Source organism: Paenibacillus sp. FSL R5-0486, from assembly GCF_037975155.1.
Classification (GTDB): Bacteria; Bacillota; Bacilli; order Paenibacillales; family Paenibacillaceae; genus Paenibacillus; species Paenibacillus amylolyticus.
Window position 1 is genome coordinate 2,998,912 of record NZ_CP150237.1, and the last position, 57,671, is coordinate 3,056,582.

The window sequence follows — 57,671 nt, forward strand, 5'->3', positions numbered from 1 at the left end:
TGTCCTCTCGGTTATCGTGTAAATGATTAGTTCAACATAAATAGTATCAGTAATATTACTGAACGAAAAAGTGACTTCAATTTGAAGTCACTTTTTTTTCCTCGTAACATGGATTACACGGGTCTTACAGGTACACATATCTCGCAATAATGCTGATTAAGCAGTTCCCAACGATATCGTTCTATAACCGGCTTGTTATCCATCTGATACCCACTTGTTTGTAAATGAGGGATGATCAGATTCCATGCCTGCTGAATAGCTTCTGCCGTATGTCTCACCTTACAGATGAGATAATCTCCGCCTAATAACTCGCCAATCTCAATAAAATCATCTTCCAGACGTTCAAATTCGGCAATAACAATACAGGCATCATATCTACATTTTTCGGGCGGTGTGGTAGTTGGGTCATCCTGGGGAATACCGAATAAAATTGCTGATTCATGAAGCAGTTGGTTTTTGTCTGCCCATTGTTTTAGCGTATTCATCGCTTGAACATTGGCAGGCCCATACGGACCAACTTGTCGCACATAGGCGATACGATACGATGGGAGGTTTTCGATAACCATTTCCATGAAAATCTTCCTCTCTGTACGATTTCTCTTACATATTGGATGCTAACATGGTATAAAAGAATTTGCTTAGGTAATTGTTGAATCCCGGCGACGAAACTCATAGAATAGTGATAATATGTTGGAAGACTGTTCCAATAGAGCAAAACGAGAGGGGGAGGCGTTAGACATGGATATTACTTATGCCTTCACGGATGAACATTTCAGGCAAGTTGTGTTGGATCGTTTTTGTGAGCAGCGGGATGTCATTCAGGAGAGTGACGTTTGTGAGGTTGAGATATTAGAACTCTCAAATCACAATATTAGCAATCTTGATGGAATCGAGTATTTCAGGGGTCTTCAAGAGCTGGATTGTGCCTATAATCAATTGACCGGTTTGGATCTAGCTCAGAATCACAAGCTGAGGATATTACGTTCCAGAGAGAATCAGCTTCTTACACTGAACCTCCGCTCCAATTCGGAATTGCAGGTGCTGGATTGCAGTTTTAATCGACTTCGCAAATTGGATCTTTCTCATAATTCCAGGCTTGTAATGGTGGAGTGTCATTGGAATATGTTATCGGAGCTGGCTTCGGAGCCCCTTGAGCAGTTGGAGGAACTTAGTTGCAGTTATAACGCTCTTTTCTCACTTGAACTTGAACACAATAAGCAACTGCGGCGACTTGATTGCGCCAACAATTACATGTTAGAACTTGATGTAACAAGTTGTCCAAACTTGATTGAACTTCGTTGTAACCACAACCATATCAAACAGTTGGATTTTCGTTCAAATATGGTTTTAGAGAGTGTCCGTTGTTTTAACAACCATATTAGCAAGCTGGATATTCACCATAACGTACAACTGAGAGAGTTGTACTGTTCCGAGAACAAATTAACCGAGTTGGATTATAGCGCTAATCCCAAGCTGGAGAGACTGCAATATGCAGACAATCTGATTTTTGAATCCAATCATGAAGTTCAGGGGATGGGTGTGTTTCAGTATGACGTCTCGATGTCCAACTATCAGATGCGCTTACTTATTCAGGATAAAGAACTGCTAGTCACTGCACAGGTTTCAACCAAGACAGAGATGGAGGCCTTATCCCCATATATGGAAGAGACGTGGAAACGGTGGGACATGCTTGGTGGGCAGGCACTTAAAACCATTGCCGAGGCTCATCCGGACGAAGATATCAATGCATTGATTTTGGCTGATGCAGAATTTCAGGGAGATCAATATTTCCGATTGGGTTATGATGCGGGGGATACACCTGCTGGTCGACTGTATATATATGCGGAGTTTGACGATGAATTTCACATGTTGGATACGTTGATCTATGAAACGTATTAAAGCCACGAGATCGTGGCTTTTTTGTTGTGTTGAACTAAAGATTATTTACACTGACACTACGATGACAGAACAACCTTCCAATCGCTGTTATCCCCAGATTTTAATTCCATTCCTTTTCTAAAGGGGAAAATCCGGGGATAAAGGCGCACGCTTCGCTTTTTCAGGTTTTTTCTGTCCTCTCCGTTATCGTGTAAATGTTAGTTCAACTTATATAATTTGTTATATTATATGTTATTCAGCGTGCATTTTGTTAAAGCTAACATATTCGTTAATCGGTTTACGGTAACCGCGTGGGCGCTGTTTGGCTTCCGACTTTTTGCCGATGGTGATCAGCATAACCGGTACGTAATGGTTAGGGATTTCCAGACTCCGTTGCAGTTCTTCCGAGTCAAAGCCAATCATTGGACAAGTGTCCCAACCGCGATCCTGAGCGATCAGCATCAATTGCATGGCAGACAGGCTGGCATTGCGAATCGCATCCTCACGTTGGAAGAATCTGCCGCGAGATTCGTAAAATTCGGTGACACTTTGGGATTCCTGCTCGTATTGGAACGGAGTAAGAGCGCCCAGGTTCAGCAGGCCTTCGTTAATCGTGCGGATATGATGATGCGCGTTGACGTCGCCCAATACCACGATGACTGCAGAAGCTGTTTTTACCTTATATTGCTGGGAAGCCTCATAGACTTTCTCTTTCTGTTCCTCGTCTTTAATCACAAGATAGTGCGTGTGTTGCAGGTTAAAGGCAGATGGTGCAAATTTGTTCAGGGCAAACATTTCTTGCAGTTCCAAATCCGAAATTTCAATTCCTTCTTCAAAAATAACGGCCGATCTACGGTTTTTGACTAGATTCTCCAACGAACTCATGGTAGTTTCCCTCGCTTATGTATGATTTATGAACTGACTATAACACACTTAGTTACTTTATGTAAGTATTATTTTAGAATAAGACAAGGAATGTCTGCCATACGCTAAAATAAAACACTAGAGGTGATTCATGAAAGCATTGATCGCAAGGTATATGGGAGGACATGACCCTCATGAATTTCGGGTATATGTGATCCAATCTTCGACGTTAAAACGTTTTGTAATCGTGGAGATTATTCTAGGCCCTATCGTGTACAATGTCGCACTTTATTTGTGCCATAATGTAATACTTGCTGGAGTAGGCTCTTGGGCTGGAACAGAAGGTCTGAAGAGACTGCCACTGGTCTTTAGAAAAATCGTTGGGACATGATGAAGTGTGTAAATGAAAAATTGAAGCAGAAGAGGGCCAGTTGCGGCCCCATCTTCTCCTTCAGTCATGTTATCTATAGTCACGCTTCTTTTATCTAATCACATAACTGTCTACGCTTTGGGTTCAAACTTGCCTTATTTGGCACGTTCCAAATACTGCTCCAGCGTAAGTTTCTGGTTGGTAATCTCACCAGCAATATATACTCCGACATAACGTACATGCCATGGCTCATAGGAGTAACCAGTCAATTTCTCCTGATCTTTGCCATAACGGATGATGAAGCCGTACTTGTGGGCATTGGCTTTCAGCCATTTGCCTTCTTTGGTGTTGCCAAAGCTTTGCTGAAGATCATAACCAGCCGAAGCGCTGGAGATATCCATAGCTAGACCGGTCTGATGTTCGCTTTGTCCTGGCCTAGCACTTGTTTTATTGGCAACAGCTTCGCCTTTGATGCTGGCATTACGGTCAAAGATCGATTTCTGGGTCGCATAAGAGCGATAGCCAGACACCGCTTTGATATCGATGCCGTCTTTTTTGGCAGCCGCAAATAATTTCTCTATCGCGGTTGCGGCCACTTTACGCATTTGTTTCTTCGGACTGGAACCTGAGAAGCTAAAAGGAATATTAGGTACAACCAAATCTTGAGGTGCATAAGTTGAAGGCAGATTTCTCTTTTTATTGACAAGTACAACTGTACTGGACACATTGGTCACAGTTGCCACATTTTTAATCGTTTTGATCGTACGACCAGGTGCATTATCATGCAGAAATTGAGTGAAGCTAGAGCTTGCAGCAGACGCGACAGGATTCAGGCTTGAAGTGATGGGAAACGTAGTAAATGCAGAACCTGCTACAACAGAGCCTATGAGAATTGTAGATATGATGGATTTACGAGTAAAAGGTTTCATGATGTGTGTTCCTCCTCGGAATATATGAATCTATATACCGAGTATACTAGAGGATTATATCCATAGGTTCTCCAATTGTTTCCGAGTTGTAAACAAAGTTTGCTAGATTCTTCTTCTTCTTCTTCTTCTTCAACTCTGATAGAGGCATATAAAGAAAAGCACGTTAAAAAAGCCGTTGCATTAGATGCAACGGCTTTTGTTGTGAAGAAAGATAATGCTAGATTACTTCAAGTATGCTGGAGACTGCGTTACAGCATGCAGGCGTCGGATCCACCGGAGCTTCCTGCAGTTACTGCACGGGTGTCACGAACGCGAACGTTGGCGCTGAGCACACCAGAATCACTGCTTAGTTTAAAAGAAGGATAATTTTCTTCCGTATCCAGCTTCATGTGTTGTTCTAGGTTCAGCTGCTGCTTCGGATCAACATAGAACGGAACCAGATTGGTTTCAATCTGCGCGTCGAGAGCCGCAAGTTCATCAACAATGATAATAGCGATAACTCCGTTACATCCGCAACCTTCCAAGTCATAGATCACTTTGAAATATCCAGGTTGGTCATTCAGGCTTTCCGTCAATCGTTTTGCTGCCAAATCTGTAATTTGAATATACATATAGGTACACTCCTTTATATGTGGTCATGGTTGGTAAATGGTAAAAGAATTCATTCAGCTTCTATTCCCATTATACCACTTTGGCAAAAATCAAAGCATTTATTTTCTTGACTGATCAGTCTGGAAAAGGTATTCTTTAGTTAATGAATAGGGAGGTGAGGTCTTAAATTGGGAAGAGCCAAGGAGTTCGACACGGAGAGCGTTCTAAGAAAAGCAACGTCTGTATTTGGAGCGTACGGTTATGAAGGTACATCTTTGAGCTTACTGCTAAGTGAACTTGGCATTGCGCGGCAAAGCCTGTATGACACCTACGGAACTAAACATGATTTATTTGTCTCTGCTCTTAAATTCTATATTCAGCAGAAGACAGAGGCGGGGATCAGACTATTAAACGGATGCACAAGTGTGAGGCAAGGCGTGACCGAGTTGTTCAACGAAGCGGTTAACGTGTTGACAGACAACGAACGTCGTAATGAATGTTTCATCATTAATAGCGCGGTTGAACAGGCACCACAAAATCACGAAATCGCGGTCTTTATTCAAACCACTAACCAACAAATGGAAGATGTTTTCCATACTGCGCTGTTACGAGGCCAGAGGAGTGGCGAATTGAGGCACGCTGAGGAAGAATTGCCCGGGCTTGCCCGTTTTCTAAATTATTCCCGACTCTCATTGACCTTTACAGCGAAGAGCGGTGCAAGCGCAGAAGCGCTACGAGATTTTGTACAGATGACCCTAAGGGCTTTGGATTAGCGTTTTACATGATTCGAGTAAGAATTCTTTACGTTTTCTTGAAAATGGACGCTTAAGGCGTTTATTTTTTGACTATTATAGACCGATTGGTCTGGAAAAAGAACACGAAACAAACTGAAGGAGGAAATAAGGATGACACAATCTCAGCAGTTGGAAGCGGGCAATAGTATACCGTATCGGATCATGCATGGATTTACTCAATTGCTACTGGAGGGAAAACTAGAACAATGGTTGGAGCTATATACATCTGACGCTATTTTCGAATTCCCATATGCACCAGCAGGATATCCTCAGAAACTGGAAGGCAAAGCCGCAATTACGAATCATCTTCATAATTTACTGGGGATGATTGAAATTCAGCAGTTTTCTGAACCGGTGATCTTGGCTGATTCCACGAAACAACAGTTTGTGGCTGAATTTACTTGTAAAGGGCGTTCATTAGTTACAGGCAAGCTATACAACCAAACGTACATCTCTGTAGTGAGCCACTCTAATGGAAAAATTACACATTATAAAGACTATTGGAATCCGATGGTCGTACTCGAATCGGACTTAGGAGGAAACAAGCATGATCAATGATAAACCGTTGACACTTATTACCGGAGCTAATGGAAAAACAGGAAGCCGTGTTGCGGCCATACTTCAAAAGCATCATTATCCGGTGCGTTTGGCAGGAAGAACTAAACCATCTCTTTCTGGTTCTGCCGATAATTATGTCTATTTTGATTGGTATGATTCCGAGACATATGCGCCGGCGCTGAAAAATGTGAACCAGGTGTATCTTGTTGTGCCAGTCATGGACATGACCCCAGAAGACGTCATGATTCCGTTCATCAAGGAAGCATTGTGGAACGGCGTTAAGCGATTTGTCTTGCTTGGCAGTGCTTCAATTGATGGAGATGGTCCTATTTTTGGCAAAGTACATCAGTATATAAAAGCCCATGCTCCTGAGTGGGCTGTATTGCAGCCTTCCTATTTTATGGAGAACTTTACGGAGGGACCGCATCGGGAGACGACTAAACAACTCGGGAAAATATACAGTGCTACGGGTGAAGGGAAAATTGGATTTGTTAGTGCAGATGATATCGCGGCAGTTGCGTTCCATGCTCTGACGGATATTGTTCCTCATAATACGGAGCATATTATTACAGGGCCGGAGACGTTGTCCTATGGACAGGTTGCAGACGTCTTGAGCCGTGTACTGGGTCAGTCCATCCAGCATGAATCTTTGTCCGATGATGAATTGAGGAACAGCATGATTCGCGCAGGAATGTCAGAAGAATACGCTGCTGCCCTCGCAGGACTGGATGTGCCTATCCGGGAGGAGGGGAGAGAAGATCAAACGACGGATACGGTGAAAAAATTAACGGGGAATAACCCGATTTCATTCGAGCAATTTATTCAGAATCATATGGAAGTATGGAAATAATGGAAGAAACATTTTCATATTATGAGAAGACGGTGCCTAGTGCCCGTCTTTTTGCATGTCTACCAGCATGTTGACATCGTTGATTCGAATATGGATCTCTCCCTAACAAGGGACACTAAGGAAAGCAGTGATTATACGAACACACTTTTGGGGAAATAGATGAAGATGAATGTTAGGGCGTGTCTGAAACACGCCCTAGATAAAGGGGCGAAGAGAGCGAATGATTCAGTTCGAAAATGTATCAAAACAATATCCTGATGGAACAACGGCTTTGCGTCAGGTTAACCTCAACATTAACAAGGGAGAACTGTTTGTCATGATTGGTCCGAGTGGATGTGGCAAAACCACCATGCTCAAAATGATCAATCGCCTGATTGAGCGAACAGATGGAACAGTGCGTATTAATGAACGCCCAATCGATGAATACAACATTCACGAGTTGCGCTGGAATATCGGATATGTACTGCAACAGATTGCACTATTCCCGCATATGACAATTGCCGAAAATATCGCAGTTGTTCCTGAACTGCGAAAGTGGAAGTCAGATCAAATCAAGGAGCGTGTACATACGTTACTGGACATGGTTGGTTTGCACGGAGATACATACAGTGAGCGTAAACCGTCCGAGTTATCCGGAGGACAACAGCAGAGAATTGGTGTGTTGCGTGCACTCGCTGCCGATCCCGAGATAGTTTTGATGGATGAACCGTTCAGTGCACTCGATCCAATGAGTCGGGAGAAATTACAGGACGATATTCTGGATATCCAGCGTCAGATGAAAAAAACAATTGTGTTTGTCACCCATGATATTCAGGAAGCGATGAAGCTGGGGGATCGCATCTGCATTATGAAGGATGGACAGGTTTTGCAGGTAGGTACCCCGGAAGAACTGATCCGACAGCCAGCTAATGATTTCGTAAGTGAATTTGTTGGAAGTCCTAACACCGATACGAGTTCACAATCTGATTTTGATCTCGAATCCATCATGTCACCACTCTCACCGGGTCAGGTGCCAAAATCAGCCAAAACTGCCGTTCCTGCATCCATTACGTTAACGGAATTAGTTGATATCATGGCTTCCCATGACCATCTGTTGGTTGAACGTAACCGCCAGATTATTGGCGAGATCAGTCGAGTTGATCTGATGAAATACTGGTCTGGTCAGTTACAGGAACGAGGTGAAGGACATGAGTAGATTCACGGAGGTGTTCAGTGAGCGCAAAGGTCAGTTGTTGTCTGCTCTGCTGGAACATATTCAGATCTCATTTATCGCATTGTTCTTTGCTGTCCTCATCGCTATTCCGCTTGGTATTTACTTGACACGCAAGCCAAAAGTCGCTGAACCGATTATTGGGGTTACGGCTGTGTTGCAGACGATACCTTCCTTGGCGCTTCTCGGATTGCTCATCCCGTTATTCGGCATAGGCACACTTCCTGCAATCATTGCACTGGTGGTGTATGCGCTGCTTCCGGTACTCCGCAACACGTACACAGGCATATCCGAAGTTGATCCTTCCATGGTCGAAGCGGCGAATGCGATGGGCATGAATAGTTGGCAACGTCTAATCAAAGTGGAACTGCCACTGGCGATGCCTGTCATTATGGCCGGAATTCGGACTGCGATGGTGCTTATTGTAGGAACGGCGACACTTGCTGCCTTGATCGGCGCAGGAGGTTTGGGTGCATTAATTTTGCTGGGCATTGATCGGAACGATACGGCATTGATCATCCTTGGAGCCATTCCGGCCGCATTGCTGGCTATTTTGTTTGATGTACTATTACGTCAGTTCCAGCGGTTATCCTTTAAGAAAACATTGGTTACCCTTGGTTCGCTGGCAATAATCGCGATACTTGTGATTACCATTCCCTTCGTGGCACGTGGTGGACAGAAGGATCTCGTCATTTCCGGGAAATTGGGGGCGGAACCCGAAATTCTCATTAATATGTACAAATTGTTAATCGAAAAAGATACAGACCTGACCGTTGAACTAAAACCCGGATTAGGCAAAACACCATTCCTTTTTAATGCACTCAAGTCGGGTGATATTGACATCTATCCCGAATTCACGGGGACAGCGATCTCCGAATTTATGAAGGAAACGGCTGTGAGTACGGATCGAACAGAGGTCTACGAACAAGCAAGAGATGGAATGCTGAGCCAGTTCAACATGGTGCTGCTGAACCCTATGGATTACAACAATACGTATACGTTGGCCGTTCCAAAGAGCATCGCAGATCAATACAATCTCAAGACCATTTCGGATCTCAAACCGGTGGAACAGCAGATAAAGGCAGGATTCACGCTGGAATTCTCGGATCGGGAAGACGGATACCTTGGCATACAGAAAAAGTATGGGATTGAATTCCCGAACGTTGCAACAATGGAACCCAAGCTTCGCTATGGTGCTCTTCAGCGCGGAGATATCAATCTCGTTGATGCTTACTCCACAGACAGTGAGTTGAGACAGTATGAACTCGTTGTGCTGGAGGATGATCAGGAGTTATTCCCACCGTATCAAGGCTCGCCGATGCTTCGTCAAGAAACGGCAGATCAATATCCACAACTGGTTGAGGTGCTGAATCAGCTTGCTGGCAAAATTACGGATGATGAGATGCGTCAGATGAACTATGACGTGAACGTAGAGGGAGCGAATCCTGAACAGGTTGCAGCAGAGTACCTTAAACAGGCTGGATTGCTGTAACTTCAGACATCCCTGCACTAGATGTACCAAAAGGATGAGGAGGAACCATGATGACACAAAAAACGTATGACTTGATTGCAATTGGAACAGGAAGCGCGGCAAGCTCTGTTATCACCCGTTGCGCTGAAGCTGGATGGAAAATTGCTGTAATTGATGAACGTGAGTTCGGCGGAACGTGTGCACTGCGTGGCTGTGATCCCAAGAAAGTGCTGGCTGGAGCGGCTGAGCTGATTGACTGGAATGAACGGATGCAAGGGAAAGGAATTCAGGGACAGGCGACCATCAACTGGTCTGAACTTATGGCCTTTAAACGCACCTTTACCGAGAGCATACCTAGAGCAAGTGAAGATCAATTCAAACAGGCCGGAATGGATACGTTCCATGGTAAAGCTTCATTTGTCGATGAAAATCATATTCGAGTTGGTGAAGAAGTTCTCCATGGGAAACACATTCTGATTGCTACCGGTGCAAGACCTGCGCCACTTGAGATTGAGGGCTCGGAGCATCTTATATATAGTGATGACTTTCTGGATCTGGAACAGTTGCCGGATCGTTTAGTTCTGGTAGGCGGCGGATACATTGCATTTGAGTTTGCGCATATTGCGGCCAGAGCCGGGACGGAAGTCCATATCCTGCATCGGAGTGAACAGCCTCTGAAGTCGTTTGATGTGGAGCTTGTAGAATCTTTGTTGCAAAAATCAAAAGAGATCGGCATTCATGTTCACTTGAACGCGGAGGTGAAGTCCATACGGCAAGAGGGGAACGCCTATGTCGTTCATGGCACACGTAATGGTGCAGATCACCAGTGGCAGTGCGGACTTGTCGTTCATGGAGCCGGGCGTGTTCCTAATGTGGATGGGCTGGAATTGGAGAAAGCCAACGTCAGCTACAGCAAAAAGGGGATTACGGTGAACGAGTACTTGCAAAGTGAAAGTAATCCGAGAGTGTATGCTGCTGGCGATGTAACGGATACTAAAGGGTTGCCTTTAACCCCGTTAGCAGGTCAGGAATCCCGGGCTGTATCGTTCAATTTGTTGGAGGGAAATCAACACAAACCTAATTATAAGGTGATGCCTTCCATTGTGTTTACTGTCCCTGCCCTTGGAGCTGTAGGTATGAGCACGGAACAAGCCAAAAAAGAGGGCTACGAGGTGCAGGTAAATGATATGTCGAAATGGTATACTTACAAGCGAACTCATGAAAAATTTGCCATGGCCAAAGTGGTGATCGATAAATCAACCGGGCGTATTCTGGGCGCGCATGTGCTCGGGAGCAAAACAGAAGAATTGATTAACCTTTTTGCAATGGCGATTCAGTTCAATCTGACTATCGATCAGTTAAACACCATGAATTTTGCATATCCTACTGCTGCATCGGATCTGGGTTCTTTAATTTAGAAGTGATGAAGTGAGGATGGACCCCCCTTTGGGACGGAAGAAAGGATGAAAATAACGATGTCATCGGATTTTATTGGGCTTCATGAAGGCAAGTGGACTAAGGAACCCGTTGCTGCACGGATGGATGGGGATCGTTTCGTTGTGGAAGCTCGGGAAGGCAGTGACTTTTGGGAGAACACATTCTACGGGTTCTGTCATCGGGATGGACACGCCATGCTTGCTCCATGGGACGGAACGGAAGCGATTGAGGTATCGTTTGATCTAAGCTCATTCACCGAATTATATGATCAAGCGGGATTAATGTTATGGTACGGAGAAGACCAATGGATCAAGGCCGGAGTTGAGGTCAATGATGGTGTGGCACATGTTGGAGCCGTCGTGACGGATACATATTCGGATTGGTCACTCTCTCCTGTGCCAGAGTGGGGTGGACGAATCGTAACAATCAGAGCCTCCTACAGTAATGAGGCTGTTGTCATTCGTGCACGCACAGATGAGCATCCTTGGCGTACGATTCGGGTTGCACGGTTTGCCTATCCAACGAACAAACATGCAGGTCCATTTCTGTGTTCACCAAAGCGTGCAGGGTTCGAGGTAGCCTTTACCAAGTGGAGATCCACGACACCCGATCAAGACTTGCATACAGATCCGCCGATTACAGATTAAAACAAGTTAAGATGCACGATAAACAATAAAACATGAACAGGTGTATCTGGCTTAGAAAGCAAGACAACACAAATAAGCAAGTCTTCCATTAACGGAGGACTTGCTTATTTGTGTGTTTAAACTTTGGACTGTGAAAAGTCTCCAGTTACTCATTTCATCATTCACCGGGTACAGTGAGTTCTTTTCGCACATACAACAGAGTGCTTGCGAACTTTACTTGAGTTTAACGTTTATTTACTCGTGTCCGTATCCAGGGAATGGGGTTCAGTCTCTTTTTCACCCTCATCATCATTGGACTTATTGAACTCCAGCATACGCTCCTCGTAATCGTCCAGGAACCATAACGGGTCCATGCTGTCTTCCTCACCGTTGTAATTGATTACGATTTCGTCGCCAGCTTTGATGTCTGTATACGCGTAGAAGTCAAAGGTGTGGTTATCAAAATTGATATCGTAAGTAGCGTTAGGTTCATAAGAGTGGTTGATCAGACTGCCGTAACCGAGCAGAATTGCGGTATGATTCGCCCCATATTCGAACACGTAATCTTCCAAAATCGTTTTTTCGACATGCTCATGATCTTCATTTGGGTAAGGCACAACGGGTGCCTGATGGATAAGCGTTCCTTTGGCAATATCAACGGTAGCAAATACCCCGCGGTTAAACTCACCACCATCACCCAACTTGGATTGTTTCACTTCAATCATAATCTTCACCTGATGCTCTTCGAAGAGCTCCGTTCTATATAATAGTAATTCGTTAAGGCAAAATTTTAACCCATACTTTCATATAAGGCAAATTTCAGACAAAAAGGTGGAATAATTTTTAATATGGCGTTGAGTTGTGCAGGATATAACGCTTATAATATACAAAGAATTAAGTCTATATAGAAAAGGTGTCATGAATGAGCATATTAAATGTAGAAAAATTAAGTCACGGTTTTGGTGACCGTGCTATCTTTAACGACGTTTCATTCCGCCTGTTGAAGGGCGAACATATTGGTCTGATCGGGGCCAATGGTGAAGGTAAATCCACCTTCATGAACATTATTACAGGAAAACTTCAGCCGGATGAAGGTAAGGTGGAGTGGTCCAAACGGATGCGTGTTGGTTATCTGGACCAGCATGCTGTATTGAATAAAGGCCAATCGATCCGTGACGTACTTCGCGGCGCGTTCCAGTATTTGTTTGACATGGAACAGGAAATGAATGATATGTATGGCAAAATGGGCGATGTTACACCGGAGGAACTTGAACAACTTCTTGAAGACGTGGGTACGATTCAGGATACGCTGACGAACCAGGATTTCTACATGATCGATGCCAAAGTGGATGAAACCGCACGTGGTCTGGGTCTGACGGATATCGGTCTGGATAAAGACGTCAATGACCTGAGTGGTGGACAACGTACCAAAGTACTGCTTGCCAAGCTGCTGCTGGAAAAACCCGATATTTTGCTGCTCGATGAGCCTACGAACTATTTGGATGAATTGCATATCGAATGGCTGAAACGTTATTTGCAGGAATATGAGAATGCATTTATCCTCATTTCTCACGATATTCCGTTCTTGAACAGTGTTATCAACTTGATCTATCACATGGAGAACCAGAATCTAACTCGTTATGTGGGCGATTATGATCATTTCCAGGAAGTGCATGAGATGAGAAAACAGCAGCTGGAGTCGGCCTACAAACGCCAACAACAAGAGATCGCTGACCTCAAGGATTTTGTAGCGCGTAACAAAGCAAGTGTAGCTACACGCAATATGGCGATGTCCAGACAGAAGAAACTCGACAAGATGGATGTCATTGAGATCGCCAAGGAGAAACCGAAACCGCAGTTCAACTTCCGTGATGCAAGAACATCCGGCAAGCTCATTTTCGAAACCAAAGGTCTTGTAATTGGATACAACGAACCGTTGTCCAGACCACTGGATCTGCGTATGGAGCGTGGACAGAAGATTGCCCTCGTTGGTGCGAACGGAATTGGTAAAACAACGCTGATGCGCAGTATTCTGGGTGAAATTCAAGCTCTGGAAGGAACCGTTCAACGTGGTGAACATCTGGAGATTGGTTACTTCCAGCAAGAGATGAAGGATGCCAACTACAATACATGTATTGAAGAGATCTGGCAGGAGTTCCCTTCGTATACCCAATTCGAGGTGCGTGCTGCACTTGCAAAATGTGGTTTGACTACAAAACACATTGAGAGCAAGGTAGCTGTACTAAGTGGTGGGGAGAAAGCTAAAGTGCGTCTCTGTAAGCTGATCAATAATGAAACCAACCTGCTTGTGCTCGATGAGCCGACGAACCATCTGGACGTTGATGCCAAGGAAGAGTTGAAACGTGCGCTCAAGGCTTACAAAGGCAGTATTCTTCTGATTTCCCACGAACCGGAATTCTACCGTGATGTCGTTACGGAGACGTGGAACTGTGAGTCGTGGACAACAAAAGTATTCTAAATAGAGGTTGTTCAAAAAGTCCGCTTTTGATTACGAATCATGTGCGAGCTTGCGAACAAGCTCGAAGCGTGAGAAAAGGCGCGAATTTTGCTTGCAAAACAGGCAGAACTCGCGCCTTTTTTGCGTGGTTTTAACGAAAAATGTTTGAGCCCAATTCACAGTTGACAGCTTGAATAAGGCAATAATATAATTCAGGAAAGTGATTACATTTATATATTAAAAACCTGTTTCACTGCATAGGGGCAAAGAAAACACGGTATTCCGTATGGGTATCATTGCACTTAGAAGGGAAGACGGGTCTTTTTTTTGCACTCCAATGAAACCGGTTTCATTAAAATAAGGGGTGGACAAAAGCTCGTTACTGACCACTGGTTGCTGAGGATAGGCTGAACAACAACACCGCGCATACATGAACCATGCTTTCATCTTTCATGCCAAAGGAGAGAATGAACATTGGATAAACTCAGGAAACCCATGATATTTATGTTATCAGCAACACTTGCGCTGTCTTCGGGACCGTTGATGCTACCGAGTAAGGCGTATGCCGATCTGAGCAGTATACCCGCCACGTTGTTGCAGGACGATTTTTCGGATGGGAATTTCACGGAATCACCCGCGTGGAACGTAAGCTCAGGCAACTGGGAAGTGTTCGCTGACCCGACAGATGCGTCCAACTTTACGCTTTTCCAGAGCGATACCAATGAAGGCATCATCTCTACTGGAGACTCCATGTCGGACATGACCGTGTCTATGCGCTTTTACACGGGAGCTGGTCAGGGGTATCCGGGAATATTGCCGCGGTTTCAGGATAAGAGCAACTTTTACTATTTTCAAATGCAGGTACCTAACAACAAATTGGTCTTCAGCAAAAAGGTGAATAACGGCGATACAACGTTGAAAACGGTGGACTATGCGTTTGCCAAAGATACGTGGTACACACTCAAAATAGTGCTGTCGGGTGCCACCATTCGAGGATATATCGCCGAAAATGGCTCCGATCGGTTGGTATTTGATTTAAACGATTCTTCCATTGGGTCAGGTGTTGTTGGCATTCGAAATAAGTGGCAGTCGGTACATATGGATGACGTTATTATTGCCGAGCAGCCACCAGTGAACGATGCTTTGCTCATCATTGCAGAGCAGACGGCATCTTCGGTTTCCCTACAATGGTCTGAAATCGCGGGAGCATCAGCCTATCGCTTGTACCGTTCCTCTACGTCTGAAGGCGGTTATTCTCTGGTAACCAGTACCGGAACTTTGGAACACATGGATGAAGGATTAAGCGGGGATACGGTGTATTATTACAGGCTCGCTTATGAATACGGAGGCCTAACCGAATCATTATGGACTGCTCCGCTGGAAGTTCGGACGACTGCGTCGGCACCACAGGCTCCTGGCGAATTAAAGGCCGAAGCACTCAATGCCGCAAGCGTGAAGCTATCTTGGTCCGCTGTAGACAAGTCAACTGGTTATCGGGTGGTTCGGGTTGAAGCTGGCAGTGAGCAATATGAGCAGATCTATGAAGGGAAGGTGCTTACTTATACAGATCAGGAGCTTGAGCCCGGCACTAGCTACAGCTATCGTGTGACGGCCTTTAATGCAGCTGGTGAGTCAGCGGCCGCTGTTGCTGAAGCTACGACATACTCCATTGACTCTCCAGCAGAGTTCGCTGCCACAGCTGTGACGGACACATCAATCTCTCTGGGGTGGAATGTCTTGCCTGGATCTGATGTAACGTATATCGTGTCCCGTTCAACCAGTGCTACGGGTACGTATCAGCAGGTCTATAGTGGCAATGAAAACACGTTTAACGATAGCGGTCTGACGATGGGCACAGGATATTTTTACATCATTCAGGCGACCGTGGACGGCGTAACTTCTCCAGCATCCGCACCGCTGGGTGTTGCCACAGTTCGCACAAGCATTACACCAGGGCAATTGTGGCCAGATCTGGACGGGAAGCCGATTGATGCGCATGGGGCTGGCTTTTTCTATGATGAACAGACGGAGACCTATTACTGGTATGGCGAATATCATAAGGGCGGCTGGCCAGCTGTTGGTGTGCGTGTGTATTCATCCAAGGATCTGATGAACTGGACCGACGGAGGCATGGCTCTGACGACGCTTCAATCCATGGATGATTTTGACAATGACCCGTTGATTTCCAAATTGTATGCGGGGCGTGAGGACCGCGTGGATATCTGGGCAGATATCCGCAAAGGACGGATTATTGAACGACCAAAGGTCATCTACAATGACAAAACGCAGAAATACGTGATGTGGGCCCACATGGACGGCGACAAGGACCCCTATAACGATAATGCGAATTATGGTAAGGCGCGGGCCGGTTATGCGATCAGCGACTCTCCAACAGGGCCTTTTGTGTATCAGAAGAGTTACCGGATGGACAGAGCTCCCGAAGGGGAGAAAGATTTCTTCCCAAGCGACCGGGGTATGGCACGTGATATGACGTTGTTCAAGGACGATGACGGTACCGGTTATCTGATCTACTCCAGCGAAGAAAACCTGACGCTCTATATCTCCAAACTGAATGAAGACTACAGTGACGTAACAGGGTGGCATAAGGAAGGACGAACGGATGACAAAGGCAATCCGGTACGAGATTCCACCTATCAGGCGGAATACGGCGTCGATTACGTGCGTGTGTTCCCGGGTGGGCAACGCGAAGCACCAGCGATGTTCAAGTATCAGGGGAAATATTATATTTTGACTTCCGGAGCTTCTGGCTGGGCCCCTAACGAAAACAAAGTGACGGTTGCGGATAACATTTTTGGCCCGTGGTCAACGCAGACCAATCCGTTCGTGCGTACGTTGCCGAGTGATCCCGATCCAGGCAAAGCATTTGGCACACAGACCACTTCCGTCATTCCGGTCGACCCGGAAAAAGGCAAATTCATTTACGTGGGGGATACGTGGAATGGTGGCAATTTCTCGAATGATGCTGCAAAATACGTGTTCTTGCCAATTGAGTTTGGAATAGGCTCCGACATCGCGATCAAGTGGTATAACAGCTGGACACCTGATCTGCTGAATTCGATGGGCAAGGTTGATATTGCTGATCCGTTGCCAGAAGCCGTGGCGCTAGGCAAAGTCCCATCCCTGCCAACAACATTGAATGTGCGCGAGGGTGGAGCACTGGTATCAACGCCAGCAGTATGGACGATTGATAACCGGGCCATGACGGCAGAAGATTTTGCTAAGCCAGGACCGCTCACATTACAGGTAACGACACCGGAATATAACAACAAAAAGCAGGCAGTTCACGTAAACGTCATTCCGGAGAATACACTATATTTTGTGAACAGCGGAGGTTACGAAACGGCTGATTACAGCCTCATGGGTGCTTATATGAAAGGAACGCTTGCCAACCCGGGAACGGCCGATCAGATGTACGCTCCGGCTGAGGGACGTAATTGGGGTTATGTCAGCGCAGATGCACTGGCATCCGGTTCGAATGGCGGGGATATATTCTCGACCGTACGTTATCTGAACGGTGGCAATGTCAGCAATTCTCCTAAAGGCACGGACTTAACCTATACATTTGATGTGCCAAACGGGACATACGATGTGTACGCCGGATTCAACGATCCGTGGAGCAATACATCGCGCAGAGCGAATCTCATCATCAATGGCACCAATACCGGTGCAGTTTCTTTTACACCTGCCAGCGTTAGAGCCCACAAAGACATCAGCGTGTCGGACAACAAGCTAGAGTTGACCGTGCGCAATACGGCATCGCAGGACCCGATGATTAGCTGGATTATGATCGTTAAACCTGACGCCGCTCCACCTGCAAATGATAGTGCTGGCCTTAATGCTGATGCGTTAGATTCAACGAGCGCAACGCTTTACTGGGATGCTCATCTTGGTGCAGCAAGCTACAAGCTCTACCGCTCAGATCGTGAGCAAGGAGAGTATAAGGTGGTCTATAACGGCAATGGAAGGGAGTATACGGACAGTGAACTGAACCCCGGCACAGAATATTATTACAAAGTGGAAGCTTTGGATGCGACGGGGCAATCGGTGCGAGGTGTATCTTCCGCTTATCAGGTGCACACGGTTCAGCAGAGCGCTACTGATGTAGCCACAAGCATTGCAGCGTTGGAACAGCCTTCGGCAGGTGCGAAAAAACTGAAGTTACCATCCGTGCCGCAAGGTTTCACGGTGAAGATCACTTCCAGTTCGGCACCGTCGGTCATTCAAACCGATGGAACGATTGTTCCACCATCTAAGGAAACAACGGTAACATTGGAGTTGGAAATTACTCGAACTTCTGACGACAGTAAAGCCTTGACTGCACCGTTGACGGTGAAGGTGCTCGCATTTGTACCTTCACCCGGAGGCAACCCTGGTTCGGGCGGTAGTCCAGGCGGCAATTCCGGTGGAAATCCAGGAGATGGTTCTGGTTCATCCAGCAATGGCGGACAATCAGGAAGTGGTAACCCAAGTGCAGAGAATGCGGTACCACAACCTAAACCGGAGAAGGACCGTTCTGTTCTGGAGTTGCAGGGACAGTCAGATCAGAAGGGTGTAGTGCAGTCCAACGTGGATGTTTCAACGATTAAAGATGCTTTTAAACTTGCCCCTTCAACAGATGCGGGCCAGCGCTTGGTCGAACTTCGGCTGAAGCCGGTTTCGGGAGCAACGGCATATGAATTGTCTCTGCCTGCCTCTGTGTTGATAGATCAGGGTGAGTCACATGTGTTCAACATTGTTACAGAGCTGGGAATGTTGGAGCTTCCTGCGACACTGTTGACAAAGGATATCGTTGGTGATGGGATTGCATCAATCCGATTGGTCAGAACGGAGCTGCCAAAAACAGTCGCAGATCAGCTCGGCACGCAATATGGAGTCCAGCTTGAACTTCAAGTGGATGGTCAACCATGGCCATCGGAAAGCCAGTTAATAGTTCGTCTGCCATTCCAATCCTCACAAAATGCTCAGCAGGATCGGATTGTAGCATTTGCCATTGGCGCGAACGGTGTGGCAACCCCATTGCCGCAAAGTTACTACGATCAAAAAAGCGGGCAGCTTGTATTTTCCGTAACATCACTCACAGGAAATTATGCTGTTGTGCCTGTGGAGCAGACATTCACAGATCTTGCAGAAGTGCAGTGGGCCAAGAAAGCAATGGAGGCTTTGGCTGTTAGAGGTGTAATTGGTACAGAGGCAAGCGGTGATTCCACGCAGTTACATCCAAAACAGGAAATGACCCGCGGCCAATACATGCAATGGTTGATGGCTGCGCTGGGTTTGAATGCTTCTTCCGGGAATGCGTTCTCTGATGTAAACGAAACTGCTCCGTACTACGAAGCAGTTACAGCTGCACGTTCGCTAGGTATCACCAGTGGTACCGGTGACGGGCGCTTCTTGCCAGAGTCGACGATCACTCGTCAGGAGATGATGACGTTGACAGTGAGAGCACTTGCGGCGGCTGGACTGGTTGACTCTGAGACGACTGTAACAGATAACCTTACTCGTTTCCGTGACGCTTCCGAGATTCGCACCTATGCCAGGGATAGTGTGGCATTACTTGTGAATCTGGGTATCGCCCACGGGTACAACGGTGAGGTGAAACCACTTGCCGAAGCGACCCGAGCCGAATCGGCAACGTTGTTATATGCGATGATGAGCAAACTGGTATGGAATAAATGATGATACACCAGAATCGTAGCGTGTGAAAAAGAAGGCTTACTTTGACCTGGAACCCAGGTTGGAGTAAGCCTTCTTGATTGTACGCCCGTCATGGGCGAAAAGTCAGTTACTCAACGAACGAGTAATCTCCTATCGTTCTGCAGTTGTTATCTGTAATTTCTGCGAATTGTTAATTGTAATGTTTGCCGATTTGGTATGCTTGCTCCAGCAAGCTTTCAATATGTTCTTTGGATTCTGAAATGGTTTCATAGAGGAATTCGACTCGTGATTCCTGCATTCTTGCATAACCCGCGATACCGTTATTCAGATAATTCGAAATCATGTTGTAATAGTCGTATTTATGGAATGAAGCCTCCGTCCCCCCAGCTAGTGCAATCCACAGTGCCTTTTTGGAGTTTGCCTTGTTCAGCAGCCCCATGTTCCATACTTTGTCCAGATAAGCTTTGAGCATGGAGGGAACGTTGTACCACCAGATCGGGAAAACAAATACAATCGCATCAGCCGCAAGCACACGATCCAGCTCTTTGCGAATCACAGGGGCATGCTGTTTATCGGGATTTTGCCAGTCTCGCTCATCTTCTACACGATATAGGGGATCGAATCCGTCATGATATAGATCGAGGATATCGATTTCATGGGAATTCTCCTGCATACCTTCTATAAAACGATTCATCACGGCAAATGTTAGGGAATCCTGTCTTGGGTGAGTAACGACCAGTTTAACTTTCATGTAGGAGTAACCATCCTTTTTTCTTTTTATTTTGGTTAAACATTCTGACCAATGTTATTATAAGTTTCATGACATCTTCTTGAGAAGTACGCACCTGAGAGTGCTGTAGATACTTTGGGGTTCTTCGGTTACTTTTAATAACGGATATACATATATGTGAATTATGGGGGAGTACAAGTGGAACAAGAAATGAAAAAATATGAGAGTGGTGTGCAGGCGATGCTGGAATTGGTCGGTGGAAAATGGAGGATTCTTATTCTGCATCAGCTGATATCAGGTAAAAAACGAACAAGCGAACTTCGCAGAGCCATTCCTGGCATTACCCAGAAGGTCTTAACCCAGCAGCTGCGTGAACTGGAAAAGAATGAAATCATCCATCGGATCATTCATCCTCAGATTCCGCCCAAGGTAGAGTATGAGCTGACAGAGTACGGCTTGACTCTACAGGACATCATTGACCGCATATGTCTATGGGGAGAGAATCACTTGGACAGAGTATACGGAGATAAAAGCAGAGTGCTAGGAGATCATTTTAGTGACTATATTCCACTTTCAACTTCAACTTGAGCTGGCCGCCAAATTAAAAATAAAACAAAACCTTCCTTGATTTAAAAAGGAGGGTTTTTGTTGTTTTTTGTCCTTTATCAGCGAAACTGATAAATGCTATAAAATCATTGAAATTGACCCTCAACACCCGGTGTGTTAGGTTTTAGAGAGAAGAAATTAAATTAATGTGATGATTTTAGTCGGAATTAAAATCGAAGCAATGCGCGAGGTGGCAAACAGTGGAACTTCAAGTGACAAACAGCCCTTTTAATCAAGAACAAGTTGAACTGCTTAATCGTCTTATTCCTACATTGACCGATGGACAACGTACTTGGTTGAGCGGATATATTGCAGCAATTCAGACAAGCGCGACTATAGCGGCTCCAGCTAACCTGGTACAGGCTGCACCAGCTACAGGTATTGCACCTGTCAGTGCTCCGCCAGTATCCCAGGAAGTTACCGTGCTTTTTGGTTCACAAACCGGGAATTCCAGTGGCCTATCGAAAAAGCTGGCCAAGAAACTTGAAGAGCAAGGTCTTCAGGTAACGTTGTCATCGATGGGAGATTTCAAACCGAACGGACTCAAGAAAATTGAAAATCTCCTCATCATCGTCAGTACGCATGGCGAAGGCGAACCACCGGATAATGCGATTCCGCTGCATGAATTCCTGAACAGCAAACGGGCTCCGAAGCTTGAAGGACTTCGTTACTCGGTGTTGGCTCTGGGAGATACCTCCTATGAGTTCTTTTGTCAGACAGGTAAGGACTTCGATAAACGATTGCAGGAATTGGGTGGTACAGCCCTTGTACCGCGTGTGGACTGTGATGTTGATTTTGATGAAGCAGCTGCAGAGTGGATGAATGAAGTACTGGCATCCTTAAGCAGTACATCTGCTGGTGCGAGTACGGTAACCACTGAGGCTGTCACAGCAGCGGTGAGCGGCGGGGAATCCGAATATGATCGCACGAATCCATTCAAGGCTGAAGTGTTGGAGAATCTCAATCTGAATGGCAGAGGATCGGACCGTGAAACACGCCACATTGAGTTGTCTTTGGAAGGCTCCAGCCTGGATTACGAGCCAGGTGACAGCCTTGGGGTATTCCCTGAGAATCATCCGCGCCTTGTAGATGAATTGATTGCAGCCATGGGATGGAATGCCGATGAACGCGTGACCGTGAATAAAAATGGCGATCAGGCATCTGTGCAAGAAGCGTTGCTGCGTTATTTTGAAATTACAGCTGTGACGAAACCGGTCGTGGAACAACTTGCGAAACTGAATCCTGGGAGTGGCCTGACAGCGTTACTCGCAGATGATTCCGAATTCCGCACGGTCATGAATAGCTGTGATCTGCTGGATCTGGTTCATGATTATAATCTGAAAGGGATTCCTGCCGGAGAATTTGTAGCTGCTCTTCGCAAAATTCCGGCACGTCTATACTCCATAGCGAGTAGTTCGAAGTCTTTCCCGGATGAAGTTCATCTTACTGTTCGTTCGGTACGTTATGAAGCACGTGGCAGAGAACGTTACGGTGTATGCTCGGTACATCTGGCTGAACGAATCGAAGCTGGCGACACCTTGCCTGTATATATACAGCATAACCCGAATTTTAAGCTGCCTGAGAACCCGGATACACCGATCATCATGGTTGGCCCAGGTACAGGTGTGGCGCCGTTCAGATCTTTCCTTGGTGAGCGTGAAGAGACAGGAGCAGAGGGCAAGACATGGCTGTTCTACGGAGATCAGCATTTCGCCACGGACTTCTTGTACCAGACGGAATGGCAACGTTGGCTCAAAGATGGTGTGCTCACGAAGATGGATGTAGCCTTTTCACGTGATACGGAACAGAAAGTGTATGTACAACATCGCATGCTGGAACACAGCAAAGAACTGTACCAGTGGCTTCAGGAAGGTGCAAGCGTATATATCTGTGGTGACGAGAAAAAAATGGCACATGATGTGCATGCTGCGCTCACCACGATTCTTGAACAAGAAGGCGGTTTATCGCCTGAGCAGGCATCGGAATATCTGACACGGTTACAGCAGGAGAAACGTTATCAGCGGGACGTCTATTAATCACCGGCCCAGCCGGATTGCACCATCCCGCAGAGACGAGAGGAGAAAGCAGCATGGTTTATAATAACTTACTTAACCCACAGCGCACGAATAGCGATGTGGAAGATATAAAGATCAAAAGTGATTACTTGCGCGGAAGTCTGACCGAAACGTTGGCTGATCGTATCACGGGGGCTATTCCAGAGGACGACAACCGTCTGATGAAACACCACGGTAGTTATATGCAGGATGACCGTGACCTGCGTAACGATCGTCACAAATCCAAGCTGGAGCCTGCATACCAATTCATGTTACGTGTGCGTGCTTCCGGTGGGATTGTAACCCCGGAGCAGTGGTTGATGATGGATCGGGTAGCGCATAAATATGCGAATGAGACGATTCGTCTGACTACACGTCAGTCTTTCCAACTGCATGGCGTACTGAAGTGGGATCTTAAAAACACCATTCGCGAAGTGAACGATTCGTTGTTAAGCACACTGGCTGCATGTGGTGACGTAAACCGTAACGTGATGTGTAACCCGAATCCGAATCAATCTGATGTGCATGCTGAAGTGTATGAGTGGGCATGTCAGGTGAGCAATCATTTGGACCCTCGGACCCGGGCTTATCATGAGCTGTGGCTGGACGGAGAGAAAGTGGTTGATTCCCAGGACTCGGACGAAGAAGTTGAACCAATCTATGGCAAAGTGTATTTGCCACGGAAGTTCAAAATCGGTATTGCTGTACCACCATCCAATGATGTGGACGTCTATTCACAGGATCTTGGCTTTATTGCTATTGTGGAGAATGGCAAGTTGCAAGGCTTCAACGTTTCCGTTGGTGGTGGGATGGGGATGTCTCATGGTGACGCCAAAACCTATCCTCAGGTGTCCAAAGTCATTGGTTTCTGTACGCCGGAGCAAATGATTGATGTGGCAGAGAAAACAGTTATGATTCAGCGTGATTATGGAGATCGTGCAGTTCGTAAACATGCTCGTTTCAAATATACGCTGGATGATCGTGGTGTGGAGTGGTTTGTCGAAGAGCTGACCACCCGTCTGGGATGGAAACTGGATGCGGCACGTCCGTATCATTTTGAGACTAACGGAGATCGATATGGTTGGGTAAAAGGTAATAATGGAAGATGGCACTACACGCTGTTCATTCAGAATGGTCGTGTAAAAGATGTAGACGGTTATCCGCTCATGACGGGTCTACGTGAAATTGCCAAAGTGCATACGGGTGATTTCCGTCTGACTGCGAACCAGAATCTGATCATCGGTAATATTAGCAGCCAGAAGAAGAAAAAGATCGAAGCGCTGATTCAGCAGTATAATCTGACCGATGGTGCGCATTACTCAGCGTTGCGCAGAAGTTCAATGGCTTGTGTTGCGTTTCCGACCTGCGGCCTTGCGATGGCTGAGTCCGAACGTTACTTGCCGTCCCTGATCGACAAACTGGAGCCTGTACTGGACGAAGCCGGGCTGAGAGACAAAGAGATTGTCATTCGGATGACGGGTTGCCCGAACGGATGCGCAAGACCGATGCTGGCAGAGATTTCATTTATCGGTAAAGCACCTGGGAAATACAATATGTATCTCGGTGGCAGCTTCACCGGTCATCGCTTGAATAAGCTGTACAAAGAAAACATTGGCGAAACCGAGATTCTGGACACGTTAACTCCAATGGTGAACCAGTATGCCAAAGAACGCAATGAAGGGGAACATTTCGGAGACTTTGTCATTCGTGCAGGTTATGTTCCTGAAGTGTTGGATGGTCGACAATTTCACGCTTAATTGACCGGGTAAGATAACTGAAATTAGGACTGATTTAGGGCGGAAGCATTCCTTTATGGGATGCTTCTTGTCTGCTATATATGGAGTGAATAGAGGTAAGGTTAGTTGCTGCTGAGAGATTTATGAGAGGATAAACTGAGGCTAATCTTCAAATGGAGATGGATAATCACCGCAGTTATTCCCATTATTTCGTGTGTATTAACTTGTTGAAGTACGCTCAACAAGATATAATGGCATAGTAGAAAGCAGATTAAATGTTGAAAGTGAGCGGAAACGATATGGGTCGTAAGTGGAATAATATCAAGGAAAAGAAAGCTTCAAAAGATGCAAACACGAGCCGGGTCTACGCTAAATTCGGCGTTGAGATCTATGTAGCTGCCAAGAAGGGCGAACCGGACCCGGAAGCGAACCGTGCACTGAAAGTCGTGCTGGAACGTGCCAAAACGTATAATGTACCCAAAGCCATCATTGATCGTGCGATGGAAAAAGCAAAAGGCAGCGGGGATGAGAACTATGAAGAGTTGCGTTATGAAGGCTTCGGACCGAATGGTGCGATGGTCATCGTTGATGCACTCACTAACAATGTGAATCGTACAGCGCCTGAAGTGCGCTCTGCGTTTAACAAAAACGCTGGCAACATGGGTGTCAGTGGTTCTGTTGCTTACATGTTTGATCCAACAGCGGTTATTGGTATAGAAGGCAAAAACTCCGAGGAAGTACTGGAACTTCTGCTTGAAGCAGATGTGGATGTACGTGATATCGTGGACGAAGACGATGCTGTAATTGTATATGCAGAACCGGATCAATTCCACGCTGTACAAGAAGCATTCAAAGCTGCGGGTATTACTGAGTTCACAGTAGCCGAGCTGACCATGCTTGCGCAAAACCATATTGAACTTCCAGAGGATGCACAAGCTCAGTTCGAGAAACTGATCGATGCGCTTGAGGACCTTGAAGATGTTCAGCAAGTTTACCACAACGTAGAGTTTGTTTAAGATAACGAGACGATACGTGGTTTGATTGTATAAAAAGAGTGTCTGACCAATCTACGGGATTGGACGGACACTCTTTTTTGTTCGTTTACGAGTCAGACTGCAACGTTCCAGGGGACTGCTCTGATTTTTCCGATTTCCCCCCACCGAACTTGAACAATACAATTCCTCCCACTATGACAAGTACACCCAGCAGCTGATTCCACGAAAAAGGAATTTGCTCCAGACCGAGCCACCCCATGGAATCAAACAATAGAGCAAAGCTAAGTTGGGATGTTAGTACGATCGAGATGGCATATGTGGGACCAAGTAGCTTCATCCCTTGCACGAGACAGAAGACCACGCCAACGCCGATGGCTCCGCTGAGCCAGTACCAGGGCTGCATATGCTGAAAGCTGAATGTATTCTTGCCCTCTACCAGCAGAGAGATTAGGAAAGATGCAATAAATCCGGTGAAAAGCACCATCGTTGTTGTGGACCATGAACCGGTGCGTTCATTGACTTTGCTATTAAAAATCGTTTGCAGACTGACAAGTGCACCTGCCAGTAGTGCAAGCGAAATACCTGTGATTAACATGGTTGTCAAACTCCTTATTCATAAATGTTGTGACCTGCTATTTCCCTTAGACCCACTCGATCCTTGATCATAATCAATCCCTGATGTCGTTCAATTAACCCGTCTGCACAGAGCTTCTGGATGACCCGGTTCAGGTGTCGGTAACTGGTGCCGATCAGATTCGCGATGTCGGTCAGATTGAACGCGTCCAGCTCTTCATGAACGACGTTGCCCGCTTCTTCTGTTGAGATGGAGAGCAGGTAGCTGACTAGACGAACCTCAACGGGATACATCAGGTTGAAATTGGAAAAATTCGAGTCAATGTAGAATTTGTGAGAGATGATTTTAAGCAAAAATTTAAGTAAAGGTGCATAATCGCTGGCAAGCTCAGCAAGCCATTGATAATGAATGCGAAGCATCACCACAGGTGACACGGCCTGAACCGTATTAACAATATCGCTTTCACGGACATACTCTATGTCACCGACAACTTCAAGCGGTGTTTTGAAACAAAGCACCAGCGTTTTGTCCTGAGCGGAGGTGGTGAAAATCTTGATTTTACCCTCGACCAGTACGTACAAATATTCGGAAGTTTCCCCTTCACGACAGATCAGTTCACACTTCTCAAAGTGGCATAATGTCATATGTGTACGCAGGGGCTCGTGAAATACAGTTTCGAGTTGATATTGCTTCAGATACTGCATTAATTGTTGCTCGTTATGGATCTCTTGCACGCTGTTATTCACCCCCGACGATATGTTCAATCCTTCTCCAAAAACTATAGTTTCATAATAATCACACCAGTCACCATTAAGGCAATACCTAGAAATTGCGGCAGTTTCATCTTTTGTTTCACCACGCCGAACCATCCGTTACTATCCACCAGAAAAGTCAGGAACAGCTGAGCAATGAGCAGGGCCGAGATCGTGAACGTAACCCCAATTTGCTGAATGGCCGTCACTTCGCTGAAAATAATGACGGCGCCAAAAGCACCTCCAGCCAAGTACATAGGTTTTACTTGTTTGAGTCCTTGAAGATTGGTGTCTCTAACAAAGATTAGGATCAGCGCTGCTAAGATGAATCCTGTCAGTTGTGTAATCGTAGCGGCCTGCCATGTGCCCATGTCGGTGCTAATCCGAGTATTGGCAACCCCTTGGAGCGTGATACACGCGCCGCCCAGTAATGCAAAAATAATTCCTCTCATATGTACGCTCCTTATTCAATCACTTCGACTTCTATTATTAAATGATAAATTGACTCTGAACGCCAAGGACAAATGTCCTGAGCTTTGAAGTCACAGCATCTAGAGTACAATAAAGAACTCGGGAAATCCAGATGGGGGCATGAAAAGATGCGTGGCATATGTGCTCAGTACTTATTTTTCATCATAATCTAACGAACTAGTGACACCTTGTTGTACTGATTCGATTGAATTGAGAAATCTAACAAATCTCAGCGACGTTAAATGGGCTATGTTGGGTAGAAATGGGCGGTAAAACAGGGGGAATGGAGGCATAGGGTGTCTAAGATTCGTTACTTTTGAAAATCGGCAAATATTCGCTCAATAGAGGATGTCAGGTTCGTTAGCTATCCAAGAAATGAAACGAGAGTCTGCCCAGCGTCCCCGGAGCATAGAAAGTATCCAAAGCTCCAGGGAGGATAGGCAATGAAAATTAGAAGCAATCAGCTAGAAGATCCTGATCCTCTCCATACAAATCAAATGATCCTATTAGATCACAGTGTACACAGGCTTCTCGCCTATAAAACGAACAGACAATTCGGGAAAACGTTCTGCCAACCTGTCTGCTAATAGCTTCATTCCCGAAGCCTCGCTCTCTGAATGCCCCATCATGATCAGTGCCTTGGACTTGCCTTGTTGCACAGCATCACGGATATATTCCGGTGTCTCCCATTCGAATCCTTCTCCTGCAATGATGAGATCCAATTGCTCATTCTGAATCAAGGGAATTGTCACATGTCCATTACCACGAAAACCTACCAGTACCGCTGCGCGTCTACAGACTATTTCCGCATTACCTGCAACGCGTACATAATCGATGCCTAGGGAACTTTTCACATGGTGAGCAATAGCTTCAACGGTGCTTCCTTCCGGAAAAGAAAGGACGTCTGCTTCCGGTAGTCGTTGCTCTACATAAGAGGACCACCCCAATGCCCGAATCAGTCCTTCAGTAATGCCATCCGGTTGGAAGCGGTGGATGATATCATGACATCGATAGATGGAAATGCCTGCTTCGTCGATCAACTTTCTTTTGTCCGCATAAACCGAATCATTTGCAAGCCAATCCGTATGACTGTGATGGTTGTAGAAGGGGGATTCATGAGCGATAATTAGATTGGCCCCACGTTGTACGGCATGTTCAATGACATGTTGAGTGGGCATAAAAGTAACAAACACACCTGTGACCGTTTGGTCGGACGAGCCAGTAATCAGCCGATCTACCGTGTTCTCGGGTAACTCTACATGGTCTGTGAGATACTGTATAATGTCTTGAATGGTTATATTCATGAACATAAGTCCTCCAAAATAATAGATTTTATTGTTATTGTATCATTTTGAAGAATAAACAGTAGAATAGAAAGGTCTTGCTTGAAGTGACAAAAGGAGTTATACTGATCAAACATAACGGAATGAACATTCATTCCTATATAAAGGAGGGATAGCCACATGGCTAAAAGCAGCAAAAAAGATGATATTTTTGCAGCTGCTTTAACGCTTTTTGCCCAGCGGGGATTCGATGCAACAACCATGCCGATGATTGCTGATTCGGCTCAGGTGGGGGCAGGCACTATTTACCGTTATTTTACGAACAAGGAAGTATTGTTGAATGAACTTTTTCAGAAAAGTATCAGGGAGTTTCTTGATGCCTTAAAACAGGGGTTTCCGAATGAGCCGATACCTGTACGAGACCAGTTTCATCATATTTTTCGTGGATTGTTCAAGTTCGCAGAGTCCGACCCGGATCGCCTAAAGTTTATTAATTCTACGGGTAATGCATTGCATTTTCACGATGAAAGCAAGGAAAGTGTCAATGAATTTATGGGGTTTCTGAATGAATGCATACATAAGGGGCAGCAGCAAGGAGCCATTCTTATACTGCCTACAGAAGCTTTAATGAATATAGTTTACGGTGCTTTCATACATTTGTTTGAACACTTTAACAAAGGTCTCCTGGAAGCGACGCCGGAGCTAATGAACCAGCTTGAGGAGTGCCTGTGGAATGCCATTAGAGTCCATTGATTCTATTGGCCTTTTTTTAAAATATAAACGGAATGAATATTCATTCCTATACTAGACATAAGGTGTGTGAAGATAAATCATGAATAAACTTAGGAATCCCAGAGCGATTTCCCTGATTTTTTGGATACTCATTACTCTCGTTTCTGTAGTGGCGATGCCTGATTTTGGTCAACTGGTAAAAGAAAAAGGACAGATTTCAATTCCTGAAACGGCACAAAGCCAGGTTGCTGCGACTATGTTGAGAGATATGGATAAGGATAGCGGGAATACTTATTCCATCATTGCTGTATTTAATAGTGGAGAAGATACACAAGCATTAACGAACCAGCAAAAGACGGAGATCGAATCCGTTTTATCCAACCTGAAAAATCAGAAAAAGCAACTGAATATTGAGACGATCACAAGCCATCTGGATGGTGAAGAGCAAGCCGATCGGCTTATATCCGAGGACCAAACCACGATCCTGACTCAAATCACCGTCACTATAGATGAGAATATTCCTCTTTCGGAAGTGATTAGTCTGTTAAAAGAATCTACAACCATCCCTGATGTGGATACATATCTGACGGGAGCTGACCTGATCGATGATGATTTTGGTAAATCGATTGAAGACGGTGTGCAGAAAACAGAAATTATCGCGATCATTTTCATCCTCGTTATCCTGATTATTATTTTTAGATCGCCGATCATACCTGTTATTTCACTGCTCACGGTAGGTATATCTTACGTTGTTTCATTAGCTATTGTGGGATATCTTGTAGATTGGTTTAACTTTCCGTTCTCGAACTTTACTCAGATATTTATGGTCGTTATCCTCTTTGGTATTGGGACGGATTATAATATCCTGTTATATACCAGATTCAAGGAGGAACTAAGTAGACAAGATGGCGATGTGATTCTTGCGACCAAAACGACATTTAAAACAGCAGGCAGAACCGTATTGTATAGCGGCATCGCTGTATTCATCGGGTTTCTTGCACTCATGCTTGCCAAGTTTCAGTTATATCAGGCAACCTCAGCGGTGGCGATCGCAGTAGCGGTTCTCATTATCGTCCTCAATACGTTGAACCCGTTCTTCATGGTTGTCATGGGCAAAAAAATGTTCTGGCCATCGAAAAAATTCGAAGGCCATGCGGACAGCCGACTGTGGGGATTTTTATCCCGCCAATCGGTACGAAGACCTTTCCTGGCGATCATTCTGGTTGCGGTGATTAGTGTTCCTTTATTATTCAGTTACAGTAATCGACTAAGTTATAATGATCTGTTTGAAGTCAATAATGACTACAATTCCAAACAGGGGATTAATCTGATTATGGAGCATTATGCACCAGGATTCTCAGCGCCAACAACATTGGTTGTGCAATCCGAGCAGGCAATGGACAATCAGACATTGCTGAAGGCACTGGATGATCTGACGGATAAGATGTCCAAGGTGGAAGGTGTCTCTGAGATTTACAGTGTCACTCGACCAACTGGAGTCCAAATTAAAGAGTTGTATATTAACGATCAAGCAGAGGAGCTTAATCAGGGTATTGGTAAAGCAAACGATGGTGTAAGCGAAATTAACGAAGGTTTGTCCTCTGCAGCTGGACAGCTTCAATCTTCAAATGATTTAAGTAACGTACAGCTGTTGATTGATGGGACAAGCCGGTTGCAAGTTGGAGTAAATGCATTGGGAGACGCCATGAATCAGGTATCTGATGGTCTGAATAATGGGGAAGAAGGGGCAGAGACGTTGAAAAACGGACTTACTACCCTTAAAGAAAAGGTTGGAGTCCTGTCTAAAGGTGCCAATGATCTGCAAAAAGGGTATAGGCAACTTGAACAGGGATTTGGTTCCTTTAGTGGTACTTTCACAAGCATCAAGACAGCCATTAAGGGAGCGCTTGATGCCTATACTCAGATCGAAGGCAGCATGACCCGTCTAATTGCGACTCATCCTGAGTTACAACAAGAAGAAGATGCCGTACAAGTGATTAATATTTCTCAAGCGGCTCAAACTGAACTGAACGCGTTATACACACAGTTGGACCCGTTGATGCAGCAGTACAATGGGGCTATGGTTTCTTTCAAGGAAGCCAACGAGTCAATGGCTCAAATTAGTGGCGGTCTGACTCAGGTTGCTGTAGGTGTCGGTCAGCTTGAAGACGGTGCTGGCGAGCTATCCAAAGGTTTGGCGACTGGAGCCAATGGAACCCAGCAGATAGCGGGTAAAACATTGGAAGTGAAAGATGGGCTGGGTCAGATTAATGAAGGACAGAGTCAGTTGTTAAGCGGTCTGAACGATTTGCAGGACAAAATGGGTGAGTTGAAATCCGGATTGACCGAAAGTACAAAAGGACTCTCAGATGTGTCGAAGGGGCTTGGTGATGCCGAAGATTATTTGGCTCATCTTGGCCAGTCTGATGCTGCGAAAAGTTTCTACATTCCAGAAGAGGTATTAAAAGGAGAAGAGTTTCTAAGTTCGCTCGACATGTATATGTCTTCGGATCGGAAGACAGCGGAAATCTCCATTATTTTGACCGATAATCCATATTCGAAAGAAGCGATGGATGTTGTTCAAAATCTTAACAAGCAGTTGGAAACGGCTTTGGTTGGCACGGATTTGAGTGAGGCGAAAGTGGCACTGGGCGGCATACCGTCACAGAACCTGGATATGAAAGAATTATCCGGAGGTGATCTGAATCGGACGTCCATGATCATGCTGATTGGAATTGGATTGATACTTTTGTTCATTATTCGTTCGTTTTGGCAGACTGTAATCATTATAGGTGCGTTATTCCTGACGTATTATGTGGCCCTTGGTCTGAATGAATTGCTGATGGTTGGCCCGCTTGGCGTTGACTATCTGAGCTGGAACGTTCCTTTCTTCAGTCTGATCATGATTGTTACACTTGGTGTGGACTACAGTATATTCCTCATGATGAAATATCGCGAGATTGAAGGAGATCCAATTCATAAAATTACGGAGGCTTCCCGTAATATAGGAGGGGTCGTGATCTCGGCGGCAGTAATATTGGGAGGTACCTTCGCCGCACTAATTCCTTCCGGTGTTGTTACGCTGATTGAAGTAGCTATTTCTGTCATCATCGGATTGGTTTTGCTAAGTTTTGTTATGCTTCCAATCTTGCTTCCGGCTCTAATCAGTCTATTACACAAGTTAAAAAACTGGGGTTCGGGGTCCGATCCCATAAACAAATAAATCATCTTTATATTAAACGATTCCTGACAAACATGACGTCAGGGGTCGTTTTTTATTTTTATCCTATGAATTATAACTAAGTTATCATAACAATGCGGGAAATAATCTAACGTGAAACAATGACGGATTCATATAGTTTTCTCAAACAAGAATAAGTATACTTACATAGAGCCTTGTTTGTATTAAATGGAGCTGATTGCAGCGCAAGTAGTTCTATTTTAAGGCGCAATGAGAATTAATTGAGGATAAGCATTCATTTGCAACAATAAAACAGATTGTGAAAGGGGATAACTAGGGATGACAGCAACAACTATTATGGAACGTCTGAAGAGCGAGACAGCTCATTATCACAGACAAGTAGAACAGAACCCTTATGCAAAAGCCATTATGAATCAAACTGTGACTATAGAAGAATATAGAACATATTTAGAGAAATTTTATGGATTCCTGAAACCGCTGGAGGATCAGGCTGTACAACAGCCTTTCTGGGAAAGTACGGGACTGGATATTGAGATTAGAGGCAAGGCTGGACTGTTGGAAAAAGATTTACGAAATCTGGGTGCCAGTGAAGAAGAGATCACTCAACTTCCGCTCTGTGAAGAACTGCCGGATATTTCAACACCTGCCCGTTTGTTCGGATATCTGTATGTAATTGAGGGGTCCACGAACGGTGGACAGATCATAACCAAGCGCTTGTCGCAGTTCCTGACCATTGAAGCTGATCGTGGATTGGAATATTTCAATGCTTACGGCTCAGAGACAAGAACAAGATGGAGCGAGTTTACGGGTTTGCTGCAGCGGTCCATCAGTAATCCAGAAGATCATGACAACATGGTACACAGCGCATCAGAGACATTCCGACTATTAGATCAATGGATTAATACGTAGGGCGGACTTTTTTCATATATTAAAAGGAACCTATATAAGTTGAAACAATACATTTACACATAACGGAGAGGACAGAGAAAAGTTAAATAGACATGATGAAAAGAGGGCAGAAATGCCTTCTTTTTTGTGTCCAGGAATGTCTAAATTTCGTCACCGCAGACACAGGACAAGTGATATAATGATCCCTATGGATACACTTGTTCGTATTCTGTCTTGGAGGAGGGTGAGATAACGTTCTATGAAAGACAACTCAAGACAATTGGAATTTATGGAGATAGATCTGAGTGAAGAACCTGAAACAGCAGCGGTTCCGGTTCCTGATCGTTCAACCATTGTGCAGTCTGCACATGATACGATTCAGCATCGTGGAGGCATATTGTCCTCAGAGAAACGTTTTGTAGAGGAAGCAAAGCAGTGGGCAGAGATGGAGGGGGATGTATCCCCGTGGGTTCCCTTTATGAGTTACTGGCCAACGTATGGCGTGATGAGTGAAGCCCAGCGCAAGTGGTATATGTTTTGGAGGAAGGAAGTACGTCAGGGGGGATACCCGGATACCGATCTGTCCTATCTATTTGTTCATATCTACGAGTTAATTAACGGCATTGGCTGGCAGAATCCTCAGGATGGTTATGATCAATTAAAGCAGCTATGGGTGAACTACCGTGAACGGTTGCCCCAATTAAATATATATATGCAAGAGTGGATGGTCGATTATGTGCTGGTCCATCAGATGGAAATGTCCTTATCCGAGGTCATGGGCCTTTCGGGCGGATACCTGCCAGCAGAGATGCTGGATAGGGAGCTGCAACGTATTTTACAGGATAATGTATCGGATATCTCGCTGAATATGCTGCAAAGATACTATGATTACGATATTACGCTCAGTAAATTCTACAGAGATGGCGGCAAAGAAGTGATGGAGCAGTACATCCCGCGGGTCATGGCCTTGGTTGATTCGTACCTGGAACGTACGCGACAAGTTGGACTGTTGCCTGAGTGTGATCCTAACGATGAAAGCATGATGGAGCGCATTCTGTTTCGCAAAGCAGTCTATGATGATTCGATCTATGGAAGATCGGTATCGTTCAGATATACGCCCATAGGTGAACAGGCTGAATTTGTGCAGATGGTTACGCGAATCTATCGATGTACTGAAAATAAACTTCGTGAACTGCTTGGATTCAGAGGCCGATTGCGAGGACAGACTCTTGAACCCGAACTTGCAAATCTGATTGAACGTTACCTGGACAAGGCTTATGCGATCGAGCAGGCTGAGACTGTGGAGCAACCAATGATTCGTATTGATACAGAGAAATTGGCGTCGTTACAGCAGGAAAGTGAGTACGTGCGATTGGCGCTTACAATTGAGGATGATCACCCTTCTGAAGTGAAGGAAGAAGAGGATAACAACGCAAATGTTACAAGTAATCCATTCGATGTACTGGAAGCAAGGAATGAGATCACTCCAACTGAAGGTTCCATGGAGTCGGAGCCATCTGCAGTAGAGATTGCAACAGGAGCGGAAGTAGAATCGATTAGGTTGCAGTGGGACGAGTCTGCTGAGGCTGATCTGGATGAAGAATGGCTGCTCTTTGCCAATGAACTCTCCCCTCAGCAGGTGCAAACGATTCATGTCCTACTTGGCGCAAGTCCAGATACGGATCTGATGCGTCTGGCTGAGCAATATGGAACGATGCCTACGCTTCTGCTGGATGAAATTAATGATGTGGCTATGGAAACGATCGGTGATCTTCTGATTGATGGTGATCGGATTGTTCCTGATTATATAGATGTGTTCGAACATGTGAAGAGGTGATACGCAGTGACAGAACTTAAAATACCAAAGCGGCTGACCACCGCACTTGTAAATTCATTGACGGCGGGTGTTGTCCCACGAATTGGGCTGGAGCAGATTGCTGTTGGTCGGAAACCGGAAGTGGAAGCCATTTTGCGGGATATGGACAATATCGCTGAGGGCGGCGCAGCGTTTAAACTCATTACGGGTCGTTACGGCAGCGGTAAAAGCTTTCTTTTGCAGATGATTCGTAATTATGCGATGGATCGGGATTTTGTTGTGGCAGATGCCGATCTGTCACCAGAGCGACGATTGGTGGGAACCAAAGGCCAGGGACTTGCGACATATCGCGAACTGATGACTCGTCTGTCTACACGCACACGCCCGGATGGAGGAGCGTTGGAGCCGATTTTGCAAAAATGGATCGCAGGGCTACAACAATCCACGATGCAGAGTCAGAACCTGCGCCCGGATGATCCCGCTCTGCCGCTTGAGGTAGAGAAACAGATCTACGCGGTGACGGGGGAGATGCAGAATCTGGTTCACGGCTTTGATTTTGCCAAGGTACTGGCTTCGTATTGGAACGGGTACAAGCTGGCTGATGATGATCGCAAACAGGCGGCACTTCGCTGGCTTCGAGGAGAATTTGCAACCAAAACGGAAGCGAAAAAAGAACTGGCTGTTGGCGTTATCATTGACGATGACAACTGGTATGACTACTTCAAATTGTGGTCTGAATTCACAGCGCGCATTGGTTACAAAGGATTGTTGTTGTTCATTGATGAAGCGGTGAATCTGTACAAAATTACAAACAGTGTCTCCCGCCAAAGCAACTATGAGAAATTGCTGACCATGTTCAATGATACGATGCAGGGCAAAGCGGAGCACCTGGGCATATTTGTAGGCGGTACGCCGCAATTTGTGGAGGATGAACGGCGTGGATTATACAGCTATGAAGCGCTTCGCTCCAGGCTTATTGATGGTCGTTATGCAGCCAAAGCGTATGCGAATTACACAGGTCCGATCCTGAAGCTGGCGATGTTATCGCATGAAGAGATTCTGATTCTGCTCCAGAAGCTGCGACAGATTCATGCCTTGCATTTTGGATACAGCGCAAGTCTGACGGATGAACAATTGGTTGATTTTATGCAAACGGCGGTGAACCGGCTGGGTGCGGATGAATTGCTGACCACGCGTGAAGTGGTACGCGACTTTATGGATGTTCTGCATACGTTACACCAGAATCCTGAAGTGACTTATACTCAATTACTTGGCGAGCGGGTTGCCAAACCTCAGGAAACGGGTAAAGGGACAGATGCTTCCGCGAATACAGATGATCTGGACGACTTTCTGGCGGAGTTTGAATTATGAGTGATAATCCGTTCTATCGGCTGGCTCCGTTTGTTCAGGAATTTATATATAAAAAAAGATGGGAGTCGCTTCGTCCTGCTCAGATTGAGGCCTGCAATATCTGTTTTCATACCCCGCATCATATGCTGATTGCGGCGGGAACGGCCTCCGGCAAAACGGAGGCGGCTTTTTTTCCTGCATTGACCGAGCTGTATGAACGGCCTTCCAAGTCGGTTGGTATTTTGTACATTGGACCTCTGAAAGCCCTGATTAATGATCAATTCGAACGTCTTAAGGATCTGTTATCCGAAGGAAATATTCCGGTTTGGCATTGGCACGGGGACGTACCTCAGGCGGAGAAAACAAAACTGATGAAAAATCCGTCTGGTGTGCTCCAGATAACGCCAGAATCGCTGGAAGGTTTGCTCATGAATCGACCGAATGCAATCCCGGCGCTGTTTCATGACTTGCGATATGTCATCATCGATGAGGTGCATGCTTTCATGGGAGCGGATCGGGGCATTCAAGTACTCAGCGAACTTGCCAGAATCGAGCGTATGGCTGGCTGTGCACCGCGAAGAGTGGGCTTGTCCGCTACACTTAGTGACTATGATACGGCTACATCTTGGCTTGCTGCGGGAACGCAGCAGGGAGTGGATGTGGTCTCTTCCCCGGGCGGTCGCAAGCTGCGACTGCGGGTGGAACATTTCTCTTTTCCAGATGCACAGGACGAGGAGCAGGCGGAGCAGCTTCATAACGCACGCAAAGCGTACTACGACTTCATCTATGAGAGCACACATCGTAAAAAAGCGCTGATCTTTACCAACAGCCGAACGGATGCAGAAGTCACCATTCTTGAGATGCGGCGAGTCGCGGCTCGCAGGCAAGAGCGTGATGTGTTCCATGTACATCATGGAAGTATCTCGGCTATGCTGAGGGAAGAGACGGAAGCTGCCCTACGCACTGGATCGGGGCCTGCGGTTGCTGCGGCAACGGTCACGCTTGAACTGGGCATCGATCTGGGCGAACTGGAACGTGTGGTTCAGCTCGGTGCACCGTATAGTGCGTCTAGCTTTGTACAGCGTCTGGGACGTTCAGGGAGACGAGAGGACATGGCATCGGAGATGCTTTTTGTATGTCCGGAGGAAGAGGATGAGGAAGCGCAATTGCCAGCACGTATGCCGTGGACGTTGATGCGTGCGATTGCTGTTATCGAACTGTATGTAAAAACCAAATGGGTCGAGCCGCTTGAAGCCCGCAAAATGCCCATAGGTGTGCTCTATCATCAGACGATGAGCATGTTGAAAAGTATGGGGGAGGCGGAGCCGAGAGATCTTGCGGAAGCCATCCTTTCGCTGGCTCCATTTGCGTTGATTAGACCTGATCAATATCAGGTATTCCTGAATTACCTCATTGAGACGGATCATCTGCAATGGACAGAGGATCGAACATTGATCATCGGTCTGACAGGTGAGAAAATTGTGAATAATTATCGCTTCTACGCCGTGTTTAAAGACGATGAGGAACATAAAGTACTAAACGGCTCGGAAGAGATTGGTTCGATTACAACCGTGCCCCCACCTGGCTATTGCTTCTCGCTCGCAGGCAAACTGTGGAAAGTGGAAGAGGTCGATCACAAGCACAAGGCTGTGTATGTGAAGTCTGCAAAAGGTAAGGTAGATACGTTATGGCTTGGAGCGGGAGGAGATATTCATACGTCGGTAGTACAGAAAATGCGTGAAGTGTTGTCAGACTCAGTGATCTATCCCTATCTGTCACCACAAGCCGTCAATCGACTTGAACGGGCGCGCCGCCTAGCTCGTGAAAGCGGACTGTTAAAGCAGGTCGTGATTCCGGCAGGGGGGGATTCGATGTATGTTCTTCCTTGGGTTGGAAGTAAATCATTCCGTACATTGGAGCGCCTGATGAAGCATAATCTGTCCAAGAAACTTGCCTTGCGTTCGGTTGTGCCCATGGAGCCATATTATTTTGTAGTATCCGGCAAGGTCGACGAACGAACATTGTTAGCCGAGATCATGAGTGAGTGTCGAACGGCTGAAGACGCATCTGCGTTACTGGCTGAAGATGAAGCGCCTTATCTGGGCAAGTATGATGAATTTGTCGCGCCGCCTTTGATCCGTGAGGCTTTTGCTGTGGATGGGTTAGATTTAGATGGATTGAAGGCAGGTTTACAACAAACATTGGAGTGGGACTCCTCAAGCTCCAATCGGACATGACGTTTTTACGTAATCAGAATACTCGAAGTATAGTACAGCGATCGAAGCGACTCGGTGTAATAATTTAGTTCAACTTTTTATACGGAATAGGGTTGACACCATCTCACCTCCCATGTAATATATGAAAAGTCGTCACACACGAATTACATCAAATTGCATATATCATTTCGTATAACCTCGCAGGCCGAAAGTGTACACAGGGCGAGGGTCTCTACGGGAAGCCTATACTTCCTAACTACGATGCCAAGGAATCAATGTATTCCTTGCTCGTAGTTAGGATTTTTTGCATTTAGATGGTGTCTGTGACCTTGGCATGAACCAACATGCAGGCGTATTTTTCTTATCATCAGGAGGTTTATTCACAATGAAATATTATCTGTCCGTTCTCGCGGGAGCGATGAGCTATGGCATATTATCCACTATTGTGGTTCTGGCGTACGGCGAAGGGTATAAACTTGGAGAGGTTGTGGGAGCACAGCTGATCACGGGTTTTCTTCTATCCTGGATGCTCGCGCTATACACAAAATTTAGAACAAAACGTAAGTCACAGGCAAATGGCAAAGCATCAGGAGCCGTGGCACAGGTATTCAAGCGGTTGACGTGGAAACAACGTCTGATATTGATGGCTGCTGGAACACCAACGGTAATAACAGGTCTCGTGTATTATCAGTCTTTGCGTTACATTCCGGCTTCACTTGCCATTATCCTGTTGTTCCAGTTCACTTGGATTAGTGTATTGATTCAGGCGATAAGCAAACGTCAACGTCCAGACAAAGTCACATTCCTGACGTTGATCATTCTGTTTGGCGGAACTTTGCTGGCAGCCGGTTTCCTGGAACAGGGACTGGGTGAGTTCAACGGTCTGGGTATTGCACTTGGATTAATGGCAGCCGTAAGTTATTCCCTGTTTGTATTGTTCAGCGGCAAAGCGGTTCCTTCAGCACATCCAGCCTTCCGCAGTGCGTGGATGGTTACAGGTGGATTGATCCTGCTGTGCATTTTGTTCCCACCGACATTCCTCTTTAACGGATTGATCTGGAGCCAGTTGCTTGTATTTGGATTGCTGCTTGGATTCTTCGGGGCATTCATTCCACCAGTACTGTTCGCCATCGGCGTTCCTCATATTGGTGGTGACATGGCCGGAATCCTGGGTGCAGTGGAGCTTCCAATTGCAGTTTTGTTATCCTCAATCGTGCTCCATGAGCATGTCAGCGGATTGCAATGGTTCGGAGTTATTATTGTGCTCATTGGTGTAGCCCTGCCAGAGTTGTATAAATTACGCATGAGACGAAGTCGGAATACACCGATCTATTCCTGAGTTATACCAAAAGGGATATTGCGAAGCATGAACGGGAATACCCGTAGATAAGCCTGAGAAATCAGGCTTTTTCTATTGAAATATTTTTGCTCAATCGCAATAGCCCAGAGGGGTCATTTTCATTGTCATGCGAATCAGGTATGCTTAATGAATACATCCGTCTGTTGATTGAATATTGATGGGACATCGAATGAGGAGTGTTTATATGAAAAGCTGGTTTGGAAAAACATGGCCTTGGTTAACGCTGGGTCTGACCGTTGTTGTACTGCTTGGATCATTTTTGGTTTATTTTATGGGCAAAGACGTATCCCCCGGATCGGGAAGTGCGGTAACAGCACAAGCTGAGACTCCGGAGGATTTGAAGGGATATGAAGTCATTGATGTGGACGTGAGCAACGATGGTTTTGGACCAGACGTTATCGAGGTTAAAGCTGGCGTACCGACCAAAATCAACTTTATTCTGACCCGGTCGGTGACACATGTGAAATCAGTGGGATCACAAAAGCTTGGCATGGATCTATACATGCAAAAGGGACCTAATTATTATACGGTCGACAAAGATCTGCCCAAGGGAGAATATGAGATCCATTGCGGCATGTACATGATATATGCAACGATTAAGGTCGTATAAGCAGAAGGAGCAAGGTTTCGGGTCACCGAGCTTTGCTCCTTTTTTTGGTGCGTGATATCATGAGAAAGTGGGTAAAATCGATCAGGAGGTGGCGAAATGAAAGCGCTATTTATTGGAGGGACAGGCACCATCAGTACGGCCATTACGGAGATGCTTGCACAGCAAGGCTGTGAACTGTATTTAATTAATCGTGGCAATCATAACGATGACTTACCTAGTGAGGTCAACGTACTTCAAGCCGATATTAATGACGAGGAACGTGTAGCGGAACTGATTGCTGATCTGGAATTTGATGTTGTGGCAGACTTTATCGCTTTTGTACCGTCTCAATTGGAGCGAGATTACCGTTTGTTCAAGGATAAAACCAAGCAGTTTATATTTATAAGTTCAGCATCAGCGTATCAGACTCCTCTGGCCGATTACCGGATCACGGAAGGTACGCCCTTATCGAATCCATACTGGGAGTATTCTCGCAACAAGATTGCCTGTGAAGACTATCTGATGAAACAATACCGCGAGCATGGGTTTCCTGTTACCATCGTGCGTCCGAGCCATACGTATGGCGACAAATCGGTACCTCTCGGTGTTCATGGTGCTCAAGGCAGCTGGCAGGTTCTCAAGCGTATCCGTGAAGGAAAACCCGTTATCATCCACGGAGATGGCACCTCACTGTGGACCATTACGCACAATACTGATTTTGCCAAAGGGTTTATCGGGCTTATGGGAAATATCCATGCCATTGGTGAATCGGTACATATCACCTCGGATGAATCCGTCACCTGGAATCAGATTCATGAGATTATAGCTGGTGTGTTGGGCGTTAAGCTTCATGCGGTGCATGTACCCTCTGAGTTCTTGGCCGCATGCAGTGATCAGGATCTTCGCGGCGGATTGCTGGGTGACAAAGCCAATACCGTTGTCTTTGATAACAGCAAGCTGAAGCGGCTTGTTCCGGAATTTGTAGCAACGACAAGAGCTGATCAGGGCATTCAACGTACGATTGAGCACATTCTGGCGCATCCTGAATTACAGACCGAAGATCCGGAATTTGATGTATGGTGTGACAAGGTCGTTGGCGCACTAGACGAAGCGTTATTAAAGATCAGAGATGAGAAATGAGAAGTAAGGCGTTCATGATCAAGTGTTTACATTCATGCGCTTAATCGTTATAATCAAGAAAAAATGACACTTGTTAGGGGAGGCACCCCAACTTAGGACATCGTTCCTTTGTTGGGGTGCCTCCTTTTTTTTGTGTGCCAAAAAGGAGAGTAGACGTTGAAGAAATCAGGAAAACGTGTGAAGAAACAAGCGGAACAATTAACCAAAGTGGTACTGGCATTTGCGTTATTATCACCTCAAGCCCTGTTGCTTGAATGGGGCGCAACGACGGTAATGGCTGAAACGGTTGAAACCATCGGGATTGTATCCGATACGTCCAGCATGAAGGCTGTACAGTCCTCCAAGGTGAAAGTGGAGATGAACAGTGATGGTAAATACAGAATTGTATTACTACCAAACACAAATGTATTTTACGGTGGTGATACAGGGAATGTATCCACCATTATCGACCATAATGGATCACCCGTGAACTTCAAAACATTGCCGCTTAATTATTACCGAATTAACAATAATGTGATTGAAATGTCCCGGCAAAAGGACAATGTCGAATATATTTTGCGTGTATCTATCGTTAATGCTACCTCACAAGGTGGATACATGAAGGTTGAACTGGAAGCCATCAACCGCAGTGGATCGGCACTGAATTTGGGTGGAACATTTTATTGGGATACGATGGTGAATGGCAATGATGCATCTCCGTTTGAAGTCATCGAGAATGGATGGCGCAATTACAGCGGCGGCGTTCAGGTCACGGCTTTTTATGCGAATACGTACAATGTTGTGAATGCAGATCGCATATACATGGGACAGTACAGCGGTCCGGACAATGCGCAGCTAACAGGGGGTTCTTCACCTTCGTCATTCACTCCAGGCCAGACCGTTACGGCGAGTGATACAGCTGCGCAATTCTGGTGGAATGCCAAAGCAACAGCGAATCAGGCTTCACGCAAATTTTCAACGATCGTGGGAATCGGCCCTCAGAACGTTCCGCCTTCATTTACACTAACGGCTCCTTCTTCGGGGCAAACGTATTACAAAGGCGAGCAACTTCAGATCTCTGGTACAACACGAGATACGGATGTAGGCGACCTATTGACCGTGAAATGGTCCATTGATGGTGGGTCTGAGAACATTTTGACCCAGATGACCGCGACGGGTTCAAATCAGTCTTTCAACACTAACTACACATTGCCTGACACCCTGCCAGATGGTACGCACACATTGCAAGTATGGGTCATGGATGACAAAGGTGGGGTGTCCTCAGCAGGAACCGTTAACTTTACGGTTAGAAGTTTTGTTGTGCCTGGAACGCCGACGTATACACTGGTTAACCCTAATAACTTGACGGTCAACTGGGATAAGAAGGCCAATGACGCCTCTGTTACATATGAGCTGAAGAATATGACCACGAATCAGATCGTGGATACAGGTGCGTCAAACAGTCGGCAGGTGACAGGGCTCACTCCGAATACCAGTTATTCTTTTGCTGTACGTGCCAAAAATTCAAGTGGTTCCTTCACGGGGTACTCCAGTCCATCCACCAAATATACATTGGCGAATCCACCCGCTGCTGCGGCTGTGACACAATCAGGCAACTCTGTTACAGCGAGTTGGAATAATAATAGCAATCCTGCGGGCACTCATTACAAAACGGAAATACGCAGTCCAGGTGGGCAAGTCCTCGCAACGGGAACAACAACTTCCACACGTACAGAATTTGCCCTGACCGGACTCGCGGATAGAAAATATGAAGTTTTTGTGGCGGCACTGAATGGTGAAGGGATACAGACCCCATTTATATCCGCTGGAGAGATGATTAAAGATACAACGGGTCCAACTGATCCTTCCGTTACAGTCACTCCATCCTCATGGACCAAGGAAGATGTTCTCATCACGGTTGAAGAAGGAAAGGATGCCTTGAGCGGAACTCAGAAGACTGAAGTAAAAGTTGGTCCGGCAGGAGAATGGCGTGAATACAGCGCTCCGTTTACCGTAAACAGTGAAGGAAACACAACTGTTATGGCACGCAGTATTGATGCGTTTGGTAATACAGGACAGGAAACGGCTGTGACAGCCAGAGTAGATCGGACGGCACCAACGCCACCTGTCATCTCGCTGAATCCGCCCGATTGGACAAAAGCGGCGGTAACCGTGACATTAACGGAGGGTACGGACGAAGCAAGTGGCATTGGTCTGACACAATATAAGCTGGGAAGTGAGGGAGAATGGATCGACTATAAGGCTCCTCTTACACTAAGTGAAGAAGGGATAACTGAGATTTACGCACGAAGTGTTGATCGGGCCGCCAATGTCAGTGCTTCCACTTCGGCAACAGCCAGAATCGACAAGACTGGGCCTGAGCAACCAACGATTACGTTAAATGAAGAGAATTGGACGAATCAGGATGTAACTTTTGCAATAAACAGTGGTGATGATGCGGGCAGTGGGCTTGCCAAGAGCCAATATCGACTTAACAAAGAAGGTCCCTGGATCGATTACACGGGCGAAGTGACGGTTACCGATGAGGGAGAAACGATCGTATATGCACGTTCACTTGACCGTGTAGGGAATATAAGCACGTCCGCTCAGGCTACAGTTCGAATCGACACGACAGCTCCAACCGAGCCGGTTATTCGTTTAAGTTCTTCTGGATGGAGTAAAGAGCATGTGCAATTCACCATTGCTGGAAGTGTGGATGAACAAGCAATTTCCTATGAATACAGCATGAACGATGCTCCTTATATTGCAGGCAATACGGGTACAGTAAGCACAAACGGCGGTACCACCATTCGAGCTAGAGCAAGGGATACCGTTGGCAATGTGAGCAAGGAAATCAGTCGAATCGCCTATGTGGATCAGATCGCGCCCACGATTACATTTGCCCCGAATGGACATGGATGGACGGACATGGATATATCCACTACCATTCAGTATGCCGACGCCCACTCAGGCATTCAAGAACTGGAACAATTCTATCAAGTTACGAACAGTGCAGAATCACCGGAGCATTGGCTTGAAGCCCGCTCTGACCAGCATAAAATATCCATCGAATCGGAAGGTATATGGTACATCCATGCGAAAACCATGGACAGAGCAGGGAATACATATGAGACAACATCATCACCTTACCATATTCAACGCAAGCCCGAGCAACCGAGTCATGTGAGAATGACACAGATCACTGAGACATCAGCTGAACTTACAGTGGATTTGCCAACAGGGGAAAGGTATACCAATGGATATCAGTATGAGATAACGAATAAAACGACAGGACAGCCATGGACACTGGATTATCCTAACCACAGTATAATCGATAACTCCCTAAGCGGTGGTCAGGTCTATGAATATGAAGTTAGAGTGAGAAACCATACCGGAGTAAGTGATGCAGTAAGTGTTCAAGTATTAACTACCCCGGCAGCTCCCGGAACGTTGCACGTTAGAAAAGTAGATTCACAGCCCAATTTGGCCGAAATTCATTTTGATTCAGTACGAGGAGCAGATGCTTACCGCATCATCGCGACTACTTCGGACAGTGCCACCGTATTTGATCAGACGGTATCTGATCCTGGCAGCCTTCCCTATGTTAGCAACCTCGTTCCAGGTACCATTCATAACATTTCGGTAACGGCAATGAATGAAAGTGGAGCAGGTGGTAACAGTAGAACCGGATTCCTCACACTGCCGGCAATGCCCGGAGAATTTATGGCCGTTCAAATTCAGGAGCATGATATTTCATTAGAATGGCAGACAGTGACTTCTGCAACGTATTATGGTCTTTCACGTGATGGAGCAGCCATATATGAAGGAGAGCAGACGGAGTATCTGGACTCGGGTCTGGATAGCGGAACGGAGTACAGCTATACGTTAATAGCCGAAAATGAGACAGGAACAGGACCGATGGCAGGTTTGCCTTTGCTCAAGACTTTACCTGGGCAAGTGTCCGGCTTACAGGTATCCGATGCTTCCACAGCGAGCCTTCGTCTGAATTGGGAAGCAGTACGAGGAGCCGACCGTTATGAGTTATGGTTGAATGGAGAGAAGTCGGGAACGGTTCCTGCTGGAACCCAAGAATGGGTCTATGCGGGACTGAGTTCAGGAACATCTTATCAACTGGATGTACAAGCAGTGAACGGAAGTGGACAGGGGATGCGCAGTTCGGTATCAGGAACAACGCTACCAGAGAGCCCGTCGGGACTTCACGTTGTTCAAGTAACTGAACAGGGAGCAATCTTGAGCTGGGAACCTGTAGCTGGGGCAACGAAATATCGGGTGGTCATCGATGGACAGAGCCATGAGATATCAGATACACAACTCGCAGTTCACCACCTGTCAAGCAGTCATGAGTATACCTATGAAGTACAGGCGGGCAATGCTGCCGGGTACGGTGTATCTACCAGTAGTACAATTCTTACGCTACCTAGCAGGCCGGAAGGACTTAATGTCACATCGACTGGTGAGACAAGTATGGGACTTGCATGGCAAGCTGTAGATACGGCGAATCTCTATATTGTGAAAATCAATGGAACAGAAATGGGCAGAACATCAGAACTGGCCTACATGCTTGAGGGATTGTTGCCAGGTACAGAGTACGCTTTGGAAGTTCAGGCTGTGAATGCTTCTGGATCAGGTGAAACAGCTCAGCTCATCCGATTGTCCAAACCTGTGTCGCCTGCCGAAGTACTTGTTGATTCAGGAGTACATCATGCAAAAGTTTCCTGGTCTGTCGTGAAAGGTGCCGCTGAATACGTGATTGAGCAGAATGGTAAGGAGATCTATAGAGGAATGGAGAATGAAGCAACGATTACAGGACTCAAGGATGGAACGTGGCATCGCTATCAACTATGGGCGGTCAACAGACAGGGAACTCGTTCTGAAGCGACGGATGTATCTCTGCTGACTTTGCCTGAGAAACCCGTTAAGGTTGCGTTATATGATGTGGCAAAAAACAGCCTGGGTCTGGATTTCAGTAACACTGGTGTCCAAGGGGCAGATCATTATGTCATTGAAAGGGATGGAAGAGAGATCACTCAGATGGATTTAAGTGAAACCCATTTCGTAGACAAGGATCTGTTGCCAGGAACGAAATACACTTATGTGATTCGGGCAGTCAATACGAGTGGAACGAGTGCGCCGCTTACTTTCAGTGTAATGACTCAAACGTTGCCATTGGTTGCAGAAAGTATAACAGTGAAAGCCGGAACACATGTGGTGGATCTGGCTTGGGATGTTGTTCAGGGAGCAGTAGCATATGAGATTCGTAATCGGGTAACGGGAGATGTGCAGAGCGTGTCTGAACCGTCTGTACATCTCAATAGTATCCTGGATGGCACGGCGTATGAATTCGAACTTGTTGCGATTAATGAAGACGGGCATCGGTCAGAGTCTATTCAGATTCAAGTTTTAACGAAACCCATATCACCTCAGACGGCAGGCATAACACACATCACAGATAAGACTGCGGTATTGGACCTGACTGGAAGCTCAACACGGGGAGCAGAGCAATTCATCATTATGCGGGATGGTGTTGAAGTCGCTAAGGTTCCAGCGGATCAAGCTTCATTTGAAGATCTTGGACTGACACCAGGAGAGCATTACACGTATACCATCAAAACATCCAATGCAACGGGAGAGAGTGATTCCGGTTTCGAAGTTCACTTGCGAACGTTGCCTGCGATCATTCATGAACCTTTACATGCAAGCAAGATTGGGGAAAAAGAGGGATTGATCTCTTGGCCAAAGGTACAAGGTGCGGAGGGATATACCGTACGTATCGGAGATCAGATGTTCACCACGATTGAAGAAGGGGATATCACAGAGGTGAGATTAACTCATCTGGAGAGTGCAACCCGATATGATCAGGTACAGATTATTCCTTATAATACGGCTGGTTCAGGAAGCCCAATGACCGTGATTCCTTTTTACACCTTACCTCATGTTGATTCACTGGAAATGAAGATATATCCGGAGACAGATCACGCCAAACTGGAATGGGACTTCCCTTATGGGAACGAAACTTTCGTTATATTACTGGATGGTACAGAAGTATACCGAGGCAAACAAAAAGAGTTTATTGTTGATCAACTGGATGCAGGCAAACAGTACTCGATTGAAATCTATACAGAGAATGATCAGGGAGATGCATCGGAGAAGCTGGCGTATTCCGTTCTGACCAAACCAGTAGCTCCTGTCAAAGTAGAGTTTAATTCAGCGAAGGATCACATTCGTCTTCTATTGGAACAGAGCCGGGTCGAAGGTGCCGAGCAGTTTATCATTGAGCGTAACGGTGTAGAGATTGCTCGTGTTCTTGCAGACGAACTGTTCTATGACGACAAGGAACTCGAACCGGGCGTGAACTATATCTATACAGTGAAGGCCATGAATGCCTCCGGCAGTAGTGATGGTGGTTATTACCTTCATGCAATGACTTTGCCTGGTAGTGCTGCTTCATCTCCTGTAGTAGAGGGGCGTTCCATGTATGGTGCAGACATTGTATGGGAACTGATTCCTGGTGCTGGGGGTTATCGGGTTTATCGAAATGAAGAGCTTGTAGGAACGACCATGGAGACATCCATACATGTGTCTGAATTAAACAGTGCCGAGCGTTATACTGACTTTGCAATCGTTCCATTTAATGAGGCAGGTGAGGGTGAGGCGCTCCAGGTTCCGGAATTCGAGACGTTGCCTTCCGAGGATCTGACAGTTGCAGCCGTAGCGCAAGGCACAAGTGCGATTAAGCTAACTTGGGAACTGGATTCAATAAATGAGGTGATTGTGATCACCCATAAAGATCGTGAGATCTACCGTGGCACGCAGCGCAGTCATGTATGGACAGGACTGAATGCCGAGCAGCATTATGAGGTGGAAGTATGGACGGAGAATTCAGCAGGTGAAAAAAGTGAAAGAGAACGGGCAGCAGCCATGACTTTTCCGTATCCACCATCCTCCTGGAGCGGTGGCGGTGCAACCCCGAGTCCAAACGGTACATCGGAACAAGCCGATGAGGTGAGTTCACAACCAGAACCGTCTGAGCAGCCTGATGTACCTGTGAAAAAAATCATCAAATTTATTGATATCAGCCAAACATTCAATAAAGATCAGATCACCTGGCTGGCGGAACAAAATATCATTCAAGGTGTAAGTGAAACTCGCTTCGAGCCACGCCGTCCGATCACCCGTGCGGAGTTCACTGCATTAATCGTGCGTCTGATGGGTGTGGACACAACGGTTAATGAACAACATGGATTTCAGGATGTGAACGATGAGGATTGGTTTGCTCCTGAGATTAAGGCAGCCGTTCATCATGAGATGGTTCAAGGCATGGGGAACGGCAAATTCGCTCCACATGCGCTGGTGACACGGGAACAGGCATCCAAGATTATAGCAAATGTTGTTCGTAAAATCAGACCGGAACCGCTGACTTCCCCAAGAGCGTTTACCGACCAGACTGATGTATCTGATTGGGCCAAAGAAGAAGTGCAGGAACTTGCAGGTTTGTACATGATTACCGGATATGAAGACGGCAGCTTCCGTCCCATGCAGCACTTAAGCAGATCCGAAGCTGCAGCGCTGATCTTCCGTTTAAATAAGCTGATTCAAGTTATGGATGCGAACCGTACAGATCAAGTGGAGAAAGCGTCAGCGTTTGATCGTCATATCTAGATTGAATTGATTCTTACATGTGATACTGCAATCATCGGCAGTAACGACATTACCGCTTGATTGGTTTTTAATGCTATAATGGTTGCCAATATGATAAAAAAAGGGTAATGAACAATGGTGATGAATAATGAATAATAAATTTATCCGGATATATGAAGATATTGCAGATCGTATTCGGACCGGAGAGATTGAGGCAGGGACGTTACTTCAATCGGAACTGGATCTATCGGAAAGTTATCAAACGTCTCGAGAGACTATTCGCAAAGCATTGAAAATGTTGTATGAAGAAGGTTATATTCAGAAGATTCAAGGCAAGGGCTCGATTGTACTGGATATACGCAAGATCGATTTTCCCATCTCAGGTCTGGTTAGCTTCAAGGAATTGGCCAAAAAAATGGGACATCGTGCTCAAACGTATGTGAAGGTTTTTGAGGAGCAACAGGTGGATCAGGCGTTGCACAAAAAAATTAACTTTGGCCTGAATGAACAGGTCTGGGAGATCAGACGTGTGCGCAAAGTGGATGGAGAGCATGTCATACTGGACAAAGATTATATTAGCCAGCGGCTTGTTCCTGGGCTCAGCAAAGAGATCTGTAATGATTCCATCTATCAGTACATTGAGCAAGAGCTGGGGCTTTCGATTTCGTTTGCCAAAAAAGAGATTTTGGTGGAAGAACCCACCGCAGAGGACAGGGAACTACTTGACCTTGAAGGTTTCCACAATGTAGTTGTGGTGAGGAGCCAGGTGTACCTGGAGGATGCCAGTCAATTTCAGTATACGGAGTCGAGGCACAGACCGGACAAGTTCAGATTTGTGGATTTTGCACGTCGCAGATAAGTTAATCAAGATCGATCAGAGAGTACCTTTCACTGCATTATTCAGTGGATAGGTGCTCTCTTTGGTTATGGGGGAATCCGAAGATCGTCCATCAAGAACCGCTTAATGTCAATGTTCTTCCTGCATGTCGGAGCGTATGATCACAATATATACGAGGCCGAGGAGTGAGGGAATTGAATCACGTGACAGCGAAATCAAATGTTCGCATATGGGAAGAAACCAGAGATATTCCAACCTATGGTACAGGTAAACCGGACAAAAATCCGATGTTTCTTGAAAAGAGAATCTACCAGGGGAGTTCGGGTAAGGTGTACCCGCATCCCGTGATCGACAGCATTGAAGATGAGGCCAAAATGAAGTCGTATCGATTAGTTATTCTCGAAAATGAATATGTACGTATCGAGATGATGCCCGAACTGGGTGGACGGATCTATCGTGCGCTGGATCGGACCAACAACTACGATTTTGTATATTATAACCGGGTGATTAAACCTGCGCTCGTGGGTCTGGCAGGGCCATGGATTTCCGGAGGAATTGAATTCAACTGGCCACAGCATCATCGGCCCAACACGTTTGGTCCAGTCGATTATACATTTGGCAGTAATCAAGATGGAAGCGCTACCGTGTGGGTGGGTGAGATTGACCGCATGTATGGTACCAAAATGACCGCTGGCTTCACATTACATCCCGGCAAAGCCTATCTTGAAATCCATGCTGAGGTATACAATCGTACCAGCGCACCTCAAACTTTTCTATGGTGGGCCAACCCGGCTGTAGCTGTCAACGATCATACGCAATCCGTGTTTCCACCTGATGTAACGGCTGTGCTGGACCATGGAAAACGGGACGTATCCCGCTTTCCCATCGCAACCGGCACCTATTACAAGATGGACTATTCCGAAGGTGTGGATATCTCGCGATACAAAAACATACCGGTTCCAACATCCTATATGGCGTATAAGTCGGATTATAATTTTGTAGGGGGTTATGACCATGGGATTCAGGCAGGTTTGTTGCATGTAGCCAATCATCATATTTCTCCGGGCAAGAAGCAATGGACCTGGGGGAACGGGGAATTCGGGCAAGCCTGGGATCGTCAGTTAACGGACGAGGATGGACCTTATATTGAATTAATGACCGGGATCTATACCGATAATCAACCTGATTTTACGTGGTTACAGCCCTATGAAGCGAAATCATTCTCGCAGTATTTTATGCCGTATAAAGGAATTGGTATGGTCAAAAATGCAACGATTGATGCAGCGGTTAATCTGGAAATGGACGAAACGACCGGAATGGTAACCGTGATGGTATATGCGACGTCGGTTTTTGAACAAGTGACCGTTGAAGTGATAGGACCAACCATGGTATATCTCCAAGAGAGATGTAATATCTCACCTACGGATCTATATAAATCTTCATTCCCGTGGAGCGGACAAGATGAATGGCATCAGTTGAAGTTAAGTGTTCGAACTGCGGAAGGAAAAGTACTTGTAGCCTATCAACCTGAACGTTCTGAGATTCAGGAAGTTCCAGATCCGGCCACACCACTCCCGCTACCATCCGAGATTCGTACGAATGAACAACTATATCTGGCGGGTCTTCATTTGGAGCAATATCGGCATGCCACGTATGAACCGGAACCTTATTATCTGGAAGGTTTGAAGCGTGATGCAACGGATATTCGTCTAAACATTGCTTATGGCACATTGCTACTGCGTAGAGGGTTGTTCCAAGATGCAGAGAAGCATTTCAGACAGGCCGTTCAATCGCTGACATGGAAAAATACGAATCCGTATGATAGTGAAGCATTTTACCAACTCGGTCTAAGTTTGAAATTACAAGGGAAACAGGAAGAAGCCTACGCAGCCCTGTATAAAGCCGTATGGTCTGCACAGTATCAGGATACAGGTTATTACATGCTTGCTCAGATCGATACGGGGCAACATCGGTACATCGAAGCTTTGGAACACATCGAACGTTCGCTGATTCGTAACACCAGAAATTATAAGGCTCGACATCTGAAGGTGGCTTTGCTGCGTAGATTGGGTCAGCATGAAAGGGCCATCCAATATGCGTATGAAACGTTGGAACTGGACCCGGTTGAATTTGGAGCCGCACATGAATTAGTCCTGATTTACAGCGGAGCAACTGCACCTTCAGAGAGAGAACAAGCGGGGCAAACACGTGAGCATTTCCATCGTCTGATGCGAGAAGACGTTTATAATTATCTGAATCTAGCCGCAGATTACGCGGATTGTGAATTGTGGGAAGAAGCATTGACGGTACTCTCTTATGTTGAATCCGAAAATTCACAGCCGTATCCTATGGTTGGTTATGCTCAGGCCTACTTGTATCGTCAGCTGGGGGATGTGGAGCAGGCCCGGGAATGTCAAAAGCAGGGGAAAGCTGCTCCAACGGATTATTGTTTTCCCAATACGCTATTTGAATTCATGGTGCTTCAGGATGCATTGGCAGTGGATTCGAATGATGCGCGTGCTCACTATTACCTGGGAAATTGGTTATATGATCATAAACGCTACGAGGAAGCAATTACCCATTGGGAAACTTCACGCGAGGTGGATGCTGCATATTCGACTGTACATCGGAATCTGGGACTGGCTTATTATAACAAGCTGAATCGCCCCGATCTTGCACTGGCATCATTAGAGGAAGCTTTCCGGTTGGATTCACAGGATGCCCGAATCTTCTACGAGTTGGATCAATTGCACAAGAAGATAGGGTATTCCTGCGAGAATCGAGTCAAATTGCTGGAACAACATATGGAGTTGGTTCACCACCGTGATGATCTTTATATCGAGTGGGTGACGTTATTGAATATGCAAGGTAGTCATCAAGAAGCATGGAATGCCCTTCAGACCCGGCGGTTTCATCCATGGGAGGGTGGAGAAGGTAAGGTAACAGGACAATATGTTACGGCACTGACGGAACTGGCGAAGCGAAATCTGGAGAAACAACAACCTGAACTAGCAATGGAATTGTTGAAGAAGGCTTTGGTTTACCCGGAGAACTTAGGTGAAGGTAAATTGGAGGGAGCCGGAGACAACCCAGTTTACTTTTATCTTGGCTGTGCCTACCAGCAACTGAAGAGTAATCAGTCGGCAGAGGAAAGTTTCCACAAAGCATCCATCGGTTTGAATGAACCGGCAAGCGCGATGTTTTATAATGATCAACCGCCGGAATCCATCTATTATCAGGGTCTGGCCTGGCAGAAACTTGGCAATGTGAAGGAAGCAAACCGACGCTTTAACAAACTCATTGACTATGCGGAAAGACATATGCATGATCACATCCGAATGGATTATTTTGCGGTATCTCTGCCCGATTTTCTAGTGTTTGACGACGATCTCAATCAGCGAAATGAAGAACATTGCAGGTATATGCGGGCATTGGGTCTTCTGGGGCTGGGGCGGACAAGTGAAGCCAAACTTGAGTTGGACCGGGTATTGGAGAAAAACCCGAATCATCAAGGGGCAATCATCCATCGATAAATTGATAATCGTTTCAACACATCCCATTTATATCGAAGGAGTTATATAATCCATGAATGATACTATAGCAGGTAGCCAGATTCGTTTCATATTGGATGCGGAAGATAAAGAGATTCGTGCGGGTCGCATGACTGGCAGTGGCGGCAAAAGCCCACGAGGGGAATCGTATGATTTTACCAACTATTATATGACTCGTAATGTTAAACCCCATATTCCGGTGGTAGGTGAGTTTCATTTCTCCAGATTTGCTTACTTGCAGTGGGAAGAAGAATTATTGAAGATGAAGGCAGGCGGGGTGAGCATTGTCGCTTCCTATGTTTTCTGGAATTTTCACGAGGAGCAGGAAGGCGAATTTAATTGGTCAGGAAATCTGAATTTGCGGCACTTTGTGGATCTGTGTGGCAAACATGAGCTGCCTCTGATCGTACGAATTGGTCCATTCTGTCATGGGGAAGTGCGTAATGGTGGAATGCCGGATTGGTTATTCAGTTATCCATTTGAAGTCAGGTCGAACGATGAAGGATATTTGTATTACGCCAAGCGATTATATCGGGAGATTGCCCGTCAGCTCAACGGCTGCTTTTATCAGGAGGGTGGCCCTGTTATCGGGGTACAGTTGGAAAATGAGTATATGCACGCTGGCGCACCCATGGATGCCTGGGGATATACCCGCGAAAAATACATTTCCTCCGGCCGGGACGGGCGAGAACATCTGAAGATGCTTCGCCATATTGCCGAAGAAGTCGGTATGAAGCCGATGTTCTATACTGCCACGGCCTGGGGCAATGCTGCGGTGCCGGAAGAAGGAACATTGCCTATGCTAGCGGGGTATGCGTACACACCATGGATTCCCAATCAGCCTCCAAGCCGGGAGTATTTATTCCGGGATCTGCATATGGATCCTGTGGAAGAAGTGGATTATGACAGTCTGGAGTACCCTGCTGCGTATTGCGAGCTTGCTGGAGGCATGCAGGTCAGTTATCACGCTCGTCCGGTTGTTGATGCGGACAGTGTCGAGGCGATGACCATTGTGAAACTTGCGAACGGCAGCAATCTGGTTGGGTATTATATGTATCACGGGGGGACCAATCCGATAGGCAAAAATTCATATATGAACGAGCAGGCATTGCCGAAAATGACGTATGATTACCAATCGCCACTCGGGGAATTTGGGCGTGTTGGTGAATCGTATGACCGCATTCGTACCTTGTCCATGTTCCTGGAAGCATACGGTGAGTTACTTGCACCAATGGGCTGTGTTGTACCGGATGGTCAACATGCGATAACACCGGAGAACACGATGGATATGCGTTGGTCTGTTCGCCAACAAGATGGCTCGGGATTCCTGTTCATGAATAATTATCAGGATCATGTGGCGATGCCTGATCGTGATATACAATTGGAGCTTCATACCAGCAAAGGGACTGTTTTATACCCAAGAGAAGGAACTATGCAGCTGAAATCCGGCATGGCAGCCATTCTGCCTTTCCATATGAATCTGAATGGAATGAAGATCATTAGTGCTACCGTTCAGCCACTGACCCGATTTATGGTAAATCAGGAGCTTACGGCTGTCTTTTATGCCCATGAAGGCATGATGCCTGAGTATGTTATTGATGCATCATCTGTTACAAATGTGGATATGCCCGAAGGCACTGTTTCAGAGCAGGGGAATGAAGTTGTGATACATCCGATTGCCGGCAAGGACCATCATCTGGGGATTACAACATCGGACGGTATGGTCATACGTATCATTACATTGACCCGTGAAGAGGCATTACATGCCTACCGTTTCCGTGTGGGCGGAGAAGAAAGGCTTGTAATTAGCAACAGTCATCTGTATGTACAGAATGAGATGCTCCTATGTACATCTGTGGAGCAACCAGAGATGGAAGTATCCTTTTATCCGACTCCAGAGCATGTTTCAGCTTCGAAATATGCTGTGTCATCCCAGTCGAAGCAGGGAATATTCGGTACGTATACATTCCAAGTTTCGCCTTACGAGCCTGCTGTAGAGGTTGATTATCCGAAAGAGTATGCAGCAACACTGAGATTGGACACAGCGTGGCCGGAACAAGTAGATGACGTGTGGATTGAGATTGATTATGAAGGAGACGTTGCAACAGCACATATTCATCATCAGATGTTAACGGATCATATTCACTATGGACACAGCTGGATGCTTGGTTTGAAGCAATCCCGTCATTTATTGGCTGATCACGCGCTTCGTCTGTCTATAACCCCAATTCGAAAAGGGACGACTGAGAGTTATGTGAATCAGGCTTATGTGGAGCGGTTTGAGGGTGTGGAGATTGGAAAGTTTAATGAGATTCGGGTGAGAACACAGTATCGGGTTGGGTTGGTACTGACGGGTTTTAGGGAAGACGCTTAGTCAAATCAGGAGTTAAACAACAGATAAACAAGACTTAAACAAGAGTTAACTTTCGTTAATAATACAGAGGGTTCTTTCTCCGAACGATTGTGAGGGGAAAGAGCCTTTTTTGCTGTGTTATTTAAAAACAAAATGATTCCTAATCATGGAAAAAAGATCTTGACTGGTAAGCGTTTTCAATTTATTATAACTTCATAACCTTAACGATAAAGTTTATTTAAACTAAATAACGTAACTTAGATAAAGTTAATTATTATTTATTTAATAATAAAAAAACTTCTATTACCAACGATTTTAGTTAACTTCTTGCCTAGAGCAGGGTTAATTGAAATAAAAAAAACAAATACAGGAGGTTCCAAACGAATGGTTAATCTGAAAAAGTGTACAATCTTCACGATTATTGCTGCTCTCATGTTCATGGTATTAGGGAGTGCAGCCCCCAAAGCATCTGCTGCTACAGGATTTTATGTAAGCGGTAACAAGTTGCATGATTCCACAGGCAAGGCTTTTGTCATGAGAGGTGTTAATCACGGACATTCCTGGTTCAAAAATGATTTGAATACCGCTATCCCTGCAATCGCCAAAACAGGTGCCAATACGGTACGCATAGTTCTTTCGAATGGTAGCCTGTACACCAAAGATGATCTGAACGCTGTTAAAAATATTATTAATGTGGTTAACCAAAATAAAATGATAGCTGTACTCGAGGTGCATGACGCCACAGGGAAAGATGACTATAATTCGTTGGATGCGGTAGTGAACTACTGGATTAGCATTAAGGAAGCTTTGATTGGCAAAGAAGATCGGGTCATCGTCAATATCGCCAATGAATGGTATGGAACGTGGAATGGAAGTGCGTGGGCTGATGGTTACAAAAAAGCCATTCCGAAACTCCGAAATGCGGGAATTAAAAATACGCTAATTGTGGATGCAGCCGGATGGGGACAGTTCCCTCAATCCATCGTGGATTATGGACAAAGTGTATTTGCAACCGATTCTCAGAAAAATACGGTCTTCTCCATTCATATGTATGAGTATGCTGGCAAAGATGCTGCAACGGTCAA

The 57,671-nt window shown here is 45.9% G+C and carries 39 protein-coding genes and 1 riboswitch (1 of these 40 running past the window's edge); of the genes, 29 read left to right on the forward strand and 10 right to left on the reverse strand.

The genetic code is table 11. The features are described 5' to 3' along the window. Positions 1-113: 113 nt before the first annotated feature. Positions 114-572: a GyrI-like domain-containing protein gene (locus tag MKY01_RS13590; RefSeq protein WP_339286622.1), complete on the reverse strand. Its 459-nt coding sequence runs from the start codon at positions 570-572 to the stop codon at positions 114-116. Between the two features lie 166 nt (positions 573-738). On the opposite strand from MKY01_RS13590, the gene MKY01_RS13595 reads away from it, so the two are divergent. After that, positions 739-1,899 carry a leucine-rich repeat domain-containing protein gene (locus MKY01_RS13595; protein WP_339286623.1) on the forward strand — a complete coding sequence of 387 codons (1,161 nt, stop codon included), beginning with the start codon at positions 739-741 and terminating at the stop codon, positions 1,897-1,899. A 231-nt stretch (positions 1,900-2,130) separates the two neighbouring features. Here MKY01_RS13595 and MKY01_RS13600 read toward each other — a convergent pair whose 3' ends face one another. Then, entirely contained in the window at positions 2,131-2,763 is a 633-nt protein-coding gene (locus MKY01_RS13600) for a nitroreductase family protein (RefSeq protein WP_100528907.1), read from the reverse strand. 130 nt (positions 2,764-2,893) lie between these two features. Between MKY01_RS13600 and MKY01_RS13605 the strand changes: the two genes are divergently transcribed. Then, the gene (locus tag MKY01_RS13605; protein WP_339286624.1) at positions 2,894-3,133 is read left to right on the forward strand and encodes a hypothetical protein; all 240 of its coding nucleotides are present in this window, start codon (positions 2,894-2,896) and stop codon (positions 3,131-3,133) included. A gap of 134 nt (positions 3,134-3,267) precedes the next feature. Here MKY01_RS13605 and MKY01_RS13610 read toward each other — a convergent pair whose 3' ends face one another. Both MKY01_RS13610 and MKY01_RS13615 read right to left on the reverse strand, forming a co-directional pair. After that, positions 3,268-4,041, reverse strand: coding sequence for a M15 family metallopeptidase (locus MKY01_RS13610; protein ID WP_076214769.1), 774 nt, complete (start codon positions 4,039-4,041; stop codon positions 3,268-3,270). Between the two features lie 248 nt (positions 4,042-4,289). Next, positions 4,290-4,652, reverse strand: a complete 363-nt coding sequence (locus tag MKY01_RS13615) for an iron-sulfur cluster biosynthesis family protein (protein ID WP_076214772.1) — start codon at positions 4,650-4,652, stop codon at positions 4,290-4,292. A 168-nt stretch (positions 4,653-4,820) separates the two neighbouring features. Here MKY01_RS13615 and MKY01_RS13620 point away from each other — a divergent pair, with 168 nt between their 5' ends. The 7 genes from MKY01_RS13620 (at position 4,821) to MKY01_RS13650 (ending at position 11,599) form a co-directional block, all read left to right on the forward strand. Further along, positions 4,821-5,405: a TetR/AcrR family transcriptional regulator gene (locus MKY01_RS13620; RefSeq protein WP_339286625.1), complete on the forward strand. Its 585-nt coding sequence runs from the start codon at positions 4,821-4,823 to the stop codon at positions 5,403-5,405. 132 nt (positions 5,406-5,537) lie between these two features. After that, on the forward strand, positions 5,538-5,984 hold the full coding sequence (locus MKY01_RS13625; protein WP_339286626.1) for a nuclear transport factor 2 family protein: 447 nt from the start codon (positions 5,538-5,540) through the stop codon (positions 5,982-5,984). Continuing rightward, complete coding sequence (locus MKY01_RS13630; protein WP_339286628.1) at positions 5,974-6,834, forward strand: ergot alkaloid biosynthesis protein; 861 nt, start codon at positions 5,974-5,976, stop codon at positions 6,832-6,834. The genes MKY01_RS13625 and MKY01_RS13630 overlap by 11 nt, the downstream gene beginning before the upstream one ends. A 220-nt stretch (positions 6,835-7,054) precedes the next feature. Continuing rightward, positions 7,055-8,029, forward strand: coding sequence for an ABC transporter ATP-binding protein (locus MKY01_RS13635; protein WP_339286629.1), 975 nt, complete (start codon positions 7,055-7,057; stop codon positions 8,027-8,029). Further along, the gene (gene opuFB, locus MKY01_RS13640) at positions 8,022-9,536 is read left to right on the forward strand and encodes an osmoprotectant update ABC transporter permease/substrate-binding subunit OpuFB (RefSeq protein ID WP_339286631.1); all 1,515 of its coding nucleotides are present in this window, start codon (positions 8,022-8,024) and stop codon (positions 9,534-9,536) included. The genes MKY01_RS13635 and opuFB overlap by 8 nt, the downstream gene beginning before the upstream one ends. Before the next feature lie 50 nt (positions 9,537-9,586). After that, positions 9,587-10,933: an NAD(P)/FAD-dependent oxidoreductase gene (locus tag MKY01_RS13645; RefSeq protein ID WP_339287160.1), complete on the forward strand. Its 1,347-nt coding sequence runs from the start codon at positions 9,587-9,589 to the stop codon at positions 10,931-10,933. A gap of 57 nt (positions 10,934-10,990) precedes the next feature. Then, positions 10,991-11,599: a DUF1349 domain-containing protein gene (locus tag MKY01_RS13650; RefSeq protein ID WP_036608539.1), complete on the forward strand. Its 609-nt coding sequence runs from the start codon at positions 10,991-10,993 to the stop codon at positions 11,597-11,599. Between the two features lie 230 nt (positions 11,600-11,829). Here the strand turns inward: MKY01_RS13650 and MKY01_RS13655 are convergent, their stop codons facing one another. Then, positions 11,830-12,303: an SET domain-containing protein gene (locus MKY01_RS13655; protein WP_100528913.1), complete on the reverse strand. Its 474-nt coding sequence runs from the start codon at positions 12,301-12,303 to the stop codon at positions 11,830-11,832. Between the two features lie 197 nt (positions 12,304-12,500). Between MKY01_RS13655 and MKY01_RS13660 the strand changes: the two genes are divergently transcribed. Both MKY01_RS13660 and MKY01_RS13665 read left to right on the forward strand, forming a co-directional pair. After that, positions 12,501-14,057 (forward strand): ABC-F family ATP-binding cassette domain-containing protein, encoded by a 1,557-nt coding sequence (locus MKY01_RS13660; protein ID WP_017688769.1) that lies wholly within the window; start codon positions 12,501-12,503, stop codon positions 14,055-14,057. Positions 14,058-14,510: 453 nt separating this feature from the next. After that, complete coding sequence (locus MKY01_RS13665; RefSeq protein WP_339286633.1) at positions 14,511-19,733, forward strand: S-layer homology domain-containing protein; 5,223 nt, start codon at positions 14,511-14,513, stop codon at positions 19,731-19,733. Positions 19,734-19,902: 169 nt separating this feature from the next. Here MKY01_RS13665 and MKY01_RS13670 read toward each other — a convergent pair whose 3' ends face one another. Next, positions 19,903-20,463, reverse strand: coding sequence for an NAD(P)H oxidoreductase (locus tag MKY01_RS13670; protein WP_036670680.1), 561 nt, complete (start codon positions 20,461-20,463; stop codon positions 19,903-19,905). 177 nt (positions 20,464-20,640) lie between these two features. Between MKY01_RS13670 and MKY01_RS13675 the strand changes: the two genes are divergently transcribed. The 4 genes from MKY01_RS13675 (at position 20,641) to MKY01_RS13690 (ending at position 25,854) form a co-directional block, all read left to right on the forward strand. After that, entirely contained in the window at positions 20,641-21,030 is a 390-nt protein-coding gene (locus MKY01_RS13675) for a winged helix-turn-helix transcriptional regulator (protein ID WP_280523071.1), read from the forward strand. A gap of 218 nt (positions 21,031-21,248) precedes the next feature. Beyond that, positions 21,249-23,084 (forward strand): assimilatory sulfite reductase (NADPH) flavoprotein subunit, encoded by a 1,836-nt coding sequence (locus tag MKY01_RS13680; RefSeq protein ID WP_339286634.1) that lies wholly within the window; start codon positions 21,249-21,251, stop codon positions 23,082-23,084. A gap of 53 nt (positions 23,085-23,137) precedes the next feature. Beyond that, positions 23,138-24,859: an assimilatory sulfite reductase (NADPH) hemoprotein subunit gene (cysI, locus tag MKY01_RS13685; RefSeq protein ID WP_339286635.1), complete on the forward strand. Its 1,722-nt coding sequence runs from the start codon at positions 23,138-23,140 to the stop codon at positions 24,857-24,859. Between the two features lie 278 nt (positions 24,860-25,137). Beyond that, positions 25,138-25,854 (forward strand): YebC/PmpR family DNA-binding transcriptional regulator, encoded by a 717-nt coding sequence (locus MKY01_RS13690; RefSeq protein WP_036608916.1) that lies wholly within the window; start codon positions 25,138-25,140, stop codon positions 25,852-25,854. 85 nt (positions 25,855-25,939) lie between these two features. Here MKY01_RS13690 and MKY01_RS13695 read toward each other — a convergent pair whose 3' ends face one another. From MKY01_RS13695 to MKY01_RS13710, 4 genes are all read right to left on the reverse strand, one after another. Further along, positions 25,940-26,428, reverse strand: coding sequence for a DMT family transporter (locus tag MKY01_RS13695; protein ID WP_062834134.1), 489 nt, complete (start codon positions 26,426-26,428; stop codon positions 25,940-25,942). 14 nt (positions 26,429-26,442) lie between these two features. After that, complete coding sequence (locus tag MKY01_RS13700) at positions 26,443-27,141, reverse strand: cyclic nucleotide-binding domain-containing protein (protein ID WP_339286636.1); 699 nt, start codon at positions 27,139-27,141, stop codon at positions 26,443-26,445. A gap of 44 nt (positions 27,142-27,185) precedes the next feature. Further along, positions 27,186-27,611, reverse strand: a complete 426-nt coding sequence (locus tag MKY01_RS13705; RefSeq protein WP_105409482.1) for a DMT family transporter — start codon at positions 27,609-27,611, stop codon at positions 27,186-27,188. A gap of 525 nt (positions 27,612-28,136) precedes the next feature. Beyond that, positions 28,137-28,934, reverse strand: a complete 798-nt coding sequence (locus MKY01_RS13710; RefSeq protein ID WP_339286638.1) for a Nif3-like dinuclear metal center hexameric protein — start codon at positions 28,932-28,934, stop codon at positions 28,137-28,139. Positions 28,935-29,093: 159 nt separating this feature from the next. On the opposite strand from MKY01_RS13710, the gene MKY01_RS13715 reads away from it, so the two are divergent. The 14 genes from MKY01_RS13715 to MKY01_RS13780 form a co-directional block, all read left to right on the forward strand. Beyond that, the gene (locus MKY01_RS13715) at positions 29,094-29,666 is read left to right on the forward strand and encodes a TetR/AcrR family transcriptional regulator (RefSeq protein ID WP_017688759.1); all 573 of its coding nucleotides are present in this window, start codon (positions 29,094-29,096) and stop codon (positions 29,664-29,666) included. 79 nt (positions 29,667-29,745) lie between these two features. Continuing rightward, a complete protein-coding gene (locus tag MKY01_RS13720; protein ID WP_339286639.1) occupies positions 29,746-32,868 on the forward strand; it encodes an MMPL family transporter in 3,123 nt (1,040 codons plus the stop codon). Between the two features lie 297 nt (positions 32,869-33,165). Then, positions 33,166-33,756 (forward strand): biliverdin-producing heme oxygenase, encoded by a 591-nt coding sequence (locus MKY01_RS13725; RefSeq protein WP_339286640.1) that lies wholly within the window; start codon positions 33,166-33,168, stop codon positions 33,754-33,756. Positions 33,757-33,994: 238 nt separating this feature from the next. Beyond that, a complete protein-coding gene (locus MKY01_RS13730) occupies positions 33,995-35,572 on the forward strand; it encodes a TerB N-terminal domain-containing protein (RefSeq protein WP_339286641.1) in 1,578 nt (525 codons plus the stop codon). A 6-nt stretch (positions 35,573-35,578) separates the two neighbouring features. Then, positions 35,579-36,922, forward strand: coding sequence for an ATP-binding protein (locus MKY01_RS13735; protein ID WP_047842754.1), 1,344 nt, complete (start codon positions 35,579-35,581; stop codon positions 36,920-36,922). Then, positions 36,919-39,138, forward strand: a complete 2,220-nt coding sequence (locus MKY01_RS13740) for a DEAD/DEAH box helicase (RefSeq protein ID WP_076249498.1) — start codon at positions 36,919-36,921, stop codon at positions 39,136-39,138. Before MKY01_RS13735 ends, MKY01_RS13740 begins: the two co-directional genes overlap by 4 nt. Positions 39,139-39,285: 147 nt before the next feature. After that, a riboswitch (purine riboswitch) is annotated at positions 39,286-39,396 on the forward strand. A 106-nt stretch (positions 39,397-39,502) separates the two neighbouring features. Then, positions 39,503-40,456 (forward strand): DMT family transporter, encoded by a 954-nt coding sequence (locus MKY01_RS13745; RefSeq protein ID WP_017688752.1) that lies wholly within the window; start codon positions 39,503-39,505, stop codon positions 40,454-40,456. Between the two features lie 205 nt (positions 40,457-40,661). Continuing rightward, positions 40,662-41,087 carry a cupredoxin domain-containing protein gene (locus MKY01_RS13750; protein ID WP_017688751.1) on the forward strand — a complete coding sequence of 142 codons (426 nt, stop codon included), beginning with the start codon at positions 40,662-40,664 and terminating at the stop codon, positions 41,085-41,087. A gap of 96 nt (positions 41,088-41,183) precedes the next feature. After that, entirely contained in the window at positions 41,184-42,206 is a 1,023-nt protein-coding gene (locus MKY01_RS13755) for an SDR family oxidoreductase (RefSeq protein WP_339286642.1), read from the forward strand. 156 nt (positions 42,207-42,362) lie between these two features. After that, the gene (locus tag MKY01_RS13760) at positions 42,363-49,865 is read left to right on the forward strand and encodes a fibronectin type III domain-containing protein (protein WP_339286643.1); all 7,503 of its coding nucleotides are present in this window, start codon (positions 42,363-42,365) and stop codon (positions 49,863-49,865) included. A 127-nt stretch (positions 49,866-49,992) separates the two neighbouring features. After that, positions 49,993-50,703: a trehalose operon repressor gene (treR, locus tag MKY01_RS13765; RefSeq protein ID WP_076249494.1), complete on the forward strand. Its 711-nt coding sequence runs from the start codon at positions 49,993-49,995 to the stop codon at positions 50,701-50,703. Positions 50,704-50,876: 173 nt separating this feature from the next. Continuing rightward, positions 50,877-54,215, forward strand: a complete 3,339-nt coding sequence (locus MKY01_RS13770; RefSeq protein WP_339286645.1) for a DUF5107 domain-containing protein — start codon at positions 50,877-50,879, stop codon at positions 54,213-54,215. 52 nt (positions 54,216-54,267) lie between these two features. Next, the gene (locus MKY01_RS13775) at positions 54,268-56,607 is read left to right on the forward strand and encodes a beta-galactosidase (protein ID WP_339286646.1); all 2,340 of its coding nucleotides are present in this window, start codon (positions 54,268-54,270) and stop codon (positions 56,605-56,607) included. A 363-nt stretch (positions 56,608-56,970) separates the two neighbouring features. Further along, positions 56,971-57,671: the 5' portion of a glycoside hydrolase family 5 protein gene (locus MKY01_RS13780; RefSeq protein ID WP_339286648.1), read on the forward strand. 280 nt of this gene lie beyond the right edge of the window; only the first 701 of its 981 coding nucleotides appear in the window; it begins with the start codon at positions 56,971-56,973; its stop codon lies off the right edge, out of view.

Coding starts and splice junctions, on each gene's coding strand:
- MKY01_RS13590 (WP_339286622.1), bottom strand. CDS start 572: ATGGAAATGGTTATCGAAAACCTCCCATCGTATCGTATCGCCTATGTG.
- MKY01_RS13595 (WP_339286623.1), top strand. CDS start 739: ATGGATATTACTTATGCCTTCACGGATGAACATTTCAGGCAAGTTGTG.
- MKY01_RS13600 (WP_100528907.1), bottom strand. CDS start 2,763: ATGAGTTCGTTGGAGAATCTAGTCAAAAACCGTAGATCGGCCGTTATT.
- MKY01_RS13605 (WP_339286624.1), top strand. CDS start 2,894: ATGAAAGCATTGATCGCAAGGTATATGGGAGGACATGACCCTCATGAA.
- MKY01_RS13610 (WP_076214769.1), bottom strand. CDS start 4,041: ATGAAACCTTTTACTCGTAAATCCATCATATCTACAATTCTCATAGGC.
- MKY01_RS13615 (WP_076214772.1), bottom strand. CDS start 4,652: ATGTATATTCAAATTACAGATTTGGCAGCAAAACGATTGACGGAAAGC.
- MKY01_RS13625 (WP_339286626.1), top strand. CDS start 5,538: ATGACACAATCTCAGCAGTTGGAAGCGGGCAATAGTATACCGTATCGG.
- MKY01_RS13630 (WP_339286628.1), top strand. CDS start 5,974: ATGATCAATGATAAACCGTTGACACTTATTACCGGAGCTAATGGAAAA.
- MKY01_RS13635 (WP_339286629.1), top strand. CDS start 7,055: ATGATTCAGTTCGAAAATGTATCAAAACAATATCCTGATGGAACAACG.
- opuFB (WP_339286631.1), top strand. CDS start 8,022: ATGAGTAGATTCACGGAGGTGTTCAGTGAGCGCAAAGGTCAGTTGTTG.
- MKY01_RS13645 (WP_339287160.1), top strand. CDS start 9,587: ATGACACAAAAAACGTATGACTTGATTGCAATTGGAACAGGAAGCGCG.
- MKY01_RS13650 (WP_036608539.1), top strand. CDS start 10,991: ATGTCATCGGATTTTATTGGGCTTCATGAAGGCAAGTGGACTAAGGAA.
- MKY01_RS13655 (WP_100528913.1), bottom strand. CDS start 12,303: ATGATTGAAGTGAAACAATCCAAGTTGGGTGATGGTGGTGAGTTTAAC.
- MKY01_RS13660 (WP_017688769.1), top strand. CDS start 12,501: ATGAGCATATTAAATGTAGAAAAATTAAGTCACGGTTTTGGTGACCGT.
- MKY01_RS13670 (WP_036670680.1), bottom strand. CDS start 20,463: ATGAAAGTTAAACTGGTCGTTACTCACCCAAGACAGGATTCCCTAACA.
- cysI (WP_339286635.1), top strand. CDS start 23,138: ATGGTTTATAATAACTTACTTAACCCACAGCGCACGAATAGCGATGTG.
- MKY01_RS13690 (WP_036608916.1), top strand. CDS start 25,138: ATGGGTCGTAAGTGGAATAATATCAAGGAAAAGAAAGCTTCAAAAGAT.
- MKY01_RS13695 (WP_062834134.1), bottom strand. CDS start 26,428: ATGTTAATCACAGGTATTTCGCTTGCACTACTGGCAGGTGCACTTGTC.
- MKY01_RS13705 (WP_105409482.1), bottom strand. CDS start 27,611: ATGAGAGGAATTATTTTTGCATTACTGGGCGGCGCGTGTATCACGCTC.
- MKY01_RS13710 (WP_339286638.1), bottom strand. CDS start 28,934: ATGAATATAACCATTCAAGACATTATACAGTATCTCACAGACCATGTA.
- MKY01_RS13715 (WP_017688759.1), top strand. CDS start 29,094: ATGGCTAAAAGCAGCAAAAAAGATGATATTTTTGCAGCTGCTTTAACG.
- MKY01_RS13720 (WP_339286639.1), top strand. CDS start 29,746: ATGAATAAACTTAGGAATCCCAGAGCGATTTCCCTGATTTTTTGGATA.
- MKY01_RS13725 (WP_339286640.1), top strand. CDS start 33,166: ATGACAGCAACAACTATTATGGAACGTCTGAAGAGCGAGACAGCTCAT.
- MKY01_RS13730 (WP_339286641.1), top strand. CDS start 33,995: ATGAAAGACAACTCAAGACAATTGGAATTTATGGAGATAGATCTGAGT.
- MKY01_RS13740 (WP_076249498.1), top strand. CDS start 36,919: ATGAGTGATAATCCGTTCTATCGGCTGGCTCCGTTTGTTCAGGAATTT.
- MKY01_RS13745 (WP_017688752.1), top strand. CDS start 39,503: ATGAAATATTATCTGTCCGTTCTCGCGGGAGCGATGAGCTATGGCATA.
- MKY01_RS13750 (WP_017688751.1), top strand. CDS start 40,662: ATGAAAAGCTGGTTTGGAAAAACATGGCCTTGGTTAACGCTGGGTCTG.
- MKY01_RS13755 (WP_339286642.1), top strand. CDS start 41,184: ATGAAAGCGCTATTTATTGGAGGGACAGGCACCATCAGTACGGCCATT.
- treR (WP_076249494.1), top strand. CDS start 49,993: ATGAATAATAAATTTATCCGGATATATGAAGATATTGCAGATCGTATT.
- MKY01_RS13775 (WP_339286646.1), top strand. CDS start 54,268: ATGAATGATACTATAGCAGGTAGCCAGATTCGTTTCATATTGGATGCG.